The sequence below is a fragment of the Bradyrhizobium sp. LHD-71 genome, from assembly GCF_031157255.1.
Taxonomy (GTDB): Bacteria; Pseudomonadota; Alphaproteobacteria; order Rhizobiales; family Xanthobacteraceae; genus P52-10.
Window position 1 is genome coordinate 1 of sequence record NZ_JAVIFX010000012.1, and the last position, 55,013, is coordinate 55,013.

Genomic DNA, 55,013 nt, shown 5'->3' on the forward strand with positions numbered 1-55,013 from the left:
GTGGATGGGCCATCGCTCAACGGATAAAAGGTACGCCGGGGATAACAGGCTGATGACGCCCAAGAGTCCATATCGACGGCGTCGTTTGGCACCTCGATGTCGGCTCATCACATCCTGGGGCTGGAGAAGGTCCCAAGGGTTCGGCTGTTCGCCGATTAAAGTGGTACGTGAGCTGGGTTCAGAACGTCGTGAGACAGTTCGGTCCCTATCTGCCGTGGGTGTTGGAATGTTGAGAGGATTTGTCCTTAGTACGAGAGGACCGGGATGAACGTACCTCTGGTGGAGCTGTTGTCGCGCCAGCGGCAGTGCAGCATAGCTATGTACGGACGGGATAACCGCTGAAGGCATCTAAGCGGGAAACCCACCTCAAAACGAGCATTCCCTTGAGAACCGTGGAAGACGACCACGTTGATAGGCCGGGTGTGGAAGCGCAGCAATGTGCGTAGCTTACCGGTACTAATCGTTCGATCGGCTTGATTGCTCTCATTTATCAATGTCCACTTCGGTGGTGCGCCTGTGACGGCGCCTTGAAATGAGATGAAAGACACTCAACAGCTTGCTTCAATCTGTCCTTCGCCGGCCTGGTGGTTCTAGCGAGGAGCCTGAACCCGATCCCATTCCGAACTCGGCCGTTAAACTCCTCAGCGCCAATGGTACTATGGCTTAAGCCCTGGGAGAGTAGGTCGCTGCCAGGCCTGCCAAGAACAGATGAATTCCTCTTCAACGTTGTCATGATTAAACGAACGCCGCTTCCGAAAGGAGGCGGCGTTTTTGTTTGCGTCGATCAGTTCTGCCTTGAATCGATGTGGCTGTTCGGCTCCTTATTGCCGGCGGTCTTAGGTGACCGGCCGCAGCTTCCAAGGCTCGGATCATGAAAAGGCTTTTCACCGCTTCGGCAGTCATGCTTGCTGCGTCTGCAGCGCCGGCGCAGAATCCTGCGTGGATTCACGGTCCCAAGCCGATATTCGTTCCCGGCCTTTACGAAAGCGAAAGTCGCAACAGCCACTTCCAGAACCAGCCGGCGAAGGCGACGGTGTGCATCGCATCCGCCGACTTCGACGCATTCCGGGCCGACACGATGGCGCAGTACCGTTCCGCCCCGCATTTCTCGAAGGAATGCTCGCTCAGCGAGACGGCTCAGATGACCGACGGCTTCGCCCTGGCGATGGCCTGTCGCGGCGTGAAGACGGTTTTGACCTATCGCTTCTCGAAGGATCAGGTCGCGTCGACGATCGAAACGATAATCCTCCAACACCGCGCCTCATCATCGTCCATCCTGACGATGATGCGTCGTGTGGGCGACTGCCCTGGCCAGAAGGCGCCGGTGTAACTCCCCGTGGCCGAGCCTTTCCGATCCTGTGGGACCGAGCACGGCGTGAGATCCGAGTTGATCGGCGATGGTCAGCAGCCGTGAGATCTTGAACACCGGCTTTCACTCGGCTAGACGCCTGCTGCAGGGTCGTCCCGGCTCGCCGTAAGCGTCTCACGTCAGGCAACGCATCCAACCCGGTCCTTCGCATCGGACCAGCATGCCGGCGTTCCGGCAGGTGGATGCTATAGCGATGGACTGCTGTCCCGTGAGAAATCCATGACTTCGTTTCGTCTACGCAGGAAGCTGCCCGCTCGCTACGCGGGCTTCGTCAGTCCGTTGCTGCTGTCATTGCTGATGACGTTCATCGTCTCGCTCATTTCGACCCTGAAGAGCCTCGGCCTCCGACCCGGTCTGCCGTCTGCCTGGATGACCGCATGGGTCCTGTCCTGGCTTGTTGCCTTCCCGACGCTGTTGCTCGTGCTTCCGATGGTTCGGCGGATCGTGAACTGGTTGTGCGAGCCCGTCGCTCACTGATCGGCCCAAGAATGAAACGCCCGGGCAAGTTCGGGCCTTTCATTCTGGTGTCGTCCGGCAGCGCTTCCCGCCAGGCCGAACGATATCATGTTCACCCCTTCCGGTTCTGCGCGTCCCAGTACTGCTCGAGGTTTCCGATCAGCGCCGGGCTGAAGTGGCAATGCGCCTGCTCGCGTGCATAGACCGCACAGTAGCGTCGCAGCATGTCGAGCGGCTCCTGCGCGACGCGGAATGCCTGGCGGTTGCCGATGGCGCCGACGGCGCCGGAACTTGTCAGTCCTTCCACCACCCGGCCGACGGCTTCGTCCATCTCGCCGGCTGGCACGATCTCGTCGCATATCAGCCGGCCCTCGGCGCTGTCGCAGTCCAGCCTGCGTCCATACTGAATGGCCTGGCGGGCGATGCGGTCGCCGGTAAAGCGTGGCAGGCGCATGTTCGATGCGCCCGGGATGATGCCCTCCTTGCGCGCAGGAAGCGTCATGTAGGCGTCGTCGGCGGCAATGACGTAGTCCATGGTCAAGAGGATCTGGCAGTGGCCGCCAATGGCGAAGCTTTCGACGGCGGCAATCCAGGGCTTTTCGATGCCGTGTCCATGGACGTCGTCGGGGAGCGCCTCGCGCCGCGCGACACCCCGAAAGAACTTGTGCACAAAACCCAGCTCACGCTGCATGTACCAGAGGTACGGAATCTTGCCGCGATAGAGATGCGTGAGGTTGATGCCGCTGCCGAGAATGCGTTTGCCGGCATATTTCGGGTGCTCGACCAACCCGCCGCGCAGCACGGCGATCTCGGTCGTCGGATCGAGCGTCGCAATATCGACCGCCGTTTCCATCGCATCGATCGTGGTCTGGTCCTCGGCGTTCAGGTAGCGCGGATTGTTCATCACCAGATGAATCGCCTTGCCTTGGCGTGACAGCATTATCGGCCCGAGATCGAGTTTGCCCTCCGTGGCGAACCTTGAAAGATGTTCGCTGACGTCGATGCGCGGCAGCAGCATTGCGTGACAGAGATGCCGGCCGGCGGCCTCATCTCCCAGCACGTGAGACAGAAAAATGCCCTGGTCGATCTCGTGCCCTTCCTTATCGCGTTGAAAAAGGGCTTCTTCGCGCAGGACCTGCTCTCGGGTGGGCGTCAGTCCGGGGCAGAGCTCTGCCGCTGTGTGGACGAGCTCTTCCACCCGCAGGAATTGAGACAAATTGTGCGTGAGGCTGGCGTAGAGTTCGCCGACATGCGCTTCGAGAAAGCGGCCGCGCGCCCGCCGCGCCCGCTCATGTACCAGCTCCGCCGCCTTTGCCTGCTCGGCCGTACGCGCGGGCTTCGGCGGCAGGCGCGCGATGATGTCATGCGACAGATGCCAGAACTCCGAGCAGAGGCGGCGATCGCTGGCAAAATCCGTCACGCTGGCCGGCTCAGCCCCTCGCCATCGGTCGACCGGAAGGTCGAGCCCGGCCGCCGCCTGCCGGAGTGCGGCGATCGGGTCCGCAGGACGGTCGTTCATGTGTTGATCGGTGGCGGCCATGATGTGTCGCTCCGTCCGTGGTCAGTGTCCCGGATATGCGAACACAAAGTCAATTAGCGAGAGTCATTCTCGCGGCGCACCATCCCGGCACACATCGACCCACTCCGCGCCCGTCAGCTCTGCCATCCGCTCCGGCGAAATCCGCAACGCGCTGTTGCGCGAGCCTGCGGCGGGAACGACTTCCGCGAAGGCTTTCAGCGACACATCGCAGTAGACCGGCAGTGGTGCGGCGAGCCCGAATGGGCAGACGCCGCCGATCGGATGGCCCGTGATAGCCTCGACTTCCTCAGGCCCAAGCATCGACGCCTTTCCGCCAAACGTTTCCTTGACCTTGCGATTGTCGAGACGCGCGGTGCCGGCGGTGACGACGAGGAAGGTGCGGCCGCCGACGCTAAGCGATAGCGTTTTGGCAATCTGCGCCTGCTCGACGCCATGTGCAGCCGCAGCTTCCGCGACGGTTGCCGAACTCGCTTCGGTGACCAGGATCACAACATCGGGAGCATACTGGGCAAAGAACTTGCGGACGGATTCCAGACTCATGCGATCTGAATAGCCCGAACTGCGTTCCAGTCAAATCCAAGCTCCCGGCGGGGCCTTATGGCAAAGGTCCGGAATCGGGTGGCAGGCGGGAAAGAATGCCCCTAAATTTGCCGGCATGATGAGATGCCGCATGCGCGGCTTCATGAGCAGCGAACAGCCATGACAGATTCAGGCTTCACCCTTTTCGATACAACCATCGGCCGCTGTGGCGTCGCCTGGGCCGAACGCGGCTTGACCGGAATCCAATTGCCTCAGCCAAACGAGGCGCAGACGCGCACACGCCTGTTCCAGCGCGCCGGAAGCGAGCTGCCGGAGGCTTCGCCACCGCCGGAGGTCGCGCGCGCGATCGTCAGCATGACGGACCTGCTGGGCGGCGCCAAGATTGACCTCACCGATATCGCCCTCGACATGTCGCAAGTGCCGGAGTTCAACCGCGGCGTCTATGCCATTGCGCGGGAAATTCCGCCCGGCGAGACATTGACCTATGGCGATATCGCCAAACGTCTTGGCGGGGTTGAACTCTCGCGCGACGTCGGCCAGGCGCTCGGTCAGAACCCGTTTCCGATCGTCGTGCCATGTCATCGCGTCCTTGCCGCCGGCGGCAAGCCGGGCGGTTTTTCCGCCAATGGCGGCGTCAAGACCAAGCTGAAAATGCTGGCGATCGAAGGCGCCTATGTGAATCACACGCCGAGCTTGTTCGATTGACAGTCGACGTCATTACGGGACGGTCCCAACGGGTCCGCGCAAAGCGCGGCCCGATCGGACCGGACTCGGAATCCAGAGGTTTTTGCCTCGGAGCGTCACATCGAGGATTCCGGGTTCATCGACAATGGCGGCGCTTCGCGCCGGCCGTTGTCGATGCACCGGAATGACGATCACGCCATCTCGCACTTGAAGCCGCTGTCCCAGCGCCTGATCCGTCCGACCGTGGGCGAGGGGAAGTGAGCCGTGCAGCAGAGCGTCTTCGTGTCGCAATAGCGTTCAAGGAAACTGCGGCGCGTCACAGCTGACTGCGCCTTGTCGACGTCGAACTTGACCGACAGTTCTGGATAGCGCGTCTGCAGCGGTGAATGCATCAGGTCGCCGGACATCACGGCTTCGTCGCTCCCTTTGCCGAAGCAGATGGCGACGTGACCGGGCGTGTGCCCCGGCGTGTGCAGCAGCCGCACATGGTCGCCGAGCTGGTGATCGTTGCTGACCGCCTCGGCACGATCGACTTCGACGATCGGCAGCACGCTGTCGACGTAGACCGGGACTTCCTTCTTCGCATTTTCCGCGGCCCAGTAGTCGAGCTCCTGCTTGCCAAAAACGTAGCGCGCGTTCGGAAACGTCGGTACCCAGCGTCCATTCTCCAGCCGCGTGTTCCAGCCGACATGATCGACATGCAGGTGAGTGCAGAACACGTAGTCAATGTCGCCGACGGACAGTCCTGCAGCCGCGAGCGCGCGCATATAGGTATCGTCGGTCTTCATGTTCCACGCCGGGCGACCAGGCCGCGGTTTGTCATTGCCGAGGCAGCTATCGACCAGGATCGTGTGATGCGGTGTCTTGACGATGTAAGATTGGATACAGAGCTGCAGCACATCATTCGCATCGAGCGCCGAAGGACGCATCCAGATTCGGTTCTCAGCCAGCAGCTCCGGCGTGAGGTCCGGAAGCATGTCAAGCGCCGGCAGGAACGGGCCCTCCTGCTCGATGATGCGATGGATGGTCATGTCGCCGGCGGCGAAACGCAAGCTCATGGTCTCTGCCCTCCATTTTAGATCGGGTGCTTCATGCCGGCGGCGGCACGGTATCCTTGATCGACGGCCGCTTCATCATCGCCTCGTGAAAGGCTGAGAGTTTCGGATACGTCTTGCGCCAGCCGCAATCGGGAAAGCGAAAATCGGCATAGCCGAGCGCGCACACGAGGCCGATCTGGGCGATGTCGAGCGGACGCGCCAGCGTGTCGGGCCGCTGCTCGAACAGCTTGAAGCCCTGCCAGGCGCGATCCCACTGATCGTCCAGCCAGACATCCCACCGCTTCTCTTCCGGACGCAGCATGCGCTCGTAACGGCAGAGCAGCATCGCCTCAAGCATGCCTTGGGTGATCGCGTGCTCGGTCTTGACGCGCCATTTTGCGTCGCCTGAAGCCGGGATCAGCTTGCCGCCGCCGGCGAGCTCATCGAGATATTCGGCGATCACGTATGAATCGACGATCGTGTTGCCGTTGTCGAGGATCAGCGCGGGCAGCTTGCGCAACGGACTGACGTCGCGCGCATAGCCCTCGTTCGACTGGCCTGGCTGCACCGTCGTCGGCACGAGCGCGATCCTGTCGATCAGTCCAAGTTCGATTGCCGCGATGCGCACCTTGCGTGCATAAGGAGAGCCGGGCGAGAACGTCAGTTTCATGGTCGATCCTTTTCGCTAGCGGCTCAGGCGGCGACGATCTGCTGCCGTTGCGTTCCAAGACCCTCGACGCCGAGCGTGACGACGTCGCCCACGTTCAGGAAGCGCTGCGGTTTCTTGCCGGAGCCGACGCCGGGCGGGGTGCCAGTGACGATCACGTCGCCGGGAAGCAGCGTCATGAAATGAGAGACATAGGACACGATCTTCGGGATCTTGAAGATCATGGTTGCGGTCGTTCCGGTCTGCTGCCGCTCGCCATTGACGTCGAGCCACATCGGCAGGTTCTGCGGGTTCGGAATCTCGTCCCTGGTGACGAGCCAGGGACCAATCGGGCCGAAGCTATCGTGCGACTTGCCCTTGGTCCATTGTCCCTGACGCTCGGTCTGAAAGTTGCGCTCCGACACGTCGTTGGCCAGGCAGTAGCCGGCGATGTGTGAAAACGCCGCGTCTTCGTCGATGTACTTCGCCCGCTTGCCGATGACGAGGCCAAGCTCGACCTCCCAGTCGAGCTTGGTCGAGCCGCGCGGTTTCTCGACCGGATCATTCGGGCCGGATAACGAGGTGGCAGCTTTCAGGAAGATGATCGGCTCGCTCGGAATAGGCGCTCCCACCTCAGCAGCATGGTCGCTGTAGTTCAGCCCGATCGCGACGAATTTGGACGGCGTCGGAACGGGAGGCCCGAGTCGCACGCCATCCGGCATGCGCGGCAGGCCGGCCGGATCGATCTCAGCGATCCGCCTCAATCCCTCGTCAGAGAGCACCTCTGCGGAAATGTCCTTCGCGTGCGAAGAGAGGTCGCGGACGTGGCCGTCCTTGTCGATGATGCCCGGCCGCTCCTTGCCTGCTTCGCCAAACCTTACGAGTTTCATCGTTTCGTTCCCTGATCTGGTTCACGCCGCAAAATACTTGAAGCGGTCGCCGTCGCGTTTGATGTAGCCGGCGTCGAAGTGGCCACCGATGACGAGGGTCCTGGTGTCGGCGAACCGCGAAAACAATTCCTTCTTGCTCTTGGTTGACTGCGCAGGATCCGAGTCCGGTGACGACGACCAATCCACATGCCACATCTGGCAGGGATGATGTGCTACGTCGCCGGTGAGCAGACCTTCCTCGCCCTCCGATTTGATGTGGATGCTGACGTGGCCAGGACTATGGCCCGGCGTCGGGATCAGCGTCAATTCCTCGCAGAGTTTGGCGTTCGGCGCGACCAGCTCAGCCTTGTCCGCGTCCATGATCGGCTTCACCGAATCCTCGAACACGGCCGCATGCGATGGCGTCGGCTTGTTGTCGCGCCAGTATTCGTATTCCGGCTTTACGAAGATGTAGCGCGCATTCGCGAACGTCGGCACCCACTTGCCGTCCACGAGCTTCGTGTTCCAGCCGACGTGGTCCACGTGAAGGTGGGTGCAGAAGACGGTGTCGATCGACTCCGGCGGATAGCCTGCTTTCGTCATGTCATCGAGGTAGGGCTTGTTGAGCTTGTTCCAGGTCGGCACATTGCGGCCTTCCTTGTCATTGCCAAGGCCCGTGTCGACGACGATGCGCCTGGTTGGCGTTTCGACGATCAGCGAGTGGATCGACATCTTCAGCTTGCCGGCCTCGGTCGCGAAGTCCGGAATGAGCCACGGCAACTCTCTGATCTCCTCGTAGGTCGCCTGCGGCAGGATGAAGCGCGTCCCGCCCTCCATTGCGATCTCGGTGACCTTGGTGATCTTGACCTTGCCGACCTTCCAGCTCATGCGACTTCCTCCACAACGCGCTGATTGTTCTTCTTGTCTTATCGGGCGCAGTCGACGACGACGGTACCGAGCTTGGTGCCGGCTTCCACCGCCAGATGCGCTTCGACAGTATCCTTCAGGGGAAACTGGGCCGCGACCATGTGGATTCGACGGCCGGCGGCCAGCCATTCGGCCATGCCGGCCTGTGCCTTGCGCTGCATCGGCATCGGCGTCAGCGGCAGCTGCATGCCGTAGACCGTCACGTTCTTGCTGGTCAGGATGCGAATGGTCACTTGCGGCTTCGGGTTGCCGCGAGATGCGTAGATCGCGACCGTGGAAAAGCGCGCCAGGACCTTTTCCGTGGTCTCGATGTTGCCGCCGAAGTCGACCTCGACGATGCGGTCGACGCCCTCTGGCGCGAACGCGCGGATGCGTTCGACCACGTTTTCCTGCTTGTAGTCGATAACGAGATCGGCGCCGGCCGCGCGCGCGATCTCGGCCTTCTTCGGCGAACTGACCGTGGTGATGACGCGGGCGCCGCCCCATTTCGCAAGCTGGATGCCGTAGTGACCGACCGCGCCGGCGCCGCCGGTGACCAGCACGGTCTGGTCCTTCACTGGGCCTGCGTGAAACAGGCACACCCACGCGGTCATGCCCGGTACGCCGAGAGTGGCGCCTTCTGCGAACGAGACGTTGGCGGGCAGGGGCGTGACGAGGTTTTCGTCGAGCGCGATATATTCCGCCGCGGTGCCAAATGCACGGCCGTTGCGCTGGCCGTTGTAGAGCCAGACGCGATCGCCTTCCTTGAAGCGCTTGGCGCCGGGGCCGACCTGATCGACGATGCCGGCGCCGTCGCTGTTGGCGATGACGCGTGGATACTCCATCGGATCGGCGCTGCCGCCGCGACGATAAGTGTCGGAAGGATTGACGCCGGAAGCCTCGAGCTTGATCCTGACTTCGCCCTGGCCCGCAGTCGGGGTCGGCATCTCGCCGTAGTTGAACACCTCGCGCGCTGGCCCCTGCCGGTCGTACCAGACTGCCTTCATTTCATTCCTCGAAAATCGTTCTTGTCGTGTTGGATCAGGACAGCGTGCCGCGGAACGCGCCACCGTCCAGCAGGAGGTTCTGCCCGGTGATGTAGCCTGCATGCTGGCTGCACAGGAATGCGCAGGCCGCGCCAAATTCGGCGGGATCGCCGAAGCGCCCGGCCGGATGCTCCTTCGAGCGTTGCGCGATCAGGTCGTCCACGGGCACTCCCTTCGCCTTGGCTTCGCCGGCCGAGTTCGAACGAATGCGATCGGTGACGAACGGGCCCGGGAGCAGGTTGTTGATGGTGACGCCGTTGGCGATGGTCTTGCGCGAGAGGCCGGCCACGAAGCCCGTGAGGCCGGCGCGCGCGCCGTTGGAGAGGCCGAGCGTGTCGATCGGCGCCTTCACGGCCGCGGATGTGATGTTGACGATGCGTCCCCATTTGCGCGCCATCATGCCGTCCACCGTCGCCTTGATCAGCTCGATCGGCGTCAGCATGTTGGCGTCGAGCGCCTTGATCCAGTCCTCGCGGCTCCAGTCGCGGAAATCGCCGGGCGGCGGTCCGCCAGCGTTGTTGATGAGAATGTCAGGTTCCGGGCAGGCCTTCAGCACCGCTTCGCGGCCCGCCGGGGTCGCAATGTCGCCAGCAATCGCCGTCACCTTGACCGGATAACGGGAACGGATTTCAGCGGCGGTCTTTTCCAGCGCTTCTGCGCCGCGTGCAATCAGCACCAGGTCGACCCCGTCGGCGGCCAGAAATTCGGCGCAGGCCTTGCCGAGCCCCTTGCTCGATGCGCAGACGATCGCCTTCTTGCCCTTGATGCCTAGATCCATGGCGTGTTCCTTAGCGTTTGACCTCTCGGCCGAATTTGAAGCAGCTTTCTTGTTCCGATGAAAGCCTCTCCAGCCGTTGCTTGAGCATATCAGCGCGGCGTGGCAAATGGTGCCGTCTGCAGGAACGCAACTTCGTGTAAGTCAAATTCACCCGGTCGACTTCGCCAAGTCGACCTTCACCGAGGTGAGGTGCCATGGCCGATCTGTTCGATGTCTCGAAGGAAGTGGTGCTCGTCACCGGCGCATCGCAGGGGTTGGGCCGGCATTTTGCGCGGCTGCTGGCGCTGCACGGTGCATCGGTCGTGGTTGCCGCGCGCCAGGTAGACAAGCTCGAAAGCCTCGCCGGCGAAATCAAGAGCAACGGTGGTCGCGCTGCTGCGGTGCGGATGGACGTCACCGATGGTGCCTCGATCGTGCAAGGGTTCAGCGCGGCCGAAACGGCGCTTGGGCCCGTATCCGTGTTGATCAACAATGCCGGCGTCGTCGTGGAAAAAGCGGCCGTCGATCAGACCGAAGCCGATTGGGACAAGGTGCTGAACGCGAACCTCAAGGGCTCGTTTTCGGTCGCCACCGAATTCGCCCGCCGCGCGATCGCTCGCAAGGCGGGCGGCAGCATCATCAACATTTCGTCCGTGCTTGGCGTCGGCGTGATGGGTCACGTCTCGACCTATTCGGCCTCGAAGGCCGGCTTGATCCAGCTGACGAAGTCGTTCGCGCTGGAATGGGCGTCCAAGGGCATTCGCGTCAATGCGCTGGCGCCCGGCTATATCGACACCGAGTTCAACCACGATTTCTGGGCGACGCCACCAGGCGAACGACTGATCAAGTCGATTCCGCAGCGGCGACTGGGCCACGAGAGCGACCTCGACGGCGCCGTTCTGCTGCTTGCCTCGCCGGCCTCGCGCTACATGACCGGCTCGGTCATCACCGTGGACGGCGGGTTCCTGCTCGCCTGATCTGATCTTTTTATTCCATCCAGACGCGGGGGTCGCCACCGCCGCCGCCGCTGGAACCCGTGCTAAGTAGGCCCCCGCAGGGACGGATTGTCGTCCTCTCTTAGCGGCCTTATGCCGCTGTCGCAAAATCATCAAAAAGAATGCGGGAAGGGGTTCCCAAACGAGATCACGGTTGCTAATACCCGCCCGCACCGCGGAGCTCCTTTTAGCCCGCGGGGACTGACTGGCGCGGGGTGGAGCAGCCCGGTAGCTCGTCAGGCTCATAACCTGAAGGTCACAGGTTCAAATCCTGTCCCCGCAACCAGTCCCACCGCAGACATCTCGGCCGCTGCCGCCCGCTCAGACGCCCTGAGCAGGCCGCAAGCTGGCCGTGGATGTCGATATCGACCGCGTGGTGCCGACCACGGGTGTATGACAATTTTCTTCACCAGCTCACGGATCCGTTGCCGTACCTGCGCGTGGCTCTCCGCCTGCAGCGCCACTTTTTCAGATCTCGCCGCACAAGTTGCCGCACGTTAAGGTCGAATTTCACGTCTGCAACGAAGGGGATTCCTGCGATGCCCGGCGGCCTTCCTGTGAAAGTCCGCTCCGCCGCCGAGGCGATCCGGCCCTTTCGTTGGCGAATATCGCTGACCTATGCGCTGACCGTGATCGAGGACTTGCTGGAGCTGTCGTATCCCTGGGCGACCGGCCTGGCAATCAATGGATTGCTGGCGCAGGACTACAGGATGGCAGCGCCGGTCATGATCGCTTGGCTGCTGCATACGGCGGTCGGCTGCGCGCGGCAAATGTACGACACCCGCCTCTACACCAAAATCTACAACGTCATCGTGGTCGACACGGTGGTGCGCCAGCGCCAGGCCGGAATCGAACCGACGGCGGTGGCAGCGCGCTCGACCATGTCGCGCGAGTTTGTCGCCTTCTTCGAGAAGGACATGCCGGTCGTCATCAACGCCGTGGTCGGCATCGTCGGCTCGGCCGCCATCCTGTTTTACTATGACCTTCTGATCGGCGCGGCGGCAGCCCTGTTGTTCGTCCCGGTTGCCGTCATCAACCGCAACTACATGCGCCTTTCGCTGGCGCTCAATGCGTCGCTCAACAATCAACTCGAGCAGGAGGTGAGAGTCATCGACGGAGCGCAGCCGCAAGCCGTTATGGACCATTTCACCGACGTGCGTACGTGGCGCATCAGGCTCTCGGACGCAGATGCGCGCAACTGGACCATCATCGAGGCGCTGTCGATGGTGGTCTTCGTCCTGGTGCTCGTGCGCGTCGCCTATCTACCGAACCCGGAGGCCGGCACCATCTTCGCGATCTTTTTCTATGTGTGGCGGCTGATGGAGAAGCTCGACCTCTCGCCACAAATTGTGCAGCAGCTCATGCGCCTGAAGGACATCCGCCGGCGCATCGAAGCCGGGATGCCCATCGAGGCGATCGGCGCGGAGCTGGAGCGTGAGGGAGTGGACAAGCGGCCGTCGCAGTGATCGTGCGAACGCAGCCATCTTCGACACGAACTCCGGTCTGCATCCGCCCTACAGCTGTTCGTAGCGACGATTGACGAACGTCGAGTAGACCGCGTTGGGTCCAGCCGAAACCGTGCTGGGCGTGGCTGTAGCCCGTGCTGGTGTGGGCCAACAACACGTTCACGGCAGCGATCCAGTCGGGCATCACAAGGTGCGTGGGATGGACGCCGGCACCGATACGCTGATTGCGCGACTCAAGGCACCTTGAGCACGGCCTTGCCCACGAAGCCGCGCTCCAGCAGTTTTGCGGCCACCTCTGCGATTTCGCCTATGTGGCCCGTTACGGTGATTTCCGGCCGCAGCTTCTGCTCCGCCACCAGGCGAACAAGTTCACCAAGACCAACTCCGGGCGGCTCCCGTCGGAATTCAAAGCCCATGACCAAGCCATAGAGGCTCGTTCCGCCGACGCGAAATTTCGCTGCATCGAATGTCGTATTCGAGCCGGCCGAGGCACCGAGCAGCACGCACACACCGCCGGGTGCCAGCATGCTCAGCGCCGCCGCCAGCGATTGCCCGCCCACCGATTCCAGGATGAGATCGTACGGACCGAATGTCGCCGCACCTGCAAGGTTGTCGCCAAGCCCGACCTCGTCGGCACCGAGCCGTCGTACCAGCGCCTCCTGGGCTTTGGAGCGAATCGCGCCGACGACCCTGGCTTCCTGCAGGTGGGCGAGTTGAAGGGCGAATGTGCCGACGCCGCCCGAGGCGCCGCTGATGAGCACGTTCCTGCCTTTCAGCGGACCGGCGAGTTGCAGCGCACGGCGCGCCGTCAGCGCGGCCACCGGCAGGGACGCAGCCTGCTCGCACGAGACATTATCGGGGATCGTCGCAGCCGAAGCTGGCGGGACGGCGATGAATTCGGCCCAGCCTGCCGAGCTGGCCGTGCAGACCACACGCGTGCCGGTGGCCGGCCCGTCGGCAGCCGGCTGTTCGACAATACCGGCCACGTCCCATCCGGGGCGCCATCCGTCCGTCGCTTCCTTCAGCGCCATGCGCGTCTCGCCGCGGTTGAGGGAGATCGCTTGCACCCTCACCAGCATCTCCGTCGTTGACGGTTGCGGTCGCGCGACCTCCTTCAGCACCAGGCGCCTCCGGTCGCTGCTATCGACTACTACAGCTGTCATGGTGGAATTGACCTGTGCGTTCATCCCTTCCTCCCTAGATACCTGTTCATTGAACAGTGATCTTTGAACAGATATAGAGCGAGTCGGCCTCCTGCAAGCTGCTCGGTCCGCTACCGGTCGCGCCGGCTGACGAGCCTGGAAGGAATCCGGGGCAGAGCGGCGAATTGCGCCGCCAAACGTCGCATGTCTGCTTCGAAGACTTGTGTTCTGCGATGCTGCTACTACGCTCCTTCTTCAACAAGGCTGGCGCCCGCCATCACCCGGTGACTGCCAAAGCCGAATTCCCGCCAACGATGTGGGATCCAAGAAACTCAAGGCTGCTGTCGGCAGTCCAACGGGAGGAGTGGAATGATCAGCTCGATCATCAAGTTTGCGGCGATTGCGTTGGCAGGGACCGCGATCGCATCGGCTGCGAACGCGCAGGTAAAGTTGCCGCCGACTGTGACGATGACGGCGTATGACACCGGTACGTCAGGTTTCAATATTGCCGTCGCCGTCGGCAAGATGATGAAGGACAAGTACGGCACCGATACGCGCGTCCTTCCCGCCGGCAACGACGTTGCCCGTCTGCAACCGCTGCGGATCGGTCGCGCCGCGATCTCAGCCATGGGCGCCGGCGTTTATTTTGCGCAGGAGGGCGTGTTCGAGTTTGCCACCAAGGAGTGGGGGCCGCAGGCGGTCCAGATCACGCTGAGCTCGATCGATTGCAACGGCCTCTCACTCGCCGTCGCCGGTGATGCAGGAGCGAAGACCATCGCGGACTTGAAGGGCAAGCGGGTCGGCTTCGTCGTCGGCTCGCCGGCGCTCAATCAGAATGCGCTGGCAATATTGGCATTTGCAAATCTCACCGCCAAGGACGTGAAGATCGTCGAGTTCGCGAGCAACAACGCGATGTGGAAGGGCGCGGTTAACAACGATGTCGACGCGCTGTTCGGCTCGACCATCGCCGGACCGGCCAAGGAGCTCGAGACCTCGCCGCGGGGCATCGTCTGGCCGCCATTGTCGCATTCCGACAAGGCGGGCTGGGAGCGCGTGCGTAAGGTTGGGCCGTATTTCACCGAACACGATGCGACCTGTGGCGCGGGGGGTATCAGCAAGGCCAAGCCGATCCAGATGGGCGCCTATCCCTATCCGATCTTTTCGGTCTACGCGAACCAGCCCGAGGAGGAGGTCTATGTGCTGACCAAGGCGTTGATCGACGGCTATGACGCCTACAAGGACAATGCGCCCGGCGCCAGCGGTCTTGGCGTGAAAGTGCAAACGAAGAACTGGGCGGTGCCGGTCCACAAGGGCGCGGTGAAAGCGCTGAAGGAAGCTGGCGCATGGAGCGACGACCAGGAGAAGCATAACAACGCGCTGATCAAGCGGCAGGAGGCTCTGCTGGCTGCGTGGGCCGACTTCAACAAAAACAGCCCGTCATCCGATCCGGCCAAATTCACCGAGGAATGGATGAAGGCGCGCAAGACGGCTCTTGCCAAGGCTCGCATGTCCGACACCTTCGAATGATGCGTCGATAAGGTTCTCTTTCAAGCATGGATGAGCCTGCGCTGCAGGCTCATCCATCACTCTAACGAGCGTGAAGCGCGCCTGACGGCGACTATTTTCTCGTAGCGTACGGCGCCGGACGTTGTTCCGGCTCTGAGCGCTGGTTACGATCCAAAGAAAAAACATGGAGACAGCGGATTGAATTGAGGAGGCGCTCAATGACATCGCGGCTACGTTCCCTTGCGCTTGGAGCGGCGGGCTTGCTGCTCCTTTCGGTCCCTACGCAGGCCGACGATTTTCCCTCCAAGCCGGTGACGCTGGTCGTTCCCTGGCCGGCGGGTGGGCCAACCGACGTTGCGGTGCGTGCCGTTGCCGACTCCGCGCAGAAGCATCTCGGTCAGCCGATCGTGATCGACAACAAGGGTGGAGGCGGAGGAACGGTCGGCATCGCGGCCATGGCCGCGAGCGCCAAGCCCGATGGCTACACCATCGGCCAGATTCCAATCACCGTCTTCCGCTTGCCGCTGATGCAGAAGACGACGTGGACGCACGACGACCTGACCTACATCATTCACCTGACCGGCTATGTCTTCGGCATCTACTCCAGCGCGTCAGCGCCGTTCACGAACTGGAAGGAGCTCGTCGCATACGCCAAGGCCAATCCGGGCAAGCTGACTTACGGCACGCCCGGCGCAGGCACCTCGCTGCACCTCGGTGTCGAGCAGATCGCCGAGAAGGCGGGCATCAAGTTTACCCACGTGCCCTTCAAGGGAACTGCGGAGGTGATTGCGGCAGTTGCTGGCGGCCACGTCATGATCGGCGCCGGCAGCATCGGCGCTGCCAGGCCGTTGGTCGAGGCAGGAAAGGCGCGTTACATGAACATCTGGACGGCCGAACCGCGCAGCGCGTTTCCTGGTGTTCCGACCCTCGTTGACCTTGGCTATGGCCTGGTCGTCGAGTCGCCCTGGGGAATCGCAGGGCCAAAAGGGATGCCGCCGAAGGCGGTCGCCAAATTGCACGATGCGTTCAAGAAGGCGATTGAGGATCCGGTGGTCCTCGAGGCGCTCGATCGTTACGAGATGAAGCCGAACTATAAGAATACGGCCGACTATGTCGCGGCAGTAAAGGAGCAAGTGCAGATCGAGAAGGCACTGATCGACCGGCTTGGGCTGGCCAAGAAGGAATAGCTCTTTCGTTGTGGCGATCGATTGAGACGTGGAGGCGCTGTGTCGCAGACGCTGTCCCGAGACGCCCAGACCTACCGGCCGGCGCGCTCGCGCGAGCCGTTCTGCTTGTGTCGCCCTGCTTGTGCGCCTTGCGGCTGAAGCGAGGGCGATGTGACCTGCGGCGTCAGCAGCCGCGGGATCTCGGCTGCCGGGACCGGTTTGCTGAACAGATGGCCCTGCAGCTCGTCGCATGCGCGATGGCGCAGAAATGCGTCCTGCTCGGCGGTCTCGACGCCCTCGGCGACGACGGTGAGGCCAAGCGCCTTGCCCATGCTGATGATCGCAGTGGTGATCGCTCTGTCTTCCTCGTTCTCGGCGAGGTCGCGGATGAAGGATCGGTCGATCTTGATCGTGTCGATGGGAAACTGCTTCATCAACGACATCGACGAGTAGCCGGTGCCGAAATCGTCGATCGCAAGCCGCACGCCGCGGCTGCGGATCGCATCTAGCACCCTGATGCCCTGCTCGACGTTCTGCATCACCATGCTTTCGGTGATTTCAAGCTGAAGCAGATGCGGCGCTAATCCGGTCTCGTGCAACACCTCGTCGAGATCGCGCAGAAGGTTTTCATCCAGGAATTGCCGCGGCGAAAGGTTGACCGCCATGGTGATCTCCGGCAGCCCCTGACGCTGCCATTCAACGTTCTGCGCGCAAGCCGTGCGCAGCACCCACCGCCCGATCGGAATGATCAGTCCGGTCTCCTCGGCAAGCGGGATGAATTTCATCGGTGGCAGGTCGCCGAGATCCGGATGGGCCCATCGCAGCAACGCCTCGACGCTGTTGACGCGGTTAGTGGCGACGTCGAGTTTGGGCTGATAGTGCAGCGCGAATTGGTTCTGATCGAGTGCTTTGCGGAGATTGGCCTCGAGCATCAGCCGTTCTATCGACTGGCTCGTGATCTCGGAGGAGAAGAAGCGCAGGTCATTCTTGCCATATTCCTTGGCGGCATACATGGCGATGTCAGCGTTCCGTGTCAGCGCCTGAGCATCGGTGCCGTTGTCCGGGTAGATTGCGATGCCGATGCTGCCGGTGGTGCGGCACTCATGGCCTTCGAGATGCATCGACGGCAGCAGGCACGCAAGGATCTTCCGCCCCGTAGCTTCGATCGCGTTGCGGTCGCGCACATCGTTCAGGATCACCACGAACTCGTCGCCGCCAAGCCGCGCGACGACGTCGCTTTCACGCAAACAACTCCTGAGTCGACCGGCGACCTCGACGAGCAGCGCGTCGCCGGCGGCATGGCCAAGGGAGTCGTTGATGATCTTGAACCGGTCCAGATCGATGAACAGCACCGCGCATTTGGATGCGTTGCGCCTTGCGACCTTGATCGACTGGTCAAGGAGCTGGTTGAACATCACCCTGTTGGGCAGGCCGGTCAGGCTGTCATGCGTGGCGAGATACTCGATGCGTTTCTCGGCTTCGCGCTGCTCGTCGGCGCGGTCGAAGGTTCGCAAGGCATGCGAGACGTTCTCCGCCAGCCGTTGCAGGAGTTCGACGAACTCGTCGGTGAAGGCTCCCTTTTCGGCGGCCATGAACAAGAGGACACCGGCGACGCCCCGCTGGCCATAGAGCGGCAGCGCGGCGCCGGCCTTCGAGCTCCTTCGCGGCAGCACCGGATAGGGCCATCGTACCGCCTTTTCGTTGGCGCGGGTGTCGTTGGCGACGCTGGGTTTGCCGGTCCGGTAAGCTGTTCCGGTCAAGCCGCGCCCTTCGGGGAAGTCAGCGCGCGGTGAATAGCGGCGTGATCGCATGATGTCGACGTTCGGTCCTGCTGATCCTGCGACGCGGAAAAAATCATCGCCGGGCTCGGCGAGAAAGATCGTCGTGGAGGTGAACTTGGCGCCCTTCACCGCCGCTTCGCAAACCATTTGATAAAGCTCGTCGCGCGTTTCAGCGCGCATGATCGCTTCGTTGGTGGCGCTGAGCGCGGAGAACATCCGAGACAGGCGCTGCTGCCGATCTTCGCGCTCGAACAGGTCCAGGCCGAACGATACGTTCTCGGCGATGTCCATCATCAATTGCTTGATGCCTTCATCCTTCCGGCCGGACGTTCGCGCGAAGAAGATGAGCAGAATGCCGACCGATTGGCCGCCCTTCAGGAGAGGAACGGCCGCGCAGCCATGCGGAAAGGTGTCCGCCTGGATCCAGGGCGACGTCCGCGGATCGGTCGTGACGTCGTGGCTGATGTAAAGCTGCTGTTCTCGGAATGCCGGACCATGCAGACCCTGGCCGTACTTGTCGTCCGGATCGATGGAGAGCGTTATTCCCTCAATTCCGGCTATGTGTCCGCCGGAAGCAGCCGCAAATTTCAGCAGCGGCGTATCCGGCTCCTTCACGAAGATTGCCGCGGCTCCAAGCGACTGCCCGCCTTTCGCGACGGAGTCGCAGACCAGCTGAAACATCTCATTGACATTGCGCGAGCGCAGAATTGCAGTGTTTGTCGCGCTGAGCGCGGCAAACATGTCGGATGCACGGCGGCGCGCGCGCTCGGCGCGTTGCCGCTCTGCTTCCGCCTCGAGGTTGCCAAGCGCAAAGGATACGTTCTCGACCAGACGTTTGAGCAGCCCGATGATCTCATGGTTGAGGGAGTAGGCTTCCTCCACATAGAACAGGAAGACCCCTGTACTCGCACCGGCTTTGAGCATCGGGACAGCAGCTGCGGCGCCATACGTTGGCTCGCTGGCATCGTCACGCCAAAAACGAAGCTTTTCATCATGTTGATAGTCGTTGGAAATAGCCGGCTGCCCGGTCCTGAATGCCGGGCCGGCAAGGCCATGCTCGCGGTCTGAGCGGGTGCTGATCGACATCCTGATGTCGGAAACGGGTTTCCCGCCGTAATCACCGGCGATCGCGACGAGGCGCAGCCAGTTGTTCTGTTCAGGCACCAGAGCGGCAGCACTCTTGAAGCCACCCTCATGTACCACGGCATCGCAAACCCGCTGGAAGAGCTCTTCCGGTGCGCGAGTCCTCAAGATGGCTTCGTTTGTGGCGCTGAGCGCCGCATACATTCGTGATTTGATCATCCGCCGAACCAATGATCGCAGGATGCGTGTTGTTTCCACAGCCGCAAGGCGAGGGTGCGGAGAACGAGGTTAACCTCTTGTTAAAGATTAGGATTTTCTTAAACTAAGAGTGTCCGGCCAGTCCGCTCATGAGGAACGGGAAACGGGTGGAAGCCGAAGGACACCTGCTCTAGCAAACGAGAAGTTCCTGAAAGAGGAGCCTGCTCATGAGCACGGCCGTAAACAAAAAGCGTTTGGAAGGACAATTCGACGATGTCGAGGCGCGTGTTGCATCGATCGGCTGGAGCAATGTGTCCGCCCACCTCGGCAGCTACGGCTGGGCGCCGCTCGGCAGGCTGCTGACCGCGGCCGAATGCGACGAGCTTGGCGGCCTGTATGATGCCGATGCACACTTTCGCAGTACTGTCGTGATGTCCAGGCATGGCTTCGGGCGCGGCGAATACAAGTATTTCGCCTATCCTCTGCCGTCTCCGATCGATGCGCTCCGCCCCGCGCTCTACACGGCGCTTGCGCCGATCGCTGACGCCTGGAATGACGCCATGGGCATTGACGTGCGCTACCCGCCCGCTCATGCCGATTTTGTCGAACGTTGTCACAAAGCCGGGCAGATCCGGCCGACGCCGCTGCTGCTGCGCTATGGCGAAGGCGATTACAATTGTCTGCATCAGGACCTTTACGGCGAGCACGTGTTCCCGCTGCAGGTGGTCATCCTGCTGTCGGAACCTGGGAAGGACTTCACGGGCGGCGAGTTCGTCCTCACGGAGCAACGACCACGCATGCAGTCGCGCGCGGAAGTCGTGCCGCTGGGCCGCGGTGAAGCGGCGGTGTTTGCCGTGCATCACAGACCCGTGCAGGGCACACGTGGGCGCTACCGCGTCAACTTGCGTCACGGCGTCAGCCGCCTGAGGTCCGGTCGGCGTCATACCGTCGGCATCATCTTTCACGACGCCAAATGAACCGGTGCAAGTGAATCCGATGCGCAACCGTCGTTCAGCCGAAAGGCCGAACATGCGCGCGCGCACATCTGTCGGCACAACCTCGGGAAACCGGGTACTATCTCGCGATGGACATCGTTGCGCGACAGGATTCGTTCTATGCGAGTGTGCCGGTCTTCCACGGCTTTGCGCGGCTGATGGATCCGGCGCTCTACGTTTCGCTGCCGGACGACTGGGTTGTCGGCATCGCCGACATCGTCCAGTCGACGACGGCGATTGCCGCGAAGCGCTACAAGACCGTCAACATGGCCGGCGCCGCGATCATCGCAGCGGTCACCAACGCGCTCGACCATCGCGAATTTCCGTTTGTGTTCGGCGGCGATGGGGCGAGCTTCGCCGTGCCGCCGGGCGATCTTGCGCTCGCTCGCGACGCGATGGCTGCGACGGCCGCCTGGGTGCGGGACGATCTTGGTCTCGTCATGCGGGTGGCGCTGGTCCCGGTCGCCGACATCCGTGCCAAAGGCTTCGACGTCCGCGTGGCGCGCTTCGCACCGTCGCCGAACGTGTCGTATGCGATGTTCTCCGGTGGCGGATTGGGGTGGGCTGAAGCGGCGATCAAGCGCGGAGAATTCGCAATTGAGCCCGCCCCGTCGGGCGCCGTCCCGGACCTGTCGGGACTTTCCTGCCGCTTCGAGGAAATTCCATCCGCGCGCGGCATCATTCTCTCGGTGGTGGTTGTGCCTGTGGCCGGTGCAGAAATCGCCGAGCTTCGCAGCGTCATGGAAAGCGTCGTAGCCTTGATCGAGAAAAGCCCGGACGCCGGGCGGCCGGTTCCTGCGGACGGCCCAACTTTGCGCTGGCCGGCTGCGGGATTCGATCTGGAGACACGCGCCACACGGCGCGGGCCACTCCTGGTCCGCCGTGCGGTCGTCGCTGCCGTTACCCTGTTCAGCTATGTGATCGTGCGCTACAGGATTCCCGTGGGCGGCTTTCTTCCACGAAAGTATCTCGCCGAGCTCGTAGCCAACACCGATTTCCGGAAATACGACGACGGTCTGCGCATGATCGTCGATTGCACGGAAGAGCTGGCGGCCGAGCTCGAAGGCAGGCTGTCCGCCGCTGCGGCGCGCGGCATCGTCCGTTACGGGTTGCACCGGCAGGATGCCGCGATGATGACGTGCTTCACGCCGGCGTTGACGCGCAGCGATCATCTGCACTTTGTCGACGGCGCCAGGGGCGGCTATGCCTCGGCAATGACGGCGCTCAAGACTGCGTTCGGATGACGGCGATCGCCACCGGTGTCTGTCAGGCATCTTGCGGAGTGGCGCTCAACATGATGGTCGGCACGTTGCGCGTGCCCGAGCGTACGGTGAGAACCTGGCTGCCCGGGCGACGGCCGGCTTTCGCGTCGGACGTCTCCACGCCTGCGTGCTGCAGCTTTGCCCGGGTCTCGGACGCGTCGGCGACGCGCCAGGCAAGTCCCCACAGCGAATCCGGCAGGTCGGAGACGCCTTTGGCCAGCGAATGGCCGATCTCCACGCGGACGCCACCGCAGACGAAAAACAGCAGGCGAGAGCCCCAGTCGGCATTGGTGCGATCGAGCGCAAAGTCCAGTCCAAGACGCCCACCGTAGAGCGCAACGGCGCGCTCGGGGTTCGGGCTGCGGATCACGACATGGTCGAGGCCGCTTACCGAGGAACTCACGGCCGCGGGGTTGGCCGGCGTCAGGGTTTCGACGATGGACAGCGCCACGCCGTGGGTGGAGGTGGTGGAGATTTCCGCGCACCGGCGCGTCATTCTGCCGGCGCCCGACGGGCTGTCGAAGGCCTGTTCGGTGATATCGCCGATGACAAGGCCGCGCCGGGACAGCTTGCGCACCGTTGCCTCGATATCGACGGCCTCGAAGCCGACGCGCTTCAGGCCCTCGCGACCTTCTTCGGCCGGTGAAATTTCAAACACGATATTGGCAAGCTGAAAGCGGCAGAGAGTCCTGCCGTTCGCAGACTGAAGCCGGTCGGCCTTGCGATCGAGCAGGAGCTCGTAGTCGGCGGTCGCCGCCTCGACGTCGTCGGCTTCGAAGGCAAGGTGGCTGACGGCAGTGATCATCGTCGGATTTCCGGTTGGCGAGAGCGTGACGAACAGGTCAGTTGGATGCGCCGCGCCCGATCTGCAGCACTGCGGCAATCCCTGCGTCGATCACCGATTGCGACATCGTGCTATCGCTCACCGCGCGCGACAACTGCAGCGCGCCCATCATCGTCGAGAAGATCGCGTACGCCTTCTCCTTGCGCTGCGTCACGCCGTCGGGCAGGGCGCTCGCAATGATGCCGAGCGTTTTGTCGAGTCCCTCGGTGAATGCCTCGCGGGTCTTGCGTGGATGACGTGCGATCTCCGAGCCAAGGGCTGCGACGCAGCACCCGCGGTCCGGACGATCGCGATGTATGGCGGTCAGATAAGTACGTACGATGGATTCTAGCGGGTCGCGGCCCTCGGCGCGGGCCTTGTCGATCTCTCGCTGCAGGTGCGTGCGGCTCTTCAGCGAAGCGGCGGCGATCGCCTCCTTGACCAGCGTTTCCTTCGACGCGAAGTGCGCATAGAAGCCGCCATGGGTCAGGCCCACATCGGCCATCAGGTCGACCACACCCGTCGCCTCGATCCCGTCCTTCCGAAATCGGCGCGAGGCGGCCTCGACCACTTTCTTGTGGGTCTCTTCCTTGTGTTCCTTGCCGTAGCGCATTGCTATGACATCTCCCGAAACTCGTGCTCCGTTCCGAAGTCTGCATCGTTTCGCGGTACACTCCACATGCGAACTTCGGAAACATGAGGAACACTAGCAACTTTATGGTTTCTAGTGCGGGTTTTGAGTTCGAAAATCCTGCGCCGAACTCACCGCGAAGTTGGCAGGAGTTTCAATTCACCGCACCAGTGCCGGTTTCAACCGGGATATTGGAGGCTCCCACTTTGTGAACCATACCGACAATGCCGCACAAATACCGTACACCACCATGGAAACTCCTGCGAGCAGGAACAGGGTCCATCCCGGAGCGTCGAGCGTCAGTAGCAGCGCCCCGCCGCAGGCGACCGTCACCAGGCGTCCGCTTTGCGCGAGCACCGGCCCGAGGATCTTGCCGGACCCTTGCGATGCGAAGTAGAGGCTGAGGGCCAGTCCAAGAAAGCCGAAGGCCGGACCGGCGAGATGGAAGTATTGCCGCGCCGATTCGAGCACGCGCGGATCGTCGGTGAAATTCGCCGACCAGAGGTCGGGCGCGATCGCAAGGACGATGCCGATTGAGCCGACGACACACGCTGACAGTAAACCTGCCGCCCAGGCGACTTTGCGGGCCCGTTCGATGTTGCCGGCGCCGACATTCATGCCGACGATCGGTACCGACGCCATGCCGATCGAGGCCGCGATCGGCACCAGCATGAACTCCAGTCGTGCACCGACGCCATAGCCGGCCAACGTCACTGTGCCGTAGCGCGACAGCAGCCGCGTGAAGATCAGCACGGTGGCGACGGATTGCAGGGGCGACAGACAGGCGATGGCGCCGACCTTCAGGATGTCGAAGAACATGCCGCGCTGCAGACGGAAGGTATGCAGCGTCAGTTGCAGCCGGCTGCGGCTGTTTAGTGCACAAGCGGCGAGAAAGAGGGTCGCGGCGGCATAGGCGATCAACTGGCCCGAGGCGACGCCCCGCATGCCGAATTGCGGAAAGCCGAAGAGACCAAGGCCAAGCGTACCGCCAATGGTGATCTGAAGTGCGGCGGTCGCGAGCAGCGTCACCGACGGCAGCTTCATGTTGCCGGTGCCGCGCAGGATCGAGGCGAACGTGTTGGTCAGCCAGACGCCGATCGCGCCGGAGAACAGCACGTTCGAATAGGCGACCGCCTCATCGAGCACGCGGCCTTCGCCGCCGAGCAGCGCGAAGAATGTCGGACCAAACGTCAGCAGCACCAGGGTGAACAACAGGCCGCCGCACAGGCCGATCACCAGGGCATGGGCGGCGAGCGTCGACGCACGTCCGACATCACCGGCGCCCAGCGCGCGACTGACTGCGGACGAGACGCCGCCGCCCATCGCGCCCGCCGACATCATCCCCATTAGCACGATAAAGGGAAACACCAGCGCGATCGCGGCGAGTGGCTCGAGACCGAGACGACCGATGTAGCTCGTCTCGGCGATCACGACGAGCGTCGCAGCCGTCATCGACGCCATGTTTGGAAGCGCGAAGCGGACCAGGATCGACAGAACCGGGCCCTCAAAGATCGGATTGGCCGGAGCAATCCGCGGCGTCCCATCGACCGTGTTGTCTGTCATTGCTTATTCCCTGCGCCTGATCGGCGACGCCTGAAATATTATTATCATCATACAAAAATTAAAGAAGGACCCATGGGTCCGTTGTTCGTCATGGCTGCAATGCGAACAGAGGGATGGTCAGAGTTTGGCCGTCCGCGGCCCCCATGACGTTCGCCACACGACCAAGGCGGTGGTCAGCCCCAACATTGTCATCGAAGCGGCAGCCAGCATGAAGAAACTCGTGTCGGATGCATTGATCGAGGTGAGCCACGCTCCGCCGATGACGACGAAGATCAACCGCCCGGTTTGCGAAAGCACCGGACCGATGATCTTGGCAGCACCCTGCGAGGAGAAATAGAGCGCCGAGTTGAGGCCCATAAACGCAAGCATCGGGCTCGATATGTGAAGGTACCTGCGGCTCGCATCGCGCACGCTGGCGTCGGCAGTGAACATGCTCACCCACAGATCAGGAAAGATCGAAAGCAGGGTGCCGATCAGGCCGAGCGCAGTGAAGGCGACTGCGGCGGCGGTCCAGGCGACCTGTCGGGCTCGGCCGATCCTGTTGGCACCGATCGCCATGCCGACCATAGGCGTCGCGCTGATGCCGATCGCGAAGGCAATCGACGTCAGCATGAATTCGAGCCGCGTGCCGATGCCGTAGCCTGCCAATACCTCGGTGCCGAAGCGGGCGAGCATCGAGGTCAGGATCGTCACCGTGAGAACCGACTGCAACGGCGAGAAGACGGACACCGCACCGACCTTCAGGATGTCGAAGAACATTTCCTTCCGGAAACGGAATCCCCTCAAGGTCAGCAGGACGCGACTGTTGCCGGATGCGAGAAACCAGCCCATGACGAGAATGCTGAACGAGAAGGCTGTCAATGTACCGGCGGCGACGCCCGGCAGGCCGAGCTGCGGAAAAGGGCCGAGTCCGAGTGCGAGCGCGCCGCCAAGCGTGATCTGAATTGCGGCCGAGGAGAACACCAAAGCCGACGGCAACTTCATGTTGCCGGTTCCGCGCAGGATTGACGCAAACGTCTGCATGAACCACGGGATCACGGCGCCGCCGAAGAAGATCTGGATATAGCTCATGGCGTCGTTCAAAACGCGCCCGCGTCCGCCAAGCAAAGTCAGCAGGTCGCGGCCGAATAACAGCATCACCAGCATGAAGGTGAGGCCGAAACATGTGGCGATCATGAGCGCGTGCAGCGCCAGCGCGGAGGCGCGTGCATCGTCGCGGGCGCCGAGCGCACGTGCGATCGCGGAGCGGACGCCACCGCCCATCGCGCCACCGGACATTGTCATTGTCAGCATGATGAACGGAAAGACCAACGCCATCGCCGCGAGCGGCTCGGTGCCGAGCCTGCCCACGTAGGAGGTCTCGGCGATCACCACGCTCATGCCGGCGCACAACGCGAGTGTGTTCGGCGTCGCAAGCTTCAGCAACCGCATCAGGATCGGATCGTCGAGCAACGGGTCGAATGGCGGCTGCCCCGGCGGCTCGGGAGCGGAAGATCCGCTGTCGCCGGAAACCCGTGCGGCCTGGGATTTTGTCATGTGTGTTTCCGGATAACGGGCCGACCCAATTTCGTTCACCGCGTGGCTCTCAGCTCCGTGCCCCAGGAGGTGGCATGGACCGCGACCGCGGTGAACAGGCCGAAAGCCGCCATCGCGGCGCCGGCCAGCACGAAGAACCAGATGTACTCCGCGCCGACACTCAACAGCCAGAAGCCGCCGAAGATCACGACCGAAAGCCGGACTGTCTGGGCCAGCACCGAGCCGAGCACCTTTGCCGCCCCTTGCGACGAGAAATAGAGCGAAACGCCTACGCCCAATAACGAGAACATGGGCCCGGCGATCAACAGGTATTCGCCGGTCGCCTTGCGCACGAACGGGTCGTCCGTGAACCAGCCGGTCCACAGGTCGGGAAAGATCGCCAGCGGCGCGACCAGCGCGCCGACGCCGAGCGCCGAGATTACCGCGCCGGTCCAGGCCACGCGTCGTGCGCGGGCGATCTGTCCCGCGCCCACCGCCATGCCGACCATTGGCACCGAGGCGACGCCGCAGGAGAACGCGATCGAGGTGAGGAAGAACTCCAGACGCGCGCCGATGCCGTAGGCCGCGAGCACTTCGGGGCCGTATTGCGCGAGCATCGAGGCCAGCATGCCGGCCGTCAACACCGATTGCACCGGGTAGAAGCAAGCCAGAGCACCGACTTTCAAGATATCGGTGAACATCTCGCGATGAAAACGGAAGTGCGGCACCCGCAACGTGATGCGGCTGCGGCCGCTGAGGATGAACCATCCCATCACCAGGACGCCGACGGCGACGCCGCTAAGCTGACCGACGGCAATGCCGCGAATGCCCAGTTGCGGTACACCAAACAGGCCGAGACTGAGCACGCCGCCGAATACGATCTGGCAGACCGCGGATGAGAACACGATGGCCGAAGGCAGGATCATGTTTCCCGTCCCGCGCAAGATCGCCACCAGTGTGTTCATCAGCCAGATCAACACGACGCCGGAAAAATAGATCTGCGCGAACGCCAGCGCCTCTGCAAGCACGGCACCGCGCCCGCCCATCCACGTCAGCAACTGCTCGCCGAAGTTGAGCAGGGCAATGCTGAACGTTGCGCCGACGGCCAGGCCGATCGCGAGGGCATGCAGCGCCAGCGTCGACGCGCGTAGCGTGTCGCCGGCGCCGAGGGCGCGCGCAATCGCCGAGGCGACTCCGCCGCCCATCGCGCCGCCGGACATCGTCATCATCAGAATGATCAAGGGAAACATCAGCGCGATTGCCGCCAGCGGCGCGATCCCGAGAATACCGATATAGGTCGTCTCGGCGATCAGCACGCTGATACCGGCACCCATGGCGATGATGTTGGGTGTTGCCAGTCGCAACAGCGTCGGTGTGATGGCGCCGTCGAGGATCGGATTCCGAACAGGGCGCGCTCGCGGAGCTGGCGCCGGCGGCTCGGCCGCGGCGATCTCCGTCTGTCCAAGATCGGCCATGTCTCCTCCCGGATCCGCCGGATGTTTTGCACCGCGGCGCTCTTTTTGGTTCTGGCCGTCAAATAAGGGCAGTCGGCTCAAACGGGGGCGGTATAGCACCATCGTTCGGGCGGTTTACGCGCGCCTGGCGCATGTCACCAAGGCAGCCCGCGCAGGTCGATCGTCCCGCCGCGCGGTGCCAACTTCAGGTCATAGACGAAAGCCGCCATCACGTCGAAACGGACGCGCCCCTGTGGCTGTTCGGCGAATACGGCGCCTTCGAACTGGCGCCAGCCGAGCTGGCGATAGAACTCATAATTGTGCGGTTCGCAGAACAGCACGGCAAAGTCCTTGTCCTCGCTGGCGAAGCACTCCATGGCCGCGCACATCGCTGCGCTCGCAAGGCCTGATTTACGCCTGTCCGGGTGGGTCGCCACACCGCCGATACCGCCGATTGTCACCTGCACGTCATTCCACAGAGCGCTCCGCGTAAAGAGCCCGACATGACAGACAAGCTCATGGGATGGCGCGCCCTCGCGCACCAACACACGTCGGTCGGCGTGGCCCCAGACCACGTCGCCCCAGACCAGCGTTTTCACCACATGCGGCGGCCAGACCACATGCAGGAGCTGTTCCGCCGCTTCCCATGACGGGCCTCCGGGGCTAATGTCGATCCGCATGTTGACCTTCGCAAAGCTGCGAAACCAAAATCGTGGTGCCGCGTTGGTCAGGACTTTCCCACAGAACCGGACTTAGGCCCATGACCTTTACGCTTCCGAATTTGCCCTATGCCTACGATGCGCTCCAGCCCTACATGTCGAAGGAGACGCTGGAATACCACCACGACAAACATCATCAGGCGTATGTCACCAACGGCAACAACCTGCTGAAAGGTACCGAATTCGAGGGTAAGTCTCTTGAAGATATCGTGAAGGGCTCGTTCGGCAAGAATGCAGCCCTCTTCAACAATGCTGGCCAGCACTACAACCATCTGCACTTCTGGAAGTGGATGAAGCCGAACGGCGGCGGCGAGAAGCTGCCGGGTAAGCTCGAAGCAAAGATCAAGTCTGATCTCGGCGGCTACGCGAAGTTCAAGGACGATTTCATCGCCGCAGGTGTCGGCCAGTTCGGCTCGGGCTGGTGCTGGCTTGCAGTGAAGGGCGGCAAGCTGGAGATCATGAAGTCTGCGAACGGCGAAAGCCCGCTGGTCCACGGCGCAACGCCGATCCTCGGCTGCGACGTGTGGGAGCATTCCTACTACATCGACTATCGCAATCGCCGGCCGGACTACCTGAAGGCGTTCGTCGAGAATCTCGTGAACTGGGAGTACGTCGACGAGCTGTTCTCCAAGGCTTGATTGTCCAAGGTTTGATTGTTCAAGGCTTGATCGCCAGGCGCCCAACGGAAGCCAGAGCATCAAAGAAGGGGCCGCCGCGAGGCGGCCCTTTTGTTTGGTTCTCGCTTGTCCTCGGCCCTGGCTCGGTGCTGTCCTGCGATAACCGGGACCCGCCTGAAGGCGAGACGCTCGCGACCTTCGCCCCGTGCAACCAACGGATTTTCTGAGACGAGTCAGTAGCTTGGTTCGCACCTGGCTGCTGGACATGCAAAATGTTATAATGTAACATTTCTGAATGTCGTCTCATACGCACTCACACGATCACGATCACGATCACGCCCACCACGGCCATGCGCACGCCCATGCGCCGGCCTCGCCGCATCCGCCGATGGCGCTGCCGCTGTCGTTCATGCGGTTGTCGATCGGCGTGCGGCTTGCAGTCGCGGTTCTTGCGAGCGCGGTGTTGTGGTGCGCCGTCTTGCTGGCGATGAGGTAGGTCATGGGCGCTCTGACACTTCGCAACGTCACGCTGGGCTACGACCGACATCCGGCCGTGCATCACTTGAGTGGTGAGGTGACGCCGGGCGCGCTGCTTGCCGTTGTCGGCCCGAACGGCGCCGGCAAATCTACGCTGTTTCGCGGCATCGTTGGCATGTTGAAGCCGCTCGCCGGCACGATCTCGCTCCACGGTGCAAATGCGCGTGATGTCGCCTATCTGCCGCAAGTCGCCGACATCGACCGCAGCTTCCCGATATCCGTATTCGATTTTGTCGGCATGGGATTGTTGCGCCGGACCGGCTTGTTCGGCGGCATCGGCCGCCGCGAGCGCCTTGCGATCGAACAGGCACTGCAAGCAGTCGGCCTGACCGGGTTCGAGGCGCGGGCGATCGGCACGCTGTCGGGCGGCCAGATGCAGCGGATGCTGTTTGCGCGGCTTCTGTTGCAGGATGCGCGAATTATCGTCCTCGACGAACCGTTCAACGCCATTGACGCCAAGACCTCCGCCGACCTGCTCGATCTGGTTCGCCGCTGGCACGCCGAAGGCCGCACGGTGCTGGCGGCGCTGCACGACATCGAACTCGTGCGCGCCACGTTTCCCGAGACGCTGCTGCTGGCGCGAGAGCCGGTCGCCTGGGGCGACACGGCGGATGTGTTGACCACCGATAACCTCGCGACCGCACGGCGGATGTGCGAAGCGTTCGACGAGCATGCGGCTGCCTGCATCGTGGATGCGCCGTCGTCGGCTCGCGCCGCCTGATCCGCCATGATGTACGATGTGCTGATCGCGCCGTTCGTCGAATTCGAGTTCATGCGCCGTGCGCTGGCCGGCGTGCTGACGCTGGCGCTGGGTGGTGCGCCGGTCGGCGTGTTCCTGATGCTGCGGCGGATGAGCCTCGTCGGTGACGCCATGGCGCATGCGATCCTGCCGGGCGCCGCTATCGGTTTTCTGCTGTCGGGCCTCAATCTGATCGCCATGACGGTCGGTGGCCTGATCGCCGGCTTTACCGTCGCGATTCTCGCAGGTCTCGTCGCGCGCATGACAGAGCTGAAGGAGGATGCCTCGCTCGCGGCGTTCTATCTTTTCTCGCTGGCGCTCGGCGTTACCATCGTCTCGATCCGCGGTACCAACATCGATCTCCTGCATGTGCTGTTCGGCAACGTGCTGGCGCTGGACGACCAGACCCTGCTGGCGATTGCGATCAACGCTACGGTAACGATGATCGTGCTGGCACTGATCTGGCGCCCGTTGGTGATGGAATGCGTCGATCCGTTGTTTCTGCGCTCGGTGAGCCGGGCCGGCGCGCCCGCGCATCTGGCTTTTCTCGCGCTGGTCGTCATCAATCTCGTCAACGGCTTTCACGCGCTCGGCACGCTGCTCGCGGTGGGATTGATGGTGCTGCCGGCCGGTATCGCCCGGTTCTGGGCGCGCGACATATCCACCATGATGATGGTGGCCGTGGCTGCGGCAATCGTCTCCGGCTATGCGGGGCTGGTGCTGTCGTTCTTCACCAAGGTGCCGCCCGGGCCCGCAATCATTCTCGTGACCGCGTTCGTCTACCTGGCCTCGCTGCTGTTTGGACCTGTCAGTGGCTTGCTGCGGCAGATGTTTCCCGGTCGTCATCTGGAGGCGTGAGGTCGTCATGCTGAGGCATGCAGTTGTTCGAATGGTTGTGTTGATCGCTGCGCTCGCGGCCGGAGCCGGCATGGCCCAGGCGCAGGACAAACTGAAATTGGTCGCGAGTTTCTCGATCATTGCGGATTTTGCCAGGAACGTCGGCGGCGATCGGATCGATATTTCCACGCTGGTCGGGCCTGGCAGTGATGCGCATGTCTACACGCCGACTCCGGCGGACGCGCGCAACGTGGCGGCAGCGAAGCTTGTGATCGTCAACGGACTGGGGTTCGAGGGCTGGCTCGCGCGGCTGGTCAAGTCGGCAGGCAACAAGTCGACCATCGTCACCGCCACCAAAGGCATCGCCGCCCGCAAGGACAAAACCGATGCGCACGGCCACGGCCACGACCATGGCGACGCCGATCCCCATGCCTGGCAGTCGGTGGCCAACGCCAAGGTCTATGTGGCCAATATCCGTGATGCGCTGGTTGCTGCCGACCCCGCGGGCGCCGCCGACTATCGGGCCAATGCGGAGGGCTACCTTGCGAAGCTCGATGCCCTGGATCGCGAGGTGCGGGATGCCATGGTGCAGATCCCTGCCGAGCGCCGCAAGGTGATCTCGACCCATGACGCGTTCGGCTATTTTGCAGACGCCTACGGCATTGCGTTCATAGCTCCGCAGGGTGTCTCGACCGAGGCCGAGGCGACCGCGCGCGACGTGGCGCGGATCATCACCCAGATCAGGGCACAGAAGATTCCGGCCGTATTCCTGGAAAACGTCAGTGATCCGCGCCTGATGCGGCGGGTTTCCCAGGAATCCGGCGCCAAGCTCGGCGGCACGCTGTTTTCCGACGCGCTGACGGACGAAAAGGGCTCCGCCCCCACTTACATTGATATGATCCGTTACAATATAAAGGCGCTGACAAGCGCGCTGGCCGACTAGGCTGGCACCGCTTCCTTGAGAAATTCCCCGCCACCCCTTCGCGATGCCGGCGTGCTTCCGAAAGGTGAGGCTCGTTTCTGGAGTCTTCGATGTCCGCTCCCGCGTCCGAAAAGATCCCCGTAACCGTGCTGACCGGCTATCTCGGCGCCGGCAAGACCACGCTGTTGAACCGCATCCTGTCCGAACAGCATGGCAAGAAGTATGCGGTGATCGTCAACGAATTCGGTGAGATCGGCATCGACAACGATCTCGTCATCGGGGCGGACGAGGAAGTGTTCGAGATGAACAACGGCTGCATCTGCTGCACCGTGCGCGGTGATCTGGTGCGCATCCTCGACGGACTGATGAAGCGCAAGGGCAAATTCGACGCGATCATCGTCGAGACCACGGGGCTCGCCGATCCGGCTCCCGTCGCGCAGACGTTTTTCGTCGACGAGGACGTGCAGAACAACGCGCGGTTGGATGCGGTCGTCACCGTGGCCGACGCCAAGTGGCTGAGCGATCGGCTGAAGGACGCGCCGGAGGCGAAGAACCAGATCGCGTTCGCCGACGTGATTGTGCTGAACAAGACCGATCTCGTCTCCAAGCCTGAGCTTGCCGAGGTCGAAGCGCGCATTCGCGGCATCAACCCGTACGCCAAGGTGCATCGGACCGAGCGTTGCCAGGTCAAGCTCGAGGACGTGCTGGAGCGCGGCGCGTTCGATCTCGATCGCATCCTGGAGATCGAGCCCGAATTTCTCGAGGCCGGTGACGATCATGACCACCATCATCATGATCACGACCACCACCACCACCACGGTCACGACCATCATCACGATCATGCACACGGCGGCTTGAAGCATTATCACGACGAGGAGATGCAATCGATTTCGATCCGCACGTCGAAGCCGCTCGACCCCGACAAGTTCATGCCGTGGCTGCAGGCGCTGGTGCAGCGCGACGGCCAGAAGATCCTCCGCTCCAAGGGCATCCTGGCGTTCAAGGACGATGACGATCGCTATGTCTTCCAGGGCGTGCACATGATGCTGGAGGGCGATCACCAGCGGAAGTGGAAGGACGATGAGAAGCGCGAAAGCCGCATCGTCTTCATCGGTCGCGAGTTGCCTGAGCAGGCGATCCGCGAAGGCTTCGAGAGCTGCATCGCGTCGTGAGCACAGGCTTCGATTCAACTGGCCCGCAGGCGTCGGTTGCCTCGGTCACCGACCGGGTCCGCCGGATCGAGATTGGTGCGCCGGTGGCGGCGGCCTGCTTTCTCGGGGACAAGGCTGCATTCGTCTGCGCGGAGGAAAGCGTCGCGCTCGTCGGTGCCGACAATGTCGTGACGAAAGTTGACGTGAACGGGGGCGGCATTCTCTGCTCGGCCTCGGACGGCAAACGCCTGGTGCTTGGCGGCGACGACGGCAGGCTGGTCGCGCTCGACAGCAAGGGCCGAACGCAGGTCCTTGCAACCGACGCGAAGCGACGCTGGATCGACAACGTCGCGCTGCATTCCGACGGCTCGGTCGCCTGGTCGTCCGGCAAGACCGCGTTTGCGCAGCAGCCGAAGGGCGAAGCCCGCTCGCTCGACGTGCCGTCCACCGTCGGCGGTCTGGCGTTTGCGCCGAAGGGGTTTCGACTTGCAGTGGCTCACTACAACGGCGTCACCATGTGGTTTCCAAACATGGCGGCTTCGAAACCCGAATTTCTCGAGTGGAAGGGCTCGCATCTCGGCGTCAACTTCAGTCCGGACGGACGGTTCATCGTCACCACCATGCACGAATCCGCTCTGCATGGCTGGCGGCTCGCCGACAACAAGCACATGCGCATGAGTGGTTATCCGAGCCGCGTGCGTTCGATGTCGTGGACCGTCGGCGGCAAGGGCCTCGCCACATCCGGTGCAGACTGCGTGATCGTGTGGCCGTTTGCGAGCAAGGACGGTCCGATGGGCAAGGAGCCGGGCATGCTGGCGCCGCTGCCGGGCAAGGTCACGGCGGTCGCCTGTCATCCGAAGAGCGACATTCTCGCCGCCGGCTACAGCAACGGCACGGTCATGCTGGTGCGCCTCAATGACGGTGCGGAGATTCTCGCTCGCGCAAAGGACGACGTTGCGGTGTCGGCACTGGCCTGGGATGCGAAAGGCGCAACGCTGGCGTTTGCGACCGAGCAGGGTGCGGCCGGCCTGCTGACGCTTTAGTTCCTTCACGATTGGCGGCAGTTCGCAGTATTCGTCGTGCGGCAGCGGGCCGCTCGCCAGGAACCTCGTTACATCCGTGAACGTTATCCCAGTGATCAATCGGGGAAAACGCGCGTGATGAAACCACGGTTAGACGAAGGACAGAAGCCGACACGGCAGGACCGCGTGTTCGGCGTTGCGATGCTGATCGCGGGCCTCTTGATTGCGGGCATTTCGCTGACACAGATGCGATCGGACAGCGGCGCGCGTGCGCAAGCGACGCCGCCGGCCGCTGCGCCGCCGGATCGGCCCGCAGAACCGATGCCAGGCGGCGCGCGGCCAACCACGCCCGCACCGGAACCTGCGCGCCCGCAAAGCAATCCTCAGGACGATAACGGCTCGACGACGGGCAGTTCGCCGTCCACGCCGCGGACGGGGGATCGCCCGCCTGTTACCGGCACGCCGTTGCCGCCTGCGCCGGCGGAGAAAGCGGCGCCGCCGATCGAGCCGCGGAAATAGATTGCTTAGTGCACGATGAAATCAGGTCTGTAAGGTCGACGACACACATCCGGCGTGATCCATAGCAGTTCGAAGAACGGCGCCGCTTTGCTCGCCCCATAGCCGTTGGAAGAACGGCGTCGCTTTGCTCGTCTAAGGAAAGCGGAGATCCAGTATTCGGGAGCCGCAGCGTTCCTATCGCCATGCCGCGGAGTACTGGATGCCCGCCTCCGCCGGCACGACGACAACTGGAACTCATCATGCCTTAGCGGCGGGGTCGCGCCCGGCGGAGCCCATAGGGCGAAGCCGGGTCACCGCACCAGAACATTCCGGAACTGCCACGGGTCGCTGGTGTCGATGTCTTCCGCAAACAGGCCGGGACGATCGGTGAGCGGCGTCCAGTCGGTGTAATAGCCCTTGACCGGGCCGAGATACGGCTTCTGGATTTCGAGGCAGCGGTGGAAATCCATCTCGTCGGCTTCGACGATGCCGGCGTTCGGATTCTCGAGCGCCCACACCATGCCGGCGAGCACCGCCGATGACACCTGCATGCCGGTCGCGTTCTGATATGGCGCGATGCGACGCGTTTCTTCGATCGAAAGCTGCGAGCCAAACCAGTAGGCGTTCTTCGCGTGGCCGTAGAGCAGCACGCCGAGTTCGTCGATGCCGTCCTCGATCTCGTTCTCGTCGAGGATGTGCCAGGCAGGCTGCATCTTGCCGGCGGCGCCGAACATCTCGTGCAGCGACAGCACCGCGTCGTTGGCCGGATGGTAGGCGTAGTGGCAGGTGGGACGGTAAACGACACGCTGGCCGTCGCGCACGGTGAAGTAGTCCGCGATCGAGATCGACTCGTTGTGCGTGACGAGGAAGCCATATTGCGGGCCTGGCGTCGGACACCAGGAGCGCACGCGCGTGTTGGCGCCGGGCTGCAGCAGGTAGATCGCCGCCTTGCAGCCGAAGTTGTGTTCGCGTCCGTTCGGCGGCATCCACTTCTCGTGGGTGCCCCAGCCGAGCTCGGCGGGCTGCAAGCCTTCCGAGACGAAGCCTTCGACCGACCAGGTGTTGACGAAAACGTCGCGAGGCTTCGGTTTCTTGGAGCGCTGCGTGTCGCGTTCGGCGATATGGATACCCTTGACGCCGAGTTTGCGCGCGAGCTCGCCCCAGCCTTCGCGGCTCCGGGGCTCGTTGATTGCGAGACCGGTATCGTTGGCGAGATTCACCAGCGCCTGCTTGACGAGCCACGACACCATGCCCGGATTTGCCCCGCAGGTGGACACGGCGGTCGGTCCGGCCGGATTCTTGTGTTTTGCCGCGAGCAGGGTCTCGCGCAGCGCGTAGTTCGAGCGCTTCTCGGGGCCGGCGCTCTTGTCGAAGTAGAATCCGAGCCACGGCTCGATCACAGTGTCGATATAGAGCGCGCCGATTTCGCGGCACATGGTCATGATGTCGACCGACGAGGTGTCGACCGACAGGTTCACGCAAAAGCCCTGGCCGCCGCCTTCAGTCAGCAGCGGAACCAGCAGCTCATGGTAGTTGTCCTTCGTCACGGCCTGCTTGATGAAGCGCACGCCGTGCTTTTTCGCGAGCGCGCCGTCCTCGTGCGGATCGATGATGACGAAGCGCGACTTGTCATAGGCGAAGTGGCGTTCGATCAGCGGCAGCGTGCCTTTGCCGATCGAGCCGAAGCCGATCATCACGATCGGGCCTGAAATTTTCGCATGAACCTGCGAGTCGGGCGTGGTCATCAGTGCATTACTCCGGAAAAACGACGGGTGAGCAGAAGCATCAGCCGTTGCGCGGCTTCAAAGCCGAAATGGCGGGTGAAATCAAGCGCAACTATGTAAATTCCCAGCGGCAGGTGGCGAGCGCCAGATCGACGAACGTGCGCACCTTGGCCGACAAAAGACGTGACGCCGGATAGACGAACTGGATCGGCAGCGCAGGCCGTTCAAATTCCTCGAGCACGATCTGCAAACGGCTCTCCTTGATGGCATCTGCAGCCTGATAGGCGAGCACCATGGCGAGCCCGCCGCCTTCGGCAGCGTACCAGACGGCGCTGTCGGCAACGTTGGTGGTGTAACGTGACGCCACGGTGACGCGCTGCTCCACGCCATTGACGAGAAACCGCCATGCGACGGAATCGCCAAGGCCGCCGAAGGTGATGGTGTCGTGTGCGCGCAGTTCTTCCGGCACGCGCGGAACGCCGCGGCGCGCGAGATAGGCGGGCGAAGCCACCACCACCCGTCGCGTCATGCCGGCCCGGCGCGCGATCAGACTCGAGTCGTCGAGGTGGCCGATCCGCAGTGCGAGATCGATGCCTTCTTCCACCAGATTGACGATCCGGTCCGACAGCATCAGCTCGCCAGATACCTCGGTGTGGCGCTTCAGATAGGCCGCCATCAGCGGCCCGACATGGATGCGCCCGAAGGTGGCGGGCGCGGTCACGAGCAGGCGTCCGGAGGGAACATGGCGTTCCGCCTGCGCCGAGCTTTCCGCTTCCTGCACTTCGGCAAGGATGCGCCGCGCCCGCTCGAGATAGCGCGCGCCGGCGTCGGTCAGGGTCATCGAGCGCGTCGTCCGGCGCAGCAACGTGATGCCCAGCCGTTCCTCGAGGGCGGCGACCAGGCGCGTGACGGCTGACGCGGAGATGCCGAGGCGGCGGGCTGCCGGCGCAAACCCGTTCTGGTCGACCACAGTGACGAAAGCGGACATGGCGTCGAGGCGGTCCATGCCATTATTCTAATTTCCGCAATAATAAATTGTCAAACACCCTTATTATGCCGGAATGTGGTCCGTGCCATCTACCGAGGTATGATGCTGCATTCTCGATCGAGGGCCCTTCGATGGACCGTCCACCGCTTCCGCCATTCAACGCCGAGACCGCTGCGCAGAAGGCGCGTATGGCGGAGAACGCCTGGAACAGCCGCGATCCAGCGCGCGTCGCGCTCGCCTATACGAGCGACAGCACGTGGCGTAATCGCGCCGAATTCTTCGCCGGCCGGCCGGCCATCGAGGCGTTTCTGACGCGCAAGTGGCAGCGCGAACTGGACTACCGCCTCATCAAGGAGGTCTGGGCGTTCACCGCCAACAGGATCGCCGTGCGCTTTGCCTATGAGTGGCATGACGACAGCGGCAACTGGTACCGCTCGCACGGCAACGAGCAGTGGGAGTTCGACGGACATGGGCTGATGAGCCGCCGCGAGGCCAGCATCAACGACATCTGCATCGCAGAGGTCGGGCGCAAGTTTCATTGGCCGCTCGGGCGCAGGCCGGACGACCACCCAGGCCTGACCGCGCTCGGGCTGTAGAGAACGAGGAGTTGCGCATGGACGCGCAAGGCTATGCCAGCGACATCGCCTTCACACCGTCGGTGAAGGCCATTCAAGCGCGAAAGGGCTCGCGCGCGAGCTATCACAAGGCCGAGGTGCGCGGCTGGCGTACAGAGATCACGCCGGACCTTGTCGAGTTCATCGCTGTGCAAACGAGCTTCCTGCTGGCGACGGCGTCCGCCGACGGCCAGCCCTATATCCAGCATCGCGGCGGTCCGCCCGGCTTCCTGCGCGTGCTCGACAACAGAACGCTGGCGTTCGCGGATTTCTCCGGCAACCGGCAATACATCACGCAAGGCAATCTCGCTGACAATGCGAAGGCCTACATCTTCATCATCGATTACCTGAACCGCCGGCGGATCAAACTCTGGGGCACGGCGCGGGTCGTCGAGAACGATGCGGAGCTGCTAGCCAGGCTGATGCCCGAGGACTATCAGGCGCGGCCCGAACAGGTCATCATATTCACCGTGTCGCTCTGGGATACGAATTGCCCGCAGCACATACCGCAGAAGATCGACCTCGCCGATGTCGTGCAGGTCGTGGCCGAACGCGACAAGCGCATCGCCGAGCTTGAGGCCGAAGTGAAGACACTCAAGACGCTCGTACCTTCCTGAGGAACGTCCGTTTCTCCCAATTCGTGATACGCTTTCGCGCAAGACGGCACGCGACCGTCCGCAACGCACGTATCGGGGAGGACGAAGATGCAGATCGGCCTGAAGCTTTCCGGAGTGATGATTGCGTCCGCACTTCTGTGCGGGAGCGCATGTGCGGACATTGCCGTCTCGGCCAACGACGCGCATTCCACCAACGTCGACGGTGTTGCCGGCTTCATCAAGGATGGCCCGGCCGACAACATCTCTGTTATCGACCTGAGCCAGACGCCGCCGCGCATTCTCGGATCGGTCGACGCGTCCGCGAGCGTCACCGGTCCGGCGCAGGGCGTATTTGTCTCGGGCGATGAAAGCTTCGCGATCGTCGCCTCCGCAAACAAGGTCGAAGCAGGTGCACTCAAGCCCGACAGTCGCGTGACGGTGATCGATCTGTCGGTGACGCCGCCAAAGGTCGTGCAACAGGTCACCGCTGGCGCTGCCGCCAATGCAGTGGCCGTCAATCCTGCAGGAACGCTCGCCCTGGTGACCAATCGCAACGATGGTACGGTGTCGGTGTTCTCGCTCAAGGACAAGCAGCTCACGCCGGTCGCGAGCGTCGAGCTCGGCGATGCAAAATGCCAGCCTGCCGGCGTGGTCTTTGCCCCGGACGGCAAGACGGCGTTCGTCGCGCGCGAGGGCGCGATCAGCGTGCTGGAGATCGATGGCGATATGGTGAAGGTCGATCCCAAGCAGGCGATCCTTGCGCTGCGGCCATATCCGATCGACATCTCGCCGGACGGCAAGCTGCTCGCTGTCGCCAATTCCTGGGGCGTCAATGCCGACATCGGCAGCGTGTCGCTGGTCGATCTCTCGTCAAAACCCTACCGCGTCGTGGACGTCGCGCGTACGCCGAGCGTCTCGGAAGGCATCAAGTTTTCGCCGGACGGCAAGTACGTCGCGGCGAGCTCGCTCAATGGCTCGACCTCGCCACCGACGTCGCCGCGCTACAAGGATCACGCGCTGCTGACCGTCTTTGCGGTGTCCGGCCAGACGCTCTCCAAGACCGCGGAGGCACCGCTCGGCAAGTGGTCGCAGGGCGTCGCCTTCTCCCGGAACGGCGGCACGATCATCGTCCAGAACATGGTCGAGAAGAACTTTTCCGTGTTCGGCTTTGCCGATGGCAAGCTGACGCCGCAGTCGCCGCTCGCCGTGCCGGTCGGCGCGCCGGCGACCATTGGCACTGCACGGCGCTGAGGTCCTCATGAAAGCGGTTCGCGTCCACCAGTTCGGCGGTCCCGAGGTTCTGACCTATGAGGACGTTCCAGACCCACCAGCGCCTGGTTCGGGCCAGGCGCTGGTGGATATGAAGATCATCGGCGTCAACTACTCCGACACCAATTACCGCCGCGGCTTTCGCATGCACCAGGCCGTCAGTCTGCCGCTGACCCCGGGGCACGAAGGCGCCGGCGTCGTCAGCGCAGTGGGCGAGGGCGTCACTGGTGTCCGGCCCGGCGACCGTGTCGTCTTCTCGGGCCAGCACCGTCTCGGCACCTACAAGCAGAAGATGCTCCTGCCGGCGGTGTCGCTCGTTCCGGTGCCGGCGGATTTCGATCTGAAGCTCGCTGTCGCCGTGCTCAACCAGGGCCAGACGGCGCACTATCTCTGTCATGACGCCTACGAGGTCAAAGCCGGAGATCGCGTGCTGGTGCATGCGGGCGCCGGCGGCGTCGGCTCGAACCTCGTGCAGATGACGAAGATGCTTGGCGCGTATGTCTATGCGACCGTCTCATCGGACGACAAGGCCGACGTTGCGCGCGACCTCGGCGCGGACAAGGTCATCGTCTACACCAAGATCGATTTCGCCGAAGAGATCATGAAGGACACCGAGGGCAACGGCGTTCACGCGATCTTCGATGCGATCGGCGGCGATGTGCTGCCGAAGGGCCTGACCTGTCTCGCCCGCCGCGGCCATCTGCTGACTTACGGTCAGAGCGCCGGCCCGTCACCGCCATTCGAGTGGCCGCCGCGCGGTGTGCCGGGCTCGGTGTATCTCAGCAATCATCAGGGCGCCGACTATTCGCACCCCGGCGAAGCGACGATCCGCCGTGCGCATGAGATTTTCGGCTGGGTCAAATCGGGCGCGCTGAAGGTGCATATCCACAAGGAATACCCGCTCGCCGACGCGGTGCAGGCGCATCGCGATCTCGCCAGCCGCACCACGGTGGGCAAGCTGCTGCTGATTCCGTAGCCGCTTCCGTAGTTCTGTAGCCCGGATGAGCGAAAGCGACATCCGGGGAGATTGCCACAGCGTCAGACCCGGATGTCGCTTTCGCTCATCCGGGCTACAGTCCCGCTCGCTGTTGTTACGCCGCCTTCGTCACGAGCCGCTTGCGCCGTCCGCCGCGAAGGCTCCTCGCTTGCGCCACCGGCTTGCCGGTTGGCACGATCATGCCCCACGCGCCCGCAAGCGCGCCGTCGCGCAGTTCGAGGCCGAGCAGGCGCTCACGCTCGAACGCGCCCGGCAAGTGCAGGGCTTCAGCTTTTGCGGCCGAAAAGCCGAAGCGCTCGTAATAAGGCGCGTCGCCGAGCAGGATGATGGCGCCGTGGCCGAGCCGGCGGGCTTGTTCGATCGCATGTCGCATCAGCACGCCGCCGACGCCGAGCGCACGACATGCGGGATCGACCGCCAGGGGGCCGAGCACAAGCGCGGCCCGGCCCCCGGCGGAGATGTGCCAGAGCCGGACGGTGCCGACCAGCTTGCCCTTGGCGACCGCCGAGAAGGCGAGGCCTTCGGCGGGGAGCCGGCCGTCGCGCAGTCGTTGACACGTGCGTGCATGGCGGGCTTCGCCAAAGCATACGTCCAGCAACGTTTCGCGCGCGGCTACGTCGGAGCTGCGCTCCGCTCGGATCGCGAACGGAGTGGCTGCGAGGGGCAGGGCAGTCTTCTGCGGCACGGTCTTCATCGTCGTCATGGCACATCGATCCCACGGCGAGGCGCACTGTTCGCGCGCCCGCGCGTTGTCTTCCAAAGCGGAGATTTGACGGGGATGGGAGCCGGAAGGTCCGGCTCCCCGCGTTGTCAGATATGGTACGTCTTCAGCGGCGGGATGCCGTTGAAGGCCACCGACGAGTAAGTCGACGTGTAGGCGCCGGTGCCCTCGATCAGCAGCTTGTCGCCGATCTCGAGCGTCACCGGCAGCGGGTACGGCGCCTTCTCGTACAGCACGTCCGCGGAGTCGCAGGTCGGGCCGGCGAGCACGCAGGGCGTCATCTCGGCGCCGTCATGCGGCGTCTTGATGGCGTAGCGGATCGACTCGTCCATCGTCTCGGCGAGGCCGCCGAACTTGCCGATGTCGAGGTAGACCCAGCGCACCTCGTCCTCGTCGCTCTTGCGCGAGATCAGCACCACTTCCGTCTCGATCACGCCGGCGTTGCCGACCATGCCGCGACCGGGCTCGATGATCGTCTCCGGGATCTGGTTGCCGAAGTGCTTGCGGAGCGCGCGGAAGATGCCGCGGCCATACTGCACCACCGGCGGGACATCCTTCAGATACCTCGTCGGGAAGCCGCCACCCAGGTTGACCATCGAAAGCGCGATGCCGCGCTCGGCGCAGTCGCGGAATACGGTCGCCGCCATGGCGAGCGCGCGGTCCCACGCCTTCACCTTGCGCTGCTGCGAGCCGACGTGGAACGAGATGCCGCACGGCTCGAGTCCCAGCCGCTTGGCGAGATCGAGCACGTCGACTGCCATCTCCGGGTCGCAGCCGAACTTCCGCGACAGCGGCCACTCGGCGCCGGCGCAGTCGTACAGGATGCGGCAGAACACCTTGGCACCGGGGGCTGCGCGAGCGATCTTCTCCACTTCGGCGCTGCAGTCGACTGCGAACAGGCGAATGCCGAGCGCAAAGGCGCGCGCGATGTCGCGCTCCTTCTTGATCGTGTTGCCAAAGGAGATGCGGTCCGGCGTCGCGCCCGCGGCCAGCGCCATCTCGATCTCGGCGACGGTCGCCGTATCGAAGCAGGAGCCGAGCGAGGCGAGCAGCGACAGCACTTCCGGCGCCGGGTTCGCCTTCACGGCATAGAAGACCCGGCTGTCAGGCAGCGCCTTGGCGAAGGTGTTGTAGTTCTCGCGCACGACGTCGAGGTCGACGACGAGGCACGGCTCGGTGTCGAGGCCGTCAAGACGGCGGACGCGCAGAAATTCCCGAATGCGCTCGGTCATAGCACTCTCCCAAAACGGTCCAGCGACGGACCCGTTCAAAGTTGCCTCGGGCCTGAGGCTCGATCAGTGCCGCACGATGGAGACGCGGCAGGACCGAGATGTCGAACCCGAATGTGCTGCCGTTCGATTGGATGGGAGCTTCCATCCGCACGCCTGGCAATGAAGGACAAGCCTTTTCAGTAGCCCGCGCCGGCTGGTGGAAAGCCGGTAGAGACCAAAAAAGCCCGCTCCGTCGTTGCTTTAAGTCGCGTCCCCCGTTGAGAGCGGAGTACGCCGGTTCGCCTCCGGCTGCCGATCACGGTTGCAAGAAGGAGGAGCCTTCAAGTGTCGCATCTCTTGAGAGAGATGCTCGGGCTTCTCTTCCTTGGCGGCTGTCCGGCCTCTTGTCCGGATACCTACCGACCGACACACGACCACAGGCACGTGCGAAATTGGGCAAGCGAGGAAATAATATTTTTGACTGGGCTTCGCAACTTTTTTTTGAGCGGCGCGCCGAATTTTTCCTCACAGCCTCGCGCGTGTTGCGCGAAGGCGGTGCGAACATGAACAGACGTTTAGGCGGTTAAACGTTTAACGCTCGTGCGCCGTCAGCCTCGTCGCGTGAAAGGCTCGATGCGCTGCGCGCCGCGCACGAACGTCACCATGACGACGGCGCCGATGATGAACAGCACGGCCTGGATGATCGTCGCCCAGGTGTCGTCGAGGCCCATCAGGATCGCCAGTGCCCAGCCGCTCGCGAATGCCGCGCCGAAGACCTCCGCGCCGATCAGGATCGCCGCCGAGACGACGGTGATGACGCTCGGCCAGTAGATGCGGCGCGCGGAAGAGGTGGGATTCGTGCTGCTCATGGTCGGCTCTGCTCAGGCTGCGGTTGCGGCGGCAATGTCGTTGAAAAGGGCTGCTGGATCAAGCGCAAATGCGGTGCCTTTGCGGCGGGCGCCCGCGCGAAGGGCTTGCGGCGAGCGTCGGAAACAGGGACACCGGAGGCACCGAAAAGCCGCATTAAGTGCTATATCAAGGCTGCTGGTGTTCCGGCTCTAACGTTCGCTCCGCTTCGTGGCGATCTCGTCGGCGAACGTTCGTACGCAGGACGCGCGGCAGCGGTGGTACGAGCGTCAGACCCGCTGCACCAGCAGAATGCCTCTATTTGGGACAGTTTCCGATGTCGAATCCTCTCCTCGCCGCCTGGCAGACGCCGTTCGAGACGCCGCCTTTCGGCCAGATCAGTCCCGAGCATTTCATGCCCGCCTTCGAGCAGGCGTTCGCCGACCACAACGCCGAGATCGCTGCCATCATCAACGATCCGGCCGAGCCGGACTTCGACAACACGATCACCGCGCTGGAGCGCTCCGGCAAGCTGCTGACCAAGGTTTCCGCGGTGTTCTACGCGCTCGTCTCGGCGCACTCGAATCCGGAACTGCTGGCGATCGACAGCGACGTGGCGCTGCGTCAGGCGCGACACTGGAATCCCATTCTGATGAACGCTGCGCTGTTCGGCCGGATCGCCAGGCTCTACGACCAGCGCGCCTCGCTCAAGCTGACATCCGAGCAGCGGCGGCTCTTGGAACGAACCTTCATCCGCTTCCGCCGCGCCGGCGCGGGCCTGGACGAAATCGCCAAGGCGCGGATGGCCGAGATCAACGAGCGGCTGGCGCATCTTTCGACCGAGTTCAGCCATCATCTTCTGGCCGAGGAGCAGGACTGGACGCTGGAACTGGGAGACGGCGACCGCGACGGGCTATCCGCGCCCTTCATCGCCGCCGCTGAAGCCGCGGCCGCCGAGCGCGGCAAGCCCGGCAAGGCCGTAGTGACACTGTCGCGCTCCTCGGTGGAGCCGTTCCTGCAGAGCTCCACCCGTCGGGACCTGCGCGAGAAGGTTCACAAGGCGTTCATCGCTCGCGGCGACAACGGCAATGCGAACGACAACTCGGCCGCGATCGGCGAAATTCTCAAATTGCGCGAGGAGAGCGCGCGCCTGCTCGGCTACGAGACATTCGCCGCCTACCGCCTCGAGGATTCGATGGCGAAGACGCCGGCGGCCGTGCGCAGCCTGCTGGAGCGGGTGTGGGCGCCCGCGCGGAGCCGGGCCATGGCCGACCGCGACGCCATGCAGGCGCTGATTGCGGAAGAGGGCGGCAACTTCAAACTGGCCGCGTGGGACTGGCGGTACTACGCGGAGAAGTTGCGCCAGCGCCGCGCCAACTTCGATGACTCGGCGATTAAGCCCTACCTGAGCCTTGATGGCATGATTGCCGCCGCCTTCGACACCGCGCATCGCCTGTTCGGCTTGTCATTCACGGAACGCAAGGACATCCCGGTCTGGCACCCGGACGTGCGGGTGTGGCAGGTGAAGGGGCGGGACGGCCGCGACGTCGGCCTGTTCTACGGCGATTACTTTGCGCGTGCCTCGAAGCGATCCGGCGCCTGGATGACCTCGACGCGAGACCAGCAGAAGCTCGATGGCGCGGTGACGCCGCTGATCCTCAACGTCTGCAATTTCTCCAAGGGTGCGGATGGCGAGCCGGCACTGCTGTCGCCGGACGATGCGCGCACGTTGTTCCACGAGTTCGGCCATGGCCTGCATGGTCTCCTGTCGAACGTGGTCTATCCGTCGCTCTCGGGCACGAGCGTGTTCACCGACTTCGTCGAACTGCCCTCGCAGCTCTACGAACACTGGCAGGAACAGCCCCAGGTGCTGCAGCAGTTCGCCCGCCACTACCAGACCGGCGAGCCGCTGCCCGATGATCTGCTGCAGCGTTTCCTCGCCGCGCGAAAATTCAACCAGGGCTTTGCGACGGTCGAATATGTGGCGAACGCGCTGATCGATCTGGAATTCCATTCCCAGCCCGCGTCGGCGGCGGCCGATGTGCGCGCGTTCGAGCGCAAGGAACTCGACAAGATCGGCATGCCGGAGGAGATCGCGCTGCGCCACCGGCCCACCCAGTTCGGCCACATCTTCTCGGGCGATCATTATGCGGCCGGCTACTACAGCTACATGTGGTCGGAAGTGATGGACGCCGACGCGTTCGGCGCCTTCGAGGAGGCGGGGAACATCTTCGATCCGGCGGTCGCCAAGCGCCTGCATGACGACATCTACTCGTCAGGCGGATCACGCGATCCTGAAGAGGCCTATGTTGCCTTCCGCGGCCGCAAGCCCGAGCCTGACGCCCTGCTGCGCCGGCGCGGGCTCCTCGAGGTTTCTCCGGCAGCCTGAACGAGAAGGTCATCGATGCGCCGATTTGCCGCCTGCTTCACGCTGATCGCCGCGCTCGCCGCAGCAGCGCCGCGAGCAGAGGCCCATCCGCATGTCTGGGTCACATCGTCGAGTGAGCTTGTCTATGGCGCCGACGGCGCCATCACCGGCATCCGCCATTCCTGGAAATTCGACGACATGTTCTCGACCTACGCGCTGCAGGACATCCAGAACAAGACCAAGGGCACCTACACCCGCGAGGAGCTTGCGCCGCTCGCCCAGGTCAATGTCGATTCCCTGAAGGAGTTCGACTTCTTCACCTTCGCCAAGGCGGGCGGCAGGAATCCGGCCAAGGAGGCGTTCCTCGATCCGATCGACTACTTTCTCGAATACAAGGACGGCGCGCTGGTGCTGAACTTCACGTTGCCGTTCAAGGCGCCCGTGAAGACGAAGCAACTCGCACTGGAGATCTACGACCCGACCTACTTCGTCGGCTTTGATCTTGCCGCCGATCCCATCAAGCTCGTTGGCGCGCCCGCCGACTGCAAGGCCAATGTGCAGCGGCCTGGCAACGCCCCGCAGGTGCCGCTCAGCGAGCAGAACTTCGAAAGCGGCGCCTACGCCAACTACGGCGCCATGTTTGCCAACAAGATCACCGTGGATTGTCCGTGAAGCCTGACATCTCTTTGCGCGTGCAACACTTCGCGCTGCTGGCGCTCGCCTGCGCCACGTTCGTTGCGGCCGACGGCGCCCTGCATCTGCTTGCGGCTCAAGTCACTCCATTCGGCGGCCGGTCCACGCCGCCACCACAGGAGGCCGGCGGTGTGATCGGCTGGATCCTGGCGAAGCAGGCCGAGTTCTACCGGGCGATGTCGTCGACCATCCGCGCCGCGAAGACCGACGGCACGGCGCTGTGGACGCTGATGGGCATCTCGTTTGCTTATGGCGTGTTTCATGCAGCGGGTCCGGGTCATGGCAAGGCGGTGATCTCGTCCTACCTGGTCGCCAATGAGGAAACCGCCCGTCGCGGCATCGCGCTGTCGTTCGTTTCGGCGCTGATGCAGTCGCTCGTCGCGGTGCTTGTGGTCGGCATCGGCGCGTGGCTGTTGGGGGCGACGGCACGCAGCCTGTGCAGCGCCGAGCGGATCATCGAGATCGTCAGCTACGGACTGATCGCCGCCCTTGGCGTTTGGCTGGTATTCACCAAGGGCCGCAGCCTCCTGAACGCGTTGCCGTTCATCGCCGTCCCGTCACCGGCATTGGCGTCGGCGGGCGCGCCGATGCACGATCACCATCACGACCACGATCATGCGCATCATCACGACAGCCACGACCATGATCACGGCCATGCGCACGCCCACGCCGCGCACAACCCTCCGCACGGGCATCCCGATCATGTCCATGACGAGCATTGCGGCCACAACCACGGACCTTCACCGGCCGAGCTTGCCGGGCCGGGTGGCTGGATGCGGGGCCTGAGCGCGATTTTCGCTGTGGGTTTGCGGCCCTGCTCGGGTGCGATCCTGGTGCTGGTATTTGCCCTGGCGCAGGGACTGTTCGTTGCCGGGATCGCCGCGACGTTCGTGATGGGCCTCGGCACTGCGCTGACGGTCGCGACGATCGCCGTGGTTGCCGTCAGCGCCAAGGGTCTGGCGCGGCGCCTGACGGCGGGCAGCAGCAGCGGCCGCAGCGCCATCGTCTTGCGCGGACTGGAGTTCGCCGCAGCCTGCATGGTGCTGTTTCTCGGCGCCGGCCTCTTGATGGGCTACCTTGCCGCCGAACGCACGGTCTGCTTCTGACCCGCTGCCGGCTCGCTGTCGCGGCCCGTGCGCCAGCGCGTTGATGGGCGAGCAGCCGCGGGTTGAATGGCGCAACCGCCGCGGTCAATATGCTCAATAACGAAAGCCCGGATGGGAGGGCCGATGCGGCAGGATTTCTGGTTTCATCATCCGTTCCGGGTGCGCTATTCCGAGGTGGACGCGCAAGCCGTCGTGTTCAACGCGCACTACCTGACGTATTTCGATACATCGATCACGGAGTATTTTCGCGCGCTCGGCTATGACTACCTGGGCGAGGCAACGAGGACCGGCAACGATTTCCACATCGTCAGGTCGATCGTCGACTACAAGGCGCCGATCCGGTTCGACGAAGAAATCGATGTTTGCGTGCGTGTTGGGAGAATCGGCCGGTCGTCGATCAGCCTTGCGCTGGCGATTTTTGCCAAGGGCAGCGACGACCTTCGCGCGACCGGCGAGATCGTGTGGGTTTACACCGATCAGAAGACGCATCGGCCGGTCGCCGTAACAGACTCTCTGCGGACGCTGATCGCAAGTCGCGAAAAGGACCTTGCTCGGGACTAGCTGCGGCGCGGCCACCGTCGTTGCGGTGACGTCTCGCAAATCATTCATAACCATGAACAGCACGGTATTAGTTCGCATTGCAGGCGCGATCGACCGCCTCAACGGCTTTGTCGGCCGCATCGCCGCCTGGGCGGTGCTGGCGATGGTTGTCGTGCAGTTCGCCATCGTCGCGCTGCGCTATGTCTTCGGCTTCGGCTCGCTGTGGATGCAGGAAGCGCTCCACTATCTGCTCGCGATCCTCGTCCTGTTTGCGGCCGGCTGGACGCTGCAGGCCGACGGACACGTGCGCGTCGACGTCTTCTATGCCGAGGCAGCGCCGCGCACCAAGGCCAAGATCGATCTCGCCGGCGCGCTGTTGCTGCTCGTTCCGTTCATGGCCGCCATCATCTGGTACTCGTGGCCATATGCGAGCCGGGCATGGGCGATCGGCGAAGGCTCGCGCGAGGCTGGCGGCATACCGCTGGTCTTCCTCCTGAAGTCGTCGATCCCGCTGTTTGCCGCGCTGATGCTGCTGCAGGGCCTGGCCCAGGCAGGGCGGGCTGCGTTGGCGCTGATGTCGGACCGGTCCAGCGGCGCTGCAGCCCGATGAGCGGGATCGAGCTGCTCGCGATCCTGCTCGTAGTGCTGGTCTGCGGCACGCTGATGGCCGGCTATCCAGCCGCGCTCACGCTTGGCGGCATGTCGCTTGCGGTCGCGTTGGCGGCCGATGCATTCGGCCTGTTTCCGATCTCGCTTCTGCACGCGGTGCCCTCGCGCATCTACGGCGTCATCACCAGCGAAACGCTGATGGCCATTCCGCTCTTCATCTTCATGGGTGTGACGCTGGAGCGCTCGCGGGTTGCCGAAGACTTGCTGGAACAACTGGCACGGATGCTCGGCAACTGGCGCGGCGGGCTGGGCATTGCCGTGCTGTTCGTCGGTCTCCTGCTTGCGGCGGCGAAGGGCGTGGTCGGCGCAACCACCGTAACCATGGGGCTGATCGTGCTGCCGACGATGCTCCGTCATGGCTACGATCCGCGGCTTGCCGCGGGTACGGTGGCTGCGACCTCGACGCTGGCGCAGGTGTTTCCGCCTGCCACCGTGCTGGTGCTGCTCGGCGACCAGATCGGCAACGCCTGGCAGTCGGCGCAGCTCGCAAGCGGTGTGTTCGCGCCGCAACCGGTCACCGTCACCGATCTGTTCGCCGGCGCGATCGTGCCGGGCTTCCTGCTGGTCGCCCTGTATCTCGCCTACCTTGTCGCCGTCGCCTGGCTGAAGCCGGCCTGGTCGCCGGCGATACCGGCTGACATTCTGGGGCGAAAGCATGCCGCGCCGACGCTGCTGCTGCGTGCGCTCATCGCCCCGCTGGCGCTGATTGCTATTGTCCTCGGCTCGATCCTCGGCGGCTTCGCGACGCCGACCGAGGCTGCCGCCGTCGGTGCGGTGGGCGCGCTCGTGCTGGCGGTTTGGCGCAGCGGTCTGTCGAACGAGCTGCTCACCTCCGTCGTCGGGCGGACCGCGCAGATGTCGAGCATGATCTTTCTGATCCTGATCGGAGCGACGATGTTCAGCCTGGTATTCCGCGGGCTGGGCGGGGACGACCTTGTGCACCGCGCGCTGAGTCAGCTTCCGGGAGGTCCCGCGGGCGCAGTGCTGGTGGTGATGCTGGCGGTGTTCCTACTCGGCTTCGTGATGGACGCCTTTGAGATCATCGTGGTGATTGTCCCGATCGTCGCCGTGCCGTTGCTTGCCATGCCGGGCATTGATCCGGTCTGGCTCGGCGTCCTGCTCGCGGTCAACCTGCAGACGTCCTATATGCACCCGCCGCTCGGGCCGACGGTGTTCTACCTGCGCAGCGTTGCGCCACCGGAACTGACGACCAGGCACATCTATCTGGGTGTTGTTCCCTTCATCGCCATCCAGCTTCTTGCGCTGGTCGCGCTGTGGTTTGCACCGCAGCTTGCGACCGCATTGCCGCAGGCGCTGTATGGGGCGCGATAAGGCCTTGGCGTAAATTACGTCGCAGGCCGTACGTCTTGACAGCACCACGGCGGCGCGCGAAGGCATCGCCATCATGGCGGTCAATGACTTCAACAGCGAGCGCGCGGCGGCATCGGAGCGCGTCGGCGTGCTGCTCGTCAACCTCGGCACGCCCGACGCGGCGGACGCCAGGAGCGTGCGCATTTACCTGCGCGAGTTCCTGTCCGACCGCAGGGTGATCGAGGAGCAGGGGCTGGCCTGGAAGCTCATTCTCAACGGCATCATTCTTGTCGTTCGTCCACGACGCAAGGCGCGCGACTACAGGAAAATCTGGAACACCGAGAAGAACGAGTCGCCGCTGAAGACGATTACGCGCTCGCAGGCCGGAAAGCTCAGCGAACAGCTTGCGGGTTCGCAGATCGTCGTTGACTGGGCCATGCGCTACGGAAATCCGTCGATCCGCGAGCGGATCAATGCGCTGGTCGCGCAAGGTTGCGGTCGCATTCTGGTGGTGCCGCTCTATCCGCAATATTCAGCGGCGACCACCGCGACGGTCTGTGACGAGGTCGCTCGGGTGATGCAGGAGCTGCGCGCGCAGCCGGCGATTCGTTTCGCGCCGGCGTATCCGACCGATGCCACCTATATCGAAGCGCTGGCCTTGTCGATAAAGGCGCATCTCGCGGCGTTGCCTTATCGGCCGGATACGATCGTCGCTTCGTTCCACGGCATGCCGCAGGAGTATGTCGACAAGGGCGATCCGTACTACGCGCAATGCGTGGCGACGACCGAGGCGCTGCGCGCGCGTTTGGGCCTCGACACAGACAGCCTGATGCTGACGTTCCAGTCGCGCTTCGGCTCCGCCGAGTGGCTGAAGCCCTACACCGACAAGACCATCGAGGGCCTTGCCAAGAGCGGCAAGCGCCGGATTGCGGTGGTGACGCCGGGCTTTGCGGCCGATTGCCTCGAGACGCTGGAGGAGATCGCGCAGGAGAACGCAGAAATCTTCCGACACAATGGCGGCGAGCAGTTCTCGTTCATTCCCTGTTTGAACGACAGCGATGCGGGCATGGACGTGATCCGCCAGCTCGTGATGCGCGAATTGCAGGGCTGGATCTGAGCAAGGCTGGATCTGAAGGAAACGTGTGACCGGTCGACGGCCGGTCTGTTCGTATCGAACCTCAGATTATTTCTGCGCGACAAAGGACAGCATCACCGACGGCAAGCCGTCACACGCTGATCATACACCGTCGCGAACCGAATCCGGTTGCTCAGGGCCGCGCGGTGTTTCACATTGCCGGCCGCAGGGGAGACACATTACATGTCGGGCTTTGATATCTTTACGATCATTCTCGTTCTGCTCGTGATCTTGACGCTGTTCGCGGGCGTCAAGACCGTGGGCCAGGGCTACCACTGGACGATCGAGCGGTTCGGCAAATACACGCGGACGCTGCAGCCGGGGCTGAACTTCATCGTTCCGTACTTCGATCGGGTTGGCCGCAAGGTCAACATCATGGAGCAGGTGATCGACGTCCCGCAGCAGGAGGTCATCACCAAGGACAACGCAACCATCACCGTCGATGGCGTTGCTTTCTATCAGGTGTTCGACGCCATGAAGGCGAGCTACGAGGTCTCCAACCTCAACCAGTCGATCCTGACGCTGACGATGACCAATATCCGTTCAGTGATGGGTTCGATGGACCTCGACCAGGCGCTGTCGCATCGCGATGAGATCAACGAGCGGCTGCTGCGTGTGGTTGACGCCGCCGTTTCACCCTGGGGCGTCAAGGTCAACCGCATCGAGATCAAGGACATCGTGCCGCCGAGCGACCTGGTGGAGGCGATGGGTCGGCAGATGAAGGCTGAGCGCGTCAAGCGCGCCGATATTCTGCAGGCGGAAGGTCAGCGGCAATCGGAGATCCTGCGCGCCGAAGGCGAGAAGCAGGCGCAGATCCTGCAGGCCGAAGGCCGTAGGGAGGCCGCATTCCGTGACGCCGAGGCGCGCGAGCGCGCAGCGGAAGCCGAGGCCAAGGCGACACAGATGGTGAGCGAGGCGATCGGCAAGGGCGACGTGGCGGCACTCAACTATTTCATCGCCGATCGCTACATCAAGGCGTTTTCAGAGATCGCGCACTCGCCCAACCAGAAGATCGTCATGTTGCCGATCGAAGCGACGAGCGTGCTCGGCTCGCTCGCCGGCATCGGCGAGATCGCCCGGGCAACGTTCGGTTCGGAAGGCCAGACTGGGACCAGCGTTCCGCGTCGGACCGGCACAGTGCCGAATACGGGCGGTTCGCAGACCAGCTAGTGCGCTGGATTGGCTCGTACCAGCATTGCTGCGACTCCTGTGTACGAAATCCAAGAAGCGCATGAGCTTCATGAAATTGCGAGTGTCGTGCGAGGTGCTAACCTTCGCAGACGAGGTTGCCGCAGAGTGATGCGAACGTTAGAACCGGGACACTAGTGGGACTTGGAAGTGATGTGGGACATTGTCGTCAAGCTCGGCTCGTGGAATTGGCTGATCGTCGGCCTGCTGCTGATGGGGCTCGAGCTGATCGCGCCGGGCGTCTTCCTGCTTTGGCTCGGACTTGCGGCGCTGCTGGTCGGCATCGTCACGCTGTTTGCCGATTGGATCTGGCAGGTCCAGGTGATTGCGTTTGCCGCGTTCTCGCTGGCGGCCGTGCCGTTGTGGCGGCGCGTCGCGACCCGCAGTGCGCCGAATGCCGACAGTGCCTTTCTCAACCGCCGCACTGACGCGTTGGTGGGACGCGTGTTCACACTGGAAAAGCCGATCATGGACGGCACCGGCACGGTCAGAGTCGATGACACGGTCTGGCGCGTCAGCGGGCCGGATTGCCCGGCCGGCAGCCGTGTCAAGGTTGTGCGCGCCGATGGCGCCAGCCTGACGGTGGAGGCGGCGTCGTAGTCAAGGCTGGATGGGGTTGGCAAAAGCCAGCACCACTAGCCCAGCCCCGCGAAGCGTGCGAGCGCGGCGACGGCCATGCCGGTGATCACTGCGACGAAGTCGCTGCGCGTCAGCCACATCGACGCCATGGCGGCGAGGACTGCAAGCGCTGCGACAAGGCCGCCCTGGGCGACGACCGGCAGCACGGCCGCGGCGATGATCGAGCCGGGCAGAGCCTCGAGCATGCGTTTGACGCGCGGCGTCTCCGGCACATAGCGCATCAACCAAAAGCCGGTCGTGCGCAGCGCGACGGTGGCAAGTGCCATCGCCGCGATCACGATCATCACGTCCGTGCGCATCAGCTCAGCGGCCATTGGTATTGCCCTCGCTGAGGATGAAAGCTGCACTGACGGATCCTGCGACGGCACCGGCGATGATGAACCAGTAGCCGGACGTAAGCCAGGCAACCGTGGTGGCGACGATGCCGGAAATCACCCACGGTATCGTGCGCTCAAGGCCGCGATACGACGGAATGAGAAGCGCCGCGAAGAACGCCGGCATCAGAAGGTCGACGCCGTAAGCCTTCGGGTCGGTCAGACGCTCGGCAAGCAGATAGCCGGGGAGAGCGGCAAAGGTCCATGAGACGTAGGACAGGATCTGACCGCCAAGGAAGAATGATGCATCGGCGCCGCCGCGATCGCGGTAGCGCATCGAATTCAGCCAGCCGCCATCGGTCAGGATCGTCAGCGGTGGATAGGCCTGCCACACCGGCAATGTGCTGAACCAGGGACGCAAACTCGCGCTCATCAGGAAGAAGCGGGCGTTCACGGTCGCGGTCAGCAGCATAACCGCGGTGACAGTGGAGACCGTCAGCGCGTCGGGCCACGACTGCAGGATGACGAATTGCGACATGCCGGCGTAGACGATGCCGGTCATTGCCACCGCCTCGACCAGCGTGAAGCCCTTCTGCGCTGCCAGCGCGCCGAACGCCATGCCGAACGCGAACTGGCCCGGCAGAAGTGGCAGCATCGCCCGCGCGCCTTCGATCAGGCCGGCGCGCGACCAGTAGGCGGGCTGCTGACGATCGGGGACAGATGTTTTGCGATCCGGGCGCGCGATTGGCGCATCCGGCGGGCGTGCTCGGACCTCGGACATGATGTGCGCTTCAACCGCGTTCGGCTGTTTACGTCAACGCACCATTCGGAGGGTCGGAGTTGCGTCGCCGGCAGGACGAATACTGCCACTTTCAGCGGCACATGACCGAGCGCATCGCCTGCTTACGCCCCATGCTGGCGAGAGCAGGCGCTGTGCTCCGTGGTTCTACGCCGCCTTGTGACGGGCGAGCTCGGCCTTGTAGAGCGTGAATTCCTCCGAGACCGCCTTCTTGACGCTCGGGCGCTTGCGGATGCGGTCGCAGTATGCGGTGATCGCCGGCCACTTCGCGAGATCGATCGCGGGGATCGCCTGTGTCCAGTTCAGCACGGTGAAGAGATAGGCATCGGCGACACTGAAGTGGTCGAGCAGGAATTCGCGTCCCTCGAGATGCTTGTTGACGTGATCGAGCCGGGAGAGATTCCGCTGCAGCACATAGGCCTTCGCCTCCGCCGGCGCCTTGGGCTCGAGCAGCGTTACGAACAGTCCCTTGTGCAGCTCAGTGCCGATGAAGCTCAGCCACTGCTGCAGCCGCGTGCGCTCGATGCCGGGTTTCGCGGAGATGTGAGCGTCAGGGAAGCGCTCGGCCACATACTGAAGAATGGCTGCATTCTCGGTGAGAATCACGCCATCATCGGTTCGCAGCGTGGGTACAAGGCTGAGCGGATTGACGTCGTGGAAATCCGATTGGTCCTGTAGGACGCGTTTGGTCTTAGGATCGACCTCAAGAAAATTGGCCTCGGCGTCGGCTTCGTAAAGCGAAATTCGCGTGGCCATCGAACAGGCGAGCGGAGAGAAATAGAGATCCATGGGTAGCCTCCCTTTGATCCGACC

54 protein-coding genes, 1 tRNA gene and 2 rRNA genes are annotated in these 55,013 nt (G+C 63.3%); 32 read left to right on the forward strand and 25 right to left on the reverse strand.

Going from position 1 to position 55,013, the window contains the following annotated elements:
- The 4 genes from RCO31_RS14460 to RCO31_RS14475 all read left to right on the forward strand — a co-directional run.
- Positions 1–481 (forward strand): 23S ribosomal RNA (locus RCO31_RS14460); the annotation flags it as partial.
- A gap of 99 nt (positions 482–580) precedes the next feature.
- A 5S ribosomal RNA gene (gene rrf / locus RCO31_RS14465) occupies positions 581–695 on the forward strand.
- 176 nt (positions 696–871) lie between these two features.
- Positions 872–1,330, forward strand: coding sequence for a hypothetical protein (locus RCO31_RS14470; protein ID WP_308969111.1), 459 nt, complete (start codon positions 872–874; stop codon positions 1,328–1,330).
- A gap of 258 nt (positions 1,331–1,588) precedes the next feature.
- Positions 1,589–1,846, forward strand: coding sequence for a DUF2798 domain-containing protein (locus RCO31_RS14475; RefSeq protein ID WP_308969112.1), 258 nt, complete (start codon positions 1,589–1,591; stop codon positions 1,844–1,846).
- 91 nt (positions 1,847–1,937) lie between these two features.
- On the opposite strand, the gene RCO31_RS14480 is transcribed toward RCO31_RS14475, so the two are convergent.
- Both RCO31_RS14480 and RCO31_RS14485 read right to left on the reverse strand, forming a co-directional pair.
- Positions 1,938–3,365 (reverse strand): enoyl-CoA hydratase/isomerase family protein, encoded by a 1,428-nt coding sequence (locus RCO31_RS14480; protein ID WP_308969113.1) that lies wholly within the window; start codon positions 3,363–3,365, stop codon positions 1,938–1,940.
- Between the two features lie 63 nt (positions 3,366–3,428).
- A complete protein-coding gene (locus tag RCO31_RS14485; protein WP_308969114.1) occupies positions 3,429–3,905 on the reverse strand; it encodes a YbaK/EbsC family protein in 477 nt (158 codons plus the stop codon).
- A gap of 159 nt (positions 3,906–4,064) precedes the next feature.
- Between RCO31_RS14485 and RCO31_RS14490 the strand changes: the two genes are divergently transcribed.
- Entirely contained in the window at positions 4,065–4,610 is a 546-nt protein-coding gene (locus RCO31_RS14490; protein ID WP_308969115.1) for a methylated-DNA--[protein]-cysteine S-methyltransferase, read from the forward strand.
- Positions 4,611–4,780: 170 nt separating this feature from the next.
- Here the strand turns inward: RCO31_RS14490 and RCO31_RS14495 are convergent, their stop codons facing one another.
- Genes RCO31_RS14495 through RCO31_RS14520 form a run of 6 tightly spaced genes read right to left on the reverse strand, consistent with a single transcriptional unit; the run spans position 4,781 to position 9,871 of the window.
- Positions 4,781–5,647 (reverse strand): MBL fold metallo-hydrolase, encoded by an 867-nt coding sequence (locus RCO31_RS14495; RefSeq protein WP_308969116.1) that lies wholly within the window; start codon positions 5,645–5,647, stop codon positions 4,781–4,783.
- Positions 5,648–5,678: 31 nt separating this feature from the next.
- Complete coding sequence (locus RCO31_RS14500) at positions 5,679–6,296, reverse strand: glutathione S-transferase family protein (RefSeq protein WP_308969117.1); 618 nt, start codon at positions 6,294–6,296, stop codon at positions 5,679–5,681.
- 23 nt (positions 6,297–6,319) lie between these two features.
- Positions 6,320–7,162: a fumarylacetoacetate hydrolase family protein gene (locus RCO31_RS14505; protein ID WP_308969118.1), complete on the reverse strand. Its 843-nt coding sequence runs from the start codon at positions 7,160–7,162 to the stop codon at positions 6,320–6,322.
- Between the two features lie 21 nt (positions 7,163–7,183).
- Entirely contained in the window at positions 7,184–8,029 is an 846-nt protein-coding gene (locus RCO31_RS14510; protein ID WP_308969119.1) for an MBL fold metallo-hydrolase, read from the reverse strand.
- Between the two features lie 38 nt (positions 8,030–8,067).
- Positions 8,068–9,054, reverse strand: coding sequence for an NADPH:quinone reductase (locus RCO31_RS14515; RefSeq protein WP_308969120.1), 987 nt, complete (start codon positions 9,052–9,054; stop codon positions 8,068–8,070).
- A gap of 34 nt (positions 9,055–9,088) precedes the next feature.
- Positions 9,089–9,871: an SDR family oxidoreductase gene (locus RCO31_RS14520; RefSeq protein WP_308969121.1), complete on the reverse strand. Its 783-nt coding sequence runs from the start codon at positions 9,869–9,871 to the stop codon at positions 9,089–9,091.
- Positions 9,872–10,065: 194 nt separating this feature from the next.
- On the opposite strand from RCO31_RS14520, the gene RCO31_RS14525 reads away from it, so the two are divergent.
- The 3 genes from RCO31_RS14525 (at position 10,066) to RCO31_RS14535 (ending at position 12,311) form a co-directional block, all read left to right on the forward strand.
- Positions 10,066–10,827, forward strand: coding sequence for an SDR family oxidoreductase (locus tag RCO31_RS14525; protein ID WP_308969122.1), 762 nt, complete (start codon positions 10,066–10,068; stop codon positions 10,825–10,827).
- 227 nt (positions 10,828–11,054) lie between these two features.
- A tRNA-Met gene (locus RCO31_RS14530) sits at positions 11,055–11,131 on the forward strand.
- Between the two features lie 253 nt (positions 11,132–11,384).
- A complete protein-coding gene (locus RCO31_RS14535) occupies positions 11,385–12,311 on the forward strand; it encodes an ABC transporter six-transmembrane domain-containing protein (RefSeq protein ID WP_308969123.1) in 927 nt (308 codons plus the stop codon).
- 233 nt (positions 12,312–12,544) lie between these two features.
- Here RCO31_RS14535 and RCO31_RS14540 read toward each other — a convergent pair whose 3' ends face one another.
- Positions 12,545–13,498 (reverse strand): zinc-binding dehydrogenase, encoded by a 954-nt coding sequence (locus tag RCO31_RS14540; RefSeq protein ID WP_308969124.1) that lies wholly within the window; start codon positions 13,496–13,498, stop codon positions 12,545–12,547.
- A 324-nt stretch (positions 13,499–13,822) separates the two neighbouring features.
- Here RCO31_RS14540 and RCO31_RS14545 point away from each other — a divergent pair, with 324 nt between their 5' ends.
- Both RCO31_RS14545 and RCO31_RS14550 read left to right on the forward strand, forming a co-directional pair.
- Positions 13,823–14,980: a TAXI family TRAP transporter solute-binding subunit gene (locus tag RCO31_RS14545; protein WP_308969125.1), complete on the forward strand. Its 1,158-nt coding sequence runs from the start codon at positions 13,823–13,825 to the stop codon at positions 14,978–14,980.
- Positions 14,981–15,177: 197 nt separating this feature from the next.
- Positions 15,178–16,146 carry a tripartite tricarboxylate transporter substrate binding protein gene (locus RCO31_RS14550; protein ID WP_308969126.1) on the forward strand — a complete coding sequence of 323 codons (969 nt, stop codon included), beginning with the start codon at positions 15,178–15,180 and terminating at the stop codon, positions 16,144–16,146.
- Positions 16,147–16,217: 71 nt separating this feature from the next.
- Here RCO31_RS14550 and RCO31_RS14555 read toward each other — a convergent pair whose 3' ends face one another.
- Positions 16,218–19,157, reverse strand: coding sequence for an EAL domain-containing protein (locus tag RCO31_RS14555; protein WP_308969127.1), 2,940 nt, complete (start codon positions 19,155–19,157; stop codon positions 16,218–16,220).
- 257 nt (positions 19,158–19,414) lie between these two features.
- On the opposite strand from RCO31_RS14555, the gene RCO31_RS14560 reads away from it, so the two are divergent.
- Complete coding sequence (locus tag RCO31_RS14560) at positions 19,415–20,164, forward strand: 2OG-Fe(II) oxygenase (protein ID WP_308969128.1); 750 nt, start codon at positions 19,415–19,417, stop codon at positions 20,162–20,164.
- A 107-nt stretch (positions 20,165–20,271) separates the two neighbouring features.
- Positions 20,272–21,426 (forward strand): DUF3095 domain-containing protein, encoded by a 1,155-nt coding sequence (locus RCO31_RS14565; RefSeq protein ID WP_308969129.1) that lies wholly within the window; start codon positions 20,272–20,274, stop codon positions 21,424–21,426.
- Between the two features lie 22 nt (positions 21,427–21,448).
- On the opposite strand, the gene RCO31_RS14570 is transcribed toward RCO31_RS14565, so the two are convergent.
- The 6 genes from RCO31_RS14570 to RCO31_RS14595 all read right to left on the reverse strand — a co-directional run bounded on the left by RCO31_RS14570 (position 21,449) and on the right by RCO31_RS14595 (position 28,110).
- Entirely contained in the window at positions 21,449–22,249 is an 801-nt protein-coding gene (locus tag RCO31_RS14570) for a VOC family protein (protein ID WP_308969130.1), read from the reverse strand.
- Positions 22,250–22,286: 37 nt separating this feature from the next.
- Positions 22,287–22,880 (reverse strand): TetR/AcrR family transcriptional regulator, encoded by a 594-nt coding sequence (locus tag RCO31_RS14575; RefSeq protein WP_308969131.1) that lies wholly within the window; start codon positions 22,878–22,880, stop codon positions 22,287–22,289.
- 177 nt (positions 22,881–23,057) lie between these two features.
- Positions 23,058–24,461, reverse strand: a complete 1,404-nt coding sequence (locus tag RCO31_RS14580; protein WP_308969132.1) for an MATE family efflux transporter — start codon at positions 24,459–24,461, stop codon at positions 23,058–23,060.
- Positions 24,462–24,578: 117 nt separating this feature from the next.
- Positions 24,579–25,997: an MATE family efflux transporter gene (locus RCO31_RS14585; protein WP_308969133.1), complete on the reverse strand. Its 1,419-nt coding sequence runs from the start codon at positions 25,995–25,997 to the stop codon at positions 24,579–24,581.
- A 35-nt stretch (positions 25,998–26,032) separates the two neighbouring features.
- Positions 26,033–27,451 (reverse strand): MATE family efflux transporter, encoded by a 1,419-nt coding sequence (locus tag RCO31_RS14590; RefSeq protein WP_308969134.1) that lies wholly within the window; start codon positions 27,449–27,451, stop codon positions 26,033–26,035.
- A gap of 134 nt (positions 27,452–27,585) precedes the next feature.
- Positions 27,586–28,110 (reverse strand): GNAT family N-acetyltransferase, encoded by a 525-nt coding sequence (locus tag RCO31_RS14595; protein WP_308969135.1) that lies wholly within the window; start codon positions 28,108–28,110, stop codon positions 27,586–27,588.
- 80 nt (positions 28,111–28,190) lie between these two features.
- On the opposite strand from RCO31_RS14595, the gene RCO31_RS14600 reads away from it, so the two are divergent.
- On the forward strand, positions 28,191–28,787 hold the full coding sequence (locus RCO31_RS14600; protein ID WP_308969136.1) for a superoxide dismutase: 597 nt from the start codon (positions 28,191–28,193) through the stop codon (positions 28,785–28,787).
- Positions 28,788–29,099: 312 nt separating this feature from the next.
- On the opposite strand, the gene RCO31_RS14605 is transcribed toward RCO31_RS14600, so the two are convergent.
- Entirely contained in the window at positions 29,100–29,267 is a 168-nt protein-coding gene (locus RCO31_RS14605) for a hypothetical protein (RefSeq protein WP_308969137.1), read from the reverse strand.
- On the opposite strand from RCO31_RS14605, the gene RCO31_RS14610 reads away from it, so the two are divergent.
- The 6 genes from RCO31_RS14610 (at position 29,266) to RCO31_RS14635 (ending at position 34,493) form a co-directional block, all read left to right on the forward strand.
- Positions 29,266–30,024 carry an ABC transporter ATP-binding protein gene (locus tag RCO31_RS14610; protein WP_308969138.1) on the forward strand — a complete coding sequence of 253 codons (759 nt, stop codon included), beginning with the start codon at positions 29,266–29,268 and terminating at the stop codon, positions 30,022–30,024. The two genes, RCO31_RS14605 and RCO31_RS14610, sit on opposite strands and share 2 nt — an antisense overlap.
- 6 nt (positions 30,025–30,030) lie before the next feature.
- Positions 30,031–30,900 (forward strand): metal ABC transporter permease, encoded by an 870-nt coding sequence (locus tag RCO31_RS14615; protein ID WP_308969139.1) that lies wholly within the window; start codon positions 30,031–30,033, stop codon positions 30,898–30,900.
- 31 nt (positions 30,901–30,931) lie between these two features.
- Positions 30,932–31,822 carry a metal ABC transporter substrate-binding protein gene (locus tag RCO31_RS14620; protein ID WP_308969140.1) on the forward strand — a complete coding sequence of 297 codons (891 nt, stop codon included), beginning with the start codon at positions 30,932–30,934 and terminating at the stop codon, positions 31,820–31,822.
- An 89-nt stretch (positions 31,823–31,911) separates the two neighbouring features.
- Entirely contained in the window at positions 31,912–32,973 is a 1,062-nt protein-coding gene (locus RCO31_RS14625) for a GTP-binding protein (RefSeq protein ID WP_308969141.1), read from the forward strand.
- Positions 32,970–33,995, forward strand: coding sequence for a WD40 repeat domain-containing protein (locus RCO31_RS14630; protein WP_308969142.1), 1,026 nt, complete (start codon positions 32,970–32,972; stop codon positions 33,993–33,995). The genes RCO31_RS14625 and RCO31_RS14630 overlap by 4 nt, the downstream gene beginning before the upstream one ends.
- 117 nt (positions 33,996–34,112) lie before the next feature.
- Positions 34,113–34,493: a hypothetical protein gene (locus tag RCO31_RS14635; protein WP_308969143.1), complete on the forward strand. Its 381-nt coding sequence runs from the start codon at positions 34,113–34,115 to the stop codon at positions 34,491–34,493.
- 290 nt (positions 34,494–34,783) lie between these two features.
- On the opposite strand, the gene RCO31_RS14640 is transcribed toward RCO31_RS14635, so the two are convergent.
- Entirely contained in the window at positions 34,784–36,217 is a 1,434-nt protein-coding gene (locus tag RCO31_RS14640; protein ID WP_308969144.1) for a homospermidine synthase, read from the reverse strand.
- A gap of 91 nt (positions 36,218–36,308) precedes the next feature.
- Positions 36,309–37,202, reverse strand: a complete 894-nt coding sequence (locus RCO31_RS14645) for a LysR family transcriptional regulator (protein WP_308969145.1) — start codon at positions 37,200–37,202, stop codon at positions 36,309–36,311.
- 113 nt (positions 37,203–37,315) lie between these two features.
- On the opposite strand from RCO31_RS14645, the gene RCO31_RS14650 reads away from it, so the two are divergent.
- The 4 genes from RCO31_RS14650 (at position 37,316) to RCO31_RS14665 (ending at position 40,639) form a co-directional block, all read left to right on the forward strand.
- Positions 37,316–37,780, forward strand: coding sequence for a DUF1348 family protein (locus RCO31_RS14650; RefSeq protein ID WP_308969146.1), 465 nt, complete (start codon positions 37,316–37,318; stop codon positions 37,778–37,780).
- Positions 37,781–37,797: 17 nt separating this feature from the next.
- Entirely contained in the window at positions 37,798–38,415 is a 618-nt protein-coding gene (locus RCO31_RS14655) for a pyridoxamine 5'-phosphate oxidase family protein (RefSeq protein WP_308969147.1), read from the forward strand.
- Between the two features lie 87 nt (positions 38,416–38,502).
- Positions 38,503–39,645 (forward strand): beta-propeller fold lactonase family protein, encoded by a 1,143-nt coding sequence (locus RCO31_RS14660; RefSeq protein ID WP_308969148.1) that lies wholly within the window; start codon positions 38,503–38,505, stop codon positions 39,643–39,645.
- Positions 39,646–39,652: 7 nt separating this feature from the next.
- Positions 39,653–40,639 carry a quinone oxidoreductase gene (locus RCO31_RS14665; protein ID WP_308969149.1) on the forward strand — a complete coding sequence of 329 codons (987 nt, stop codon included), beginning with the start codon at positions 39,653–39,655 and terminating at the stop codon, positions 40,637–40,639.
- Between the two features lie 115 nt (positions 40,640–40,754).
- On the opposite strand, the gene RCO31_RS14670 is transcribed toward RCO31_RS14665, so the two are convergent.
- The 3 genes from RCO31_RS14670 to RCO31_RS14680 all read right to left on the reverse strand — a co-directional run bounded on the left by RCO31_RS14670 (position 40,755) and on the right by RCO31_RS14680 (position 43,461).
- Positions 40,755–41,354 (reverse strand): GNAT family N-acetyltransferase, encoded by a 600-nt coding sequence (locus tag RCO31_RS14670; protein WP_374991489.1) that lies wholly within the window; start codon positions 41,352–41,354, stop codon positions 40,755–40,757.
- Positions 41,355–41,470: 116 nt separating this feature from the next.
- Positions 41,471–42,613: a type III PLP-dependent enzyme gene (locus tag RCO31_RS14675; protein ID WP_308969151.1), complete on the reverse strand. Its 1,143-nt coding sequence runs from the start codon at positions 42,611–42,613 to the stop codon at positions 41,471–41,473.
- A 587-nt stretch (positions 42,614–43,200) separates the two neighbouring features.
- Positions 43,201–43,461 (reverse strand): hypothetical protein, encoded by a 261-nt coding sequence (locus RCO31_RS14680; RefSeq protein ID WP_308969152.1) that lies wholly within the window; start codon positions 43,459–43,461, stop codon positions 43,201–43,203.
- A gap of 314 nt (positions 43,462–43,775) precedes the next feature.
- Here RCO31_RS14680 and RCO31_RS14685 point away from each other — a divergent pair, with 314 nt between their 5' ends.
- The 9 genes from RCO31_RS14685 (at position 43,776) to RCO31_RS14725 (ending at position 53,048) form a co-directional block, all read left to right on the forward strand.
- On the forward strand, positions 43,776–45,827 hold the full coding sequence (locus RCO31_RS14685; RefSeq protein ID WP_308969153.1) for a M3 family metallopeptidase: 2,052 nt from the start codon (positions 43,776–43,778) through the stop codon (positions 45,825–45,827).
- A 15-nt stretch (positions 45,828–45,842) separates the two neighbouring features.
- Complete coding sequence (locus tag RCO31_RS14690; RefSeq protein WP_308969154.1) at positions 45,843–46,478, forward strand: DUF1007 family protein; 636 nt, start codon at positions 45,843–45,845, stop codon at positions 46,476–46,478.
- A complete protein-coding gene (locus RCO31_RS14695) occupies positions 46,469–47,605 on the forward strand; it encodes a nickel/cobalt transporter (RefSeq protein ID WP_374991483.1) in 1,137 nt (378 codons plus the stop codon). The genes RCO31_RS14690 and RCO31_RS14695 overlap by 10 nt, the downstream gene beginning before the upstream one ends.
- 123 nt (positions 47,606–47,728) lie before the next feature.
- Entirely contained in the window at positions 47,729–48,166 is a 438-nt protein-coding gene (locus tag RCO31_RS14700; RefSeq protein WP_308969155.1) for a thioesterase family protein, read from the forward strand.
- 52 nt (positions 48,167–48,218) lie between these two features.
- Entirely contained in the window at positions 48,219–48,755 is a 537-nt protein-coding gene (locus tag RCO31_RS14705; RefSeq protein ID WP_308969156.1) for a TRAP transporter small permease subunit, read from the forward strand.
- Positions 48,752–50,146, forward strand: coding sequence for a TRAP transporter large permease subunit (locus RCO31_RS14710; RefSeq protein ID WP_308969157.1), 1,395 nt, complete (start codon positions 48,752–48,754; stop codon positions 50,144–50,146). The genes RCO31_RS14705 and RCO31_RS14710 overlap by 4 nt, the downstream gene beginning before the upstream one ends.
- Positions 50,147–50,219: 73 nt before the next feature.
- Complete coding sequence (hemH, locus tag RCO31_RS14715) at positions 50,220–51,242, forward strand: ferrochelatase (RefSeq protein ID WP_308969158.1); 1,023 nt, start codon at positions 50,220–50,222, stop codon at positions 51,240–51,242.
- Between the two features lie 201 nt (positions 51,243–51,443).
- On the forward strand, positions 51,444–52,430 hold the full coding sequence (locus RCO31_RS14720; RefSeq protein ID WP_308969159.1) for an SPFH domain-containing protein: 987 nt from the start codon (positions 51,444–51,446) through the stop codon (positions 52,428–52,430).
- A 171-nt stretch (positions 52,431–52,601) separates the two neighbouring features.
- Positions 52,602–53,048, forward strand: a complete 447-nt coding sequence (locus RCO31_RS14725) for an NfeD family protein (RefSeq protein WP_308969303.1) — start codon at positions 52,602–52,604, stop codon at positions 53,046–53,048.
- A gap of 35 nt (positions 53,049–53,083) precedes the next feature.
- On the opposite strand, the gene RCO31_RS14730 is transcribed toward RCO31_RS14725, so the two are convergent.
- The 3 genes from RCO31_RS14730 to RCO31_RS14740 all read right to left on the reverse strand — a co-directional run bounded on the left by RCO31_RS14730 (position 53,084) and on the right by RCO31_RS14740 (position 54,989).
- Positions 53,084–53,401, reverse strand: coding sequence for an AzlD domain-containing protein (locus tag RCO31_RS14730; RefSeq protein ID WP_308969160.1), 318 nt, complete (start codon positions 53,399–53,401; stop codon positions 53,084–53,086).
- Positions 53,391–54,182: an AzlC family ABC transporter permease gene (locus tag RCO31_RS14735; RefSeq protein ID WP_308969161.1), complete on the reverse strand. Its 792-nt coding sequence runs from the start codon at positions 54,180–54,182 to the stop codon at positions 53,391–53,393. The genes RCO31_RS14730 and RCO31_RS14735 overlap by 11 nt, the downstream gene beginning before the upstream one ends.
- A 165-nt stretch (positions 54,183–54,347) precedes the next feature.
- Complete coding sequence (locus RCO31_RS14740) at positions 54,348–54,989, reverse strand: glutathione binding-like protein (protein ID WP_308969162.1); 642 nt, start codon at positions 54,987–54,989, stop codon at positions 54,348–54,350.
- Positions 54,990–55,013: the final 24 nt, after the last annotated feature.

Excerpts from the sequence above, each read along its gene's own strand:
- RCO31_RS14470 (WP_308969111.1), top strand. The coding sequence starts at position 872 with ATGAAAAGGCTTTTCACCGCTTCGGCAGTCATGCTTGCTGCGTCTGCA.
- RCO31_RS14475 (WP_308969112.1), top strand. The coding sequence starts at position 1,589 with ATGACTTCGTTTCGTCTACGCAGGAAGCTGCCCGCTCGCTACGCGGGC.
- RCO31_RS14480 (WP_308969113.1), bottom strand. The coding sequence starts at position 3,365 with ATGGCCGCCACCGATCAACACATGAACGACCGTCCTGCGGACCCGATC.
- RCO31_RS14485 (WP_308969114.1), bottom strand. The coding sequence starts at position 3,905 with ATGAGTCTGGAATCCGTCCGCAAGTTCTTTGCCCAGTATGCTCCCGAT.
- RCO31_RS14490 (WP_308969115.1), top strand. The coding sequence starts at position 4,065 with ATGACAGATTCAGGCTTCACCCTTTTCGATACAACCATCGGCCGCTGT.
- RCO31_RS14495 (WP_308969116.1), bottom strand. The coding sequence starts at position 5,647 with ATGAGCTTGCGTTTCGCCGCCGGCGACATGACCATCCATCGCATCATC.
- RCO31_RS14500 (WP_308969117.1), bottom strand. The coding sequence starts at position 6,296 with ATGAAACTGACGTTCTCGCCCGGCTCTCCTTATGCACGCAAGGTGCGC.
- RCO31_RS14505 (WP_308969118.1), bottom strand. The coding sequence starts at position 7,162 with ATGAAACTCGTAAGGTTTGGCGAAGCAGGCAAGGAGCGGCCGGGCATC.
- RCO31_RS14510 (WP_308969119.1), bottom strand. The coding sequence starts at position 8,029 with ATGAGCTGGAAGGTCGGCAAGGTCAAGATCACCAAGGTCACCGAGATC.
- RCO31_RS14515 (WP_308969120.1), bottom strand. The coding sequence starts at position 9,054 with ATGAAGGCAGTCTGGTACGACCGGCAGGGGCCAGCGCGCGAGGTGTTC.
- RCO31_RS14520 (WP_308969121.1), bottom strand. The coding sequence starts at position 9,871 with ATGGATCTAGGCATCAAGGGCAAGAAGGCGATCGTCTGCGCATCGAGC.
- RCO31_RS14525 (WP_308969122.1), top strand. The coding sequence starts at position 10,066 with ATGGCCGATCTGTTCGATGTCTCGAAGGAAGTGGTGCTCGTCACCGGC.
- RCO31_RS14535 (WP_308969123.1), top strand. The coding sequence starts at position 11,385 with ATGCCCGGCGGCCTTCCTGTGAAAGTCCGCTCCGCCGCCGAGGCGATC.
- RCO31_RS14540 (WP_308969124.1), bottom strand. The coding sequence starts at position 13,498 with ATGAACGCACAGGTCAATTCCACCATGACAGCTGTAGTAGTCGATAGC.
- RCO31_RS14545 (WP_308969125.1), top strand. The coding sequence starts at position 13,823 with ATGATCAGCTCGATCATCAAGTTTGCGGCGATTGCGTTGGCAGGGACC.
- RCO31_RS14550 (WP_308969126.1), top strand. The coding sequence starts at position 15,178 with ATGACATCGCGGCTACGTTCCCTTGCGCTTGGAGCGGCGGGCTTGCTG.
- RCO31_RS14560 (WP_308969128.1), top strand. The coding sequence starts at position 19,415 with ATGAGCACGGCCGTAAACAAAAAGCGTTTGGAAGGACAATTCGACGAT.
- RCO31_RS14565 (WP_308969129.1), top strand. The coding sequence starts at position 20,272 with ATGGACATCGTTGCGCGACAGGATTCGTTCTATGCGAGTGTGCCGGTC.
- RCO31_RS14570 (WP_308969130.1), bottom strand. The coding sequence starts at position 22,249 with ATGATCACTGCCGTCAGCCACCTTGCCTTCGAAGCCGACGACGTCGAG.
- RCO31_RS14575 (WP_308969131.1), bottom strand. The coding sequence starts at position 22,880 with ATGCGCTACGGCAAGGAACACAAGGAAGAGACCCACAAGAAAGTGGTC.
- RCO31_RS14580 (WP_308969132.1), bottom strand. The coding sequence starts at position 24,461 with ATGACAGACAACACGGTCGATGGGACGCCGCGGATTGCTCCGGCCAAT.
- RCO31_RS14585 (WP_308969133.1), bottom strand. The coding sequence starts at position 25,997 with ATGACAAAATCCCAGGCCGCACGGGTTTCCGGCGACAGCGGATCTTCC.
- RCO31_RS14590 (WP_308969134.1), bottom strand. The coding sequence starts at position 27,451 with ATGGCCGATCTTGGACAGACGGAGATCGCCGCGGCCGAGCCGCCGGCG.
- RCO31_RS14595 (WP_308969135.1), bottom strand. The coding sequence starts at position 28,110 with ATGCGGATCGACATTAGCCCCGGAGGCCCGTCATGGGAAGCGGCGGAA.
- RCO31_RS14600 (WP_308969136.1), top strand. The coding sequence starts at position 28,191 with ATGACCTTTACGCTTCCGAATTTGCCCTATGCCTACGATGCGCTCCAG.
- RCO31_RS14610 (WP_308969138.1), top strand. The coding sequence starts at position 29,266 with ATGGGCGCTCTGACACTTCGCAACGTCACGCTGGGCTACGACCGACAT.
- RCO31_RS14605 (WP_308969137.1), bottom strand. The coding sequence starts at position 29,267 with ATGACCTACCTCATCGCCAGCAAGACGGCGCACCACAACACCGCGCTC.
- RCO31_RS14615 (WP_308969139.1), top strand. The coding sequence starts at position 30,031 with ATGATGTACGATGTGCTGATCGCGCCGTTCGTCGAATTCGAGTTCATG.
- RCO31_RS14620 (WP_308969140.1), top strand. The coding sequence starts at position 30,932 with ATGGTTGTGTTGATCGCTGCGCTCGCGGCCGGAGCCGGCATGGCCCAG.
- RCO31_RS14625 (WP_308969141.1), top strand. The coding sequence starts at position 31,912 with ATGTCCGCTCCCGCGTCCGAAAAGATCCCCGTAACCGTGCTGACCGGC.
- RCO31_RS14635 (WP_308969143.1), top strand. The coding sequence starts at position 34,113 with ATGAAACCACGGTTAGACGAAGGACAGAAGCCGACACGGCAGGACCGC.
- RCO31_RS14640 (WP_308969144.1), bottom strand. The coding sequence starts at position 36,217 with ATGACCACGCCCGACTCGCAGGTTCATGCGAAAATTTCAGGCCCGATC.
- RCO31_RS14645 (WP_308969145.1), bottom strand. The coding sequence starts at position 37,202 with ATGGACCGCCTCGACGCCATGTCCGCTTTCGTCACTGTGGTCGACCAG.
- RCO31_RS14650 (WP_308969146.1), top strand. The coding sequence starts at position 37,316 with ATGGACCGTCCACCGCTTCCGCCATTCAACGCCGAGACCGCTGCGCAG.
- RCO31_RS14655 (WP_308969147.1), top strand. The coding sequence starts at position 37,798 with ATGGACGCGCAAGGCTATGCCAGCGACATCGCCTTCACACCGTCGGTG.
- RCO31_RS14660 (WP_308969148.1), top strand. The coding sequence starts at position 38,503 with ATGCAGATCGGCCTGAAGCTTTCCGGAGTGATGATTGCGTCCGCACTT.
- RCO31_RS14665 (WP_308969149.1), top strand. The coding sequence starts at position 39,653 with ATGAAAGCGGTTCGCGTCCACCAGTTCGGCGGTCCCGAGGTTCTGACC.
- RCO31_RS14670 (WP_374991489.1), bottom strand. The coding sequence starts at position 41,354 with ATGAAGACCGTGCCGCAGAAGACTGCCCTGCCCCTCGCAGCCACTCCG.
- RCO31_RS14675 (WP_308969151.1), bottom strand. The coding sequence starts at position 42,613 with ATGACCGAGCGCATTCGGGAATTTCTGCGCGTCCGCCGTCTTGACGGC.
- RCO31_RS14680 (WP_308969152.1), bottom strand. The coding sequence starts at position 43,461 with ATGAGCAGCACGAATCCCACCTCTTCCGCGCGCCGCATCTACTGGCCG.
- RCO31_RS14685 (WP_308969153.1), top strand. The coding sequence starts at position 43,776 with ATGTCGAATCCTCTCCTCGCCGCCTGGCAGACGCCGTTCGAGACGCCG.
- RCO31_RS14690 (WP_308969154.1), top strand. The coding sequence starts at position 45,843 with ATGCGCCGATTTGCCGCCTGCTTCACGCTGATCGCCGCGCTCGCCGCA.
- RCO31_RS14700 (WP_308969155.1), top strand. The coding sequence starts at position 47,729 with ATGCGGCAGGATTTCTGGTTTCATCATCCGTTCCGGGTGCGCTATTCC.
- RCO31_RS14705 (WP_308969156.1), top strand. The coding sequence starts at position 48,219 with ATGAACAGCACGGTATTAGTTCGCATTGCAGGCGCGATCGACCGCCTC.
- RCO31_RS14710 (WP_308969157.1), top strand. The coding sequence starts at position 48,752 with ATGAGCGGGATCGAGCTGCTCGCGATCCTGCTCGTAGTGCTGGTCTGC.
- hemH (WP_308969158.1), top strand. The coding sequence starts at position 50,220 with ATGGCGGTCAATGACTTCAACAGCGAGCGCGCGGCGGCATCGGAGCGC.
- RCO31_RS14720 (WP_308969159.1), top strand. The coding sequence starts at position 51,444 with ATGTCGGGCTTTGATATCTTTACGATCATTCTCGTTCTGCTCGTGATC.
- RCO31_RS14725 (WP_308969303.1), top strand. The coding sequence starts at position 52,602 with ATGTGGGACATTGTCGTCAAGCTCGGCTCGTGGAATTGGCTGATCGTC.
- RCO31_RS14730 (WP_308969160.1), bottom strand. The coding sequence starts at position 53,401 with ATGGCCGCTGAGCTGATGCGCACGGACGTGATGATCGTGATCGCGGCG.
- RCO31_RS14735 (WP_308969161.1), bottom strand. The coding sequence starts at position 54,182 with ATGTCCGAGGTCCGAGCACGCCCGCCGGATGCGCCAATCGCGCGCCCG.
- RCO31_RS14740 (WP_308969162.1), bottom strand. The coding sequence starts at position 54,989 with ATGGATCTCTATTTCTCTCCGCTCGCCTGTTCGATGGCCACGCGAATT.